The sequence below is a fragment of the Pseudoalteromonas sp. Angola-7 genome (assembly GCF_028599255.1).
Taxonomy (GTDB): domain Bacteria; phylum Pseudomonadota; class Gammaproteobacteria; order Enterobacterales; family Alteromonadaceae; genus Pseudoalteromonas; species Pseudoalteromonas atlantica.
In genome coordinates, this window is the sequence record NZ_JAQREL010000012.1 from 1 (window position 1) to 57,671 (window position 57,671).

47 protein-coding genes, 20 tRNA genes and 1 pseudogene (1 of these 68 running past the window's edge) are annotated in these 57,671 nt (G+C 41.2%); 36 read left to right on the top strand and 32 right to left on the bottom strand.

The features are described 5' to 3' along the window. Positions 1–28: 28 nt before the first annotated feature. The 3 genes from PSH50_RS14935 to PSH50_RS14945 form a co-directional block, all read right to left on the bottom strand. Positions 29–104, bottom strand: a tRNA-Glu gene (locus PSH50_RS14935). A gap of 141 nt (positions 105–245) precedes the next feature. Further along, positions 246–321, bottom strand: a tRNA-Glu gene (locus PSH50_RS14940). A 36-nt stretch (positions 322–357) separates the two neighbouring features. Further along, positions 358–433: transfer RNA gene (locus PSH50_RS14945), tRNA-Ala, on the bottom strand. A 947-nt stretch (positions 434–1,380) separates the two neighbouring features. On the opposite strand from PSH50_RS14945, the gene PSH50_RS14950 reads away from it, so the two are divergent. The 8 genes from PSH50_RS14950 (at position 1,381) to PSH50_RS14985 (ending at position 4,557) form a co-directional block, all read left to right on the top strand. Then, a tRNA-Val gene (locus tag PSH50_RS14950) sits at positions 1,381–1,456 on the top strand. A 146-nt stretch (positions 1,457–1,602) separates the two neighbouring features. After that, positions 1,603–1,678 (top strand) — tRNA-Val (locus PSH50_RS14955). A 158-nt stretch (positions 1,679–1,836) separates the two neighbouring features. Next, positions 1,837–1,912 (top strand) — tRNA-Val (locus PSH50_RS14960). A 149-nt stretch (positions 1,913–2,061) separates the two neighbouring features. Continuing rightward, positions 2,062–2,137 (top strand) — tRNA-Val (locus PSH50_RS14965). A 49-nt stretch (positions 2,138–2,186) separates the two neighbouring features. Continuing rightward, positions 2,187–2,262, top strand: a tRNA-Val gene (locus PSH50_RS14970). 33 nt (positions 2,263–2,295) lie between these two features. Then, positions 2,296–2,371 (top strand) — tRNA-Val (locus tag PSH50_RS14975). 45 nt (positions 2,372–2,416) lie between these two features. Further along, a tRNA-Val gene (locus tag PSH50_RS14980) sits at positions 2,417–2,492 on the top strand. Positions 2,493–2,916: 424 nt separating this feature from the next. After that, the gene (locus PSH50_RS14985; protein ID WP_273587128.1) at positions 2,917–4,557 is read left to right on the top strand and encodes a tetratricopeptide repeat-containing response regulator; all 1,641 of its coding nucleotides are present in this window, start codon (positions 2,917–2,919) and stop codon (positions 4,555–4,557) included. A 55-nt stretch (positions 4,558–4,612) separates the two neighbouring features. Here the strand turns inward: PSH50_RS14985 and msrB are convergent, their stop codons facing one another. The 7 genes from msrB to PSH50_RS15020 form a co-directional block, all read right to left on the bottom strand. Further along, on the bottom strand, positions 4,613–5,053 hold the full coding sequence (gene msrB, locus PSH50_RS14990) for a peptide-methionine (R)-S-oxide reductase MsrB (RefSeq protein ID WP_064384881.1): 441 nt from the start codon (positions 5,051–5,053) through the stop codon (positions 4,613–4,615). 341 nt (positions 5,054–5,394) lie between these two features. Then, entirely contained in the window at positions 5,395–5,835 is a 441-nt protein-coding gene (locus PSH50_RS14995; protein WP_024034163.1) for a hypothetical protein, read from the bottom strand. A gap of 11 nt (positions 5,836–5,846) precedes the next feature. Then, entirely contained in the window at positions 5,847–6,353 is a 507-nt protein-coding gene (locus tag PSH50_RS15000; protein WP_273587127.1) for a DUF2919 domain-containing protein, read from the bottom strand. Between the two features lie 9 nt (positions 6,354–6,362). After that, the gene (gene ligA, locus PSH50_RS15005) at positions 6,363–8,381 is read right to left on the bottom strand and encodes an NAD-dependent DNA ligase LigA (RefSeq protein ID WP_273587126.1); all 2,019 of its coding nucleotides are present in this window, start codon (positions 8,379–8,381) and stop codon (positions 6,363–6,365) included. Positions 8,382–8,453: 72 nt separating this feature from the next. After that, on the bottom strand, positions 8,454–9,209 hold the full coding sequence (gene zipA / locus PSH50_RS15010; RefSeq protein ID WP_004588864.1) for a cell division protein ZipA: 756 nt from the start codon (positions 9,207–9,209) through the stop codon (positions 8,454–8,456). Positions 9,210–9,281: 72 nt separating this feature from the next. Then, the gene (locus PSH50_RS15015; RefSeq protein WP_273587124.1) at positions 9,282–12,677 is read right to left on the bottom strand and encodes a chromosome segregation SMC family protein; all 3,396 of its coding nucleotides are present in this window, start codon (positions 12,675–12,677) and stop codon (positions 9,282–9,284) included. 67 nt (positions 12,678–12,744) lie between these two features. After that, the gene (locus PSH50_RS15020) at positions 12,745–13,476 is read right to left on the bottom strand and encodes an RNA methyltransferase (RefSeq protein ID WP_029772727.1); all 732 of its coding nucleotides are present in this window, start codon (positions 13,474–13,476) and stop codon (positions 12,745–12,747) included. A gap of 162 nt (positions 13,477–13,638) precedes the next feature. Here PSH50_RS15020 and PSH50_RS15025 point away from each other — a divergent pair, with 162 nt between their 5' ends. From PSH50_RS15025 to PSH50_RS15035, 3 genes are all read left to right on the top strand, one after another. Next, entirely contained in the window at positions 13,639–14,748 is a 1,110-nt protein-coding gene (locus PSH50_RS15025) for a YjgN family protein (RefSeq protein WP_054983478.1), read from the top strand. A 9-nt stretch (positions 14,749–14,757) separates the two neighbouring features. Continuing rightward, complete coding sequence (locus PSH50_RS15030; RefSeq protein WP_273587122.1) at positions 14,758–15,780, top strand: M48 family metallopeptidase; 1,023 nt, start codon at positions 14,758–14,760, stop codon at positions 15,778–15,780. 181 nt (positions 15,781–15,961) lie between these two features. Continuing rightward, positions 15,962–16,327 (top strand): DoxX-like family protein, encoded by a 366-nt coding sequence (locus PSH50_RS15035; RefSeq protein WP_273587130.1) that lies wholly within the window; start codon positions 15,962–15,964, stop codon positions 16,325–16,327. Between the two features lie 52 nt (positions 16,328–16,379). Here PSH50_RS15035 and speB read toward each other — a convergent pair whose 3' ends face one another. Both speB and speA read right to left on the bottom strand, forming a co-directional pair. Next, complete coding sequence (speB, locus tag PSH50_RS15040; RefSeq protein WP_273587121.1) at positions 16,380–17,303, bottom strand: agmatinase; 924 nt, start codon at positions 17,301–17,303, stop codon at positions 16,380–16,382. A gap of 3 nt (positions 17,304–17,306) precedes the next feature. Beyond that, the gene (gene speA, locus PSH50_RS15045) at positions 17,307–19,220 is read right to left on the bottom strand and encodes a biosynthetic arginine decarboxylase (RefSeq protein WP_273587120.1); all 1,914 of its coding nucleotides are present in this window, start codon (positions 19,218–19,220) and stop codon (positions 17,307–17,309) included. A gap of 252 nt (positions 19,221–19,472) precedes the next feature. On the opposite strand from speA, the gene PSH50_RS15050 reads away from it, so the two are divergent. Together PSH50_RS15050 and PSH50_RS15055 are read left to right on the top strand one after the other, a co-directional pair. Then, a complete protein-coding gene (locus tag PSH50_RS15050; RefSeq protein WP_126007632.1) occupies positions 19,473–20,336 on the top strand; it encodes an alpha/beta hydrolase in 864 nt (287 codons plus the stop codon). Positions 20,337–20,338: 2 nt separating this feature from the next. After that, positions 20,339–20,944: a TetR/AcrR family transcriptional regulator gene (locus PSH50_RS15055; RefSeq protein WP_273587119.1), complete on the top strand. Its 606-nt coding sequence runs from the start codon at positions 20,339–20,341 to the stop codon at positions 20,942–20,944. A gap of 44 nt (positions 20,945–20,988) precedes the next feature. On the opposite strand, the gene PSH50_RS15060 is transcribed toward PSH50_RS15055, so the two are convergent. The 4 genes from PSH50_RS15060 to PSH50_RS15075 form a co-directional block, all read right to left on the bottom strand. Then, positions 20,989–21,321, bottom strand: coding sequence for a YnfA family protein (locus PSH50_RS15060; RefSeq protein WP_273587118.1), 333 nt, complete (start codon positions 21,319–21,321; stop codon positions 20,989–20,991). 122 nt (positions 21,322–21,443) lie between these two features. Beyond that, positions 21,444–22,313: an MYG1 family protein gene (locus PSH50_RS15065; RefSeq protein WP_273587117.1), complete on the bottom strand. Its 870-nt coding sequence runs from the start codon at positions 22,311–22,313 to the stop codon at positions 21,444–21,446. Between the two features lie 268 nt (positions 22,314–22,581). After that, a complete protein-coding gene (locus tag PSH50_RS15070) occupies positions 22,582–23,052 on the bottom strand; it encodes a GNAT family N-acetyltransferase (RefSeq protein ID WP_004588851.1) in 471 nt (156 codons plus the stop codon). A gap of 158 nt (positions 23,053–23,210) precedes the next feature. Next, positions 23,211–25,475 (bottom strand): EAL domain-containing protein, encoded by a 2,265-nt coding sequence (locus PSH50_RS15075; protein ID WP_273587116.1) that lies wholly within the window; start codon positions 25,473–25,475, stop codon positions 23,211–23,213. A 368-nt stretch (positions 25,476–25,843) separates the two neighbouring features. Between PSH50_RS15075 and cysZ the strand changes: the two genes are divergently transcribed. Continuing rightward, positions 25,844–26,575, top strand: coding sequence for a sulfate transporter CysZ (gene cysZ, locus PSH50_RS15080; protein WP_024034179.1), 732 nt, complete (start codon positions 25,844–25,846; stop codon positions 26,573–26,575). A 40-nt stretch (positions 26,576–26,615) separates the two neighbouring features. Here cysZ and PSH50_RS15085 read toward each other — a convergent pair whose 3' ends face one another. The 14 genes and pseudogenes from PSH50_RS15085 to hemA form a co-directional block, all read right to left on the bottom strand. Continuing rightward, positions 26,616–27,146, bottom strand: coding sequence for a hypothetical protein (locus tag PSH50_RS15085; protein ID WP_273587115.1), 531 nt, complete (start codon positions 27,144–27,146; stop codon positions 26,616–26,618). Further along, entirely contained in the window at positions 27,147–30,461 is a 3,315-nt protein-coding gene (locus PSH50_RS15090) for an Ig-like domain-containing protein (RefSeq protein WP_273609816.1), read from the bottom strand. A 17-nt stretch (positions 30,462–30,478) separates the two neighbouring features. Further along, on the bottom strand, positions 30,479–31,564 hold the full coding sequence (rlmM, locus tag PSH50_RS15095) for a 23S rRNA (cytidine(2498)-2'-O)-methyltransferase RlmM (protein ID WP_004588846.1): 1,086 nt from the start codon (positions 31,562–31,564) through the stop codon (positions 30,479–30,481). 17 nt (positions 31,565–31,581) lie between these two features. Next, positions 31,582–31,950: a DUF423 domain-containing protein gene (locus PSH50_RS15100; protein WP_273587113.1), complete on the bottom strand. Its 369-nt coding sequence runs from the start codon at positions 31,948–31,950 to the stop codon at positions 31,582–31,584. Further along, positions 31,947–32,582, bottom strand: a complete 636-nt coding sequence (locus tag PSH50_RS15105) for an alpha/beta family hydrolase (protein WP_138685610.1) — start codon at positions 32,580–32,582, stop codon at positions 31,947–31,949. Before PSH50_RS15105 ends, PSH50_RS15100 begins: the two co-directional genes overlap by 4 nt. Before the next feature lie 2 nt (positions 32,583–32,584). After that, on the bottom strand, positions 32,585–33,481 hold the full coding sequence (locus PSH50_RS15110) for a transcriptional regulator GcvA (protein ID WP_004588843.1): 897 nt from the start codon (positions 33,479–33,481) through the stop codon (positions 32,585–32,587). A gap of 128 nt (positions 33,482–33,609) precedes the next feature. Next, positions 33,610–34,464: a 3-deoxy-8-phosphooctulonate synthase gene (kdsA, locus tag PSH50_RS15115; RefSeq protein WP_054983446.1), complete on the bottom strand. Its 855-nt coding sequence runs from the start codon at positions 34,462–34,464 to the stop codon at positions 33,610–33,612. 9 nt (positions 34,465–34,473) lie between these two features. After that, positions 34,474–35,727 (bottom strand): DUF819 domain-containing protein, encoded by a 1,254-nt coding sequence (locus tag PSH50_RS15120; RefSeq protein ID WP_004588841.1) that lies wholly within the window; start codon positions 35,725–35,727, stop codon positions 34,474–34,476. A 14-nt stretch (positions 35,728–35,741) separates the two neighbouring features. Further along, positions 35,742–36,569 carry a tetratricopeptide repeat protein gene (locus tag PSH50_RS15125; protein ID WP_004588840.1) on the bottom strand — a complete coding sequence of 276 codons (828 nt, stop codon included), beginning with the start codon at positions 36,567–36,569 and terminating at the stop codon, positions 35,742–35,744. A 292-nt stretch (positions 36,570–36,861) separates the two neighbouring features. After that, entirely contained in the window at positions 36,862–37,236 is a 375-nt protein-coding gene (locus PSH50_RS15130; RefSeq protein ID WP_064384853.1) for a SirB2 family protein, read from the bottom strand. Between the two features lie 321 nt (positions 37,237–37,557). After that, positions 37,558–38,493, bottom strand: a pseudogene (locus PSH50_RS15135) (DUF3369 domain-containing protein); the annotation flags it as partial. Between the two features lie 57 nt (positions 38,494–38,550). Next, a complete protein-coding gene (gene prmC, locus PSH50_RS15140) occupies positions 38,551–39,390 on the bottom strand; it encodes a peptide chain release factor N(5)-glutamine methyltransferase (RefSeq protein WP_138580018.1) in 840 nt (279 codons plus the stop codon). Positions 39,391–39,392: 2 nt separating this feature from the next. Further along, on the bottom strand, positions 39,393–40,478 hold the full coding sequence (prfA, locus tag PSH50_RS15145) for a peptide chain release factor 1 (protein ID WP_004588836.1): 1,086 nt from the start codon (positions 40,476–40,478) through the stop codon (positions 39,393–39,395). Between the two features lie 7 nt (positions 40,479–40,485). Then, positions 40,486–41,742, bottom strand: coding sequence for a glutamyl-tRNA reductase (gene hemA, locus PSH50_RS15150; RefSeq protein ID WP_004588835.1), 1,257 nt, complete (start codon positions 41,740–41,742; stop codon positions 40,486–40,488). A gap of 83 nt (positions 41,743–41,825) precedes the next feature. Between hemA and lolB the strand changes: the two genes are divergently transcribed. From lolB to PSH50_RS15230, 16 genes are all read left to right on the top strand, one after another. Further along, positions 41,826–42,413 carry a lipoprotein insertase outer membrane protein LolB gene (lolB, locus tag PSH50_RS15155; RefSeq protein WP_004588834.1) on the top strand — a complete coding sequence of 196 codons (588 nt, stop codon included), beginning with the start codon at positions 41,826–41,828 and terminating at the stop codon, positions 42,411–42,413. A 2-nt stretch (positions 42,414–42,415) separates the two neighbouring features. Then, positions 42,416–43,273 carry a 4-(cytidine 5'-diphospho)-2-C-methyl-D-erythritol kinase gene (gene ispE / locus PSH50_RS15160; RefSeq protein ID WP_273587111.1) on the top strand — a complete coding sequence of 286 codons (858 nt, stop codon included), beginning with the start codon at positions 42,416–42,418 and terminating at the stop codon, positions 43,271–43,273. 90 nt (positions 43,274–43,363) lie between these two features. Then, a complete protein-coding gene (locus PSH50_RS15165; RefSeq protein WP_004588832.1) occupies positions 43,364–44,311 on the top strand; it encodes a ribose-phosphate pyrophosphokinase in 948 nt (315 codons plus the stop codon). Between the two features lie 151 nt (positions 44,312–44,462). Continuing rightward, positions 44,463–45,077, top strand: coding sequence for a 50S ribosomal protein L25/general stress protein Ctc (locus PSH50_RS15170; protein ID WP_004588831.1), 615 nt, complete (start codon positions 44,463–44,465; stop codon positions 45,075–45,077). Between the two features lie 18 nt (positions 45,078–45,095). Beyond that, on the top strand, positions 45,096–45,680 hold the full coding sequence (gene pth / locus PSH50_RS15175) for an aminoacyl-tRNA hydrolase (RefSeq protein WP_024033868.1): 585 nt from the start codon (positions 45,096–45,098) through the stop codon (positions 45,678–45,680). Positions 45,681–45,713: 33 nt separating this feature from the next. Then, entirely contained in the window at positions 45,714–46,805 is a 1,092-nt protein-coding gene (ychF, locus tag PSH50_RS15180) for a redox-regulated ATPase YchF (RefSeq protein ID WP_004588829.1), read from the top strand. 748 nt (positions 46,806–47,553) lie between these two features. Beyond that, positions 47,554–47,630 (top strand) — tRNA-Met (locus PSH50_RS15185). 67 nt (positions 47,631–47,697) lie between these two features. Next, a tRNA-Leu gene (locus PSH50_RS15190) sits at positions 47,698–47,782 on the top strand. A gap of 37 nt (positions 47,783–47,819) precedes the next feature. Then, a tRNA-Gln gene (locus PSH50_RS15195) sits at positions 47,820–47,894 on the top strand. Positions 47,895–47,899: 5 nt separating this feature from the next. Continuing rightward, positions 47,900–47,976, top strand: a tRNA-Met gene (locus PSH50_RS15200). 94 nt (positions 47,977–48,070) lie between these two features. Continuing rightward, positions 48,071–48,155: transfer RNA gene (locus tag PSH50_RS15205), tRNA-Leu, on the top strand. 40 nt (positions 48,156–48,195) lie between these two features. Further along, positions 48,196–48,270 (top strand) — tRNA-Gln (locus tag PSH50_RS15210). A 122-nt stretch (positions 48,271–48,392) separates the two neighbouring features. After that, positions 48,393–48,477: transfer RNA gene (locus tag PSH50_RS15215), tRNA-Leu, on the top strand. Positions 48,478–48,517: 40 nt separating this feature from the next. Then, positions 48,518–48,592, top strand: a tRNA-Gln gene (locus PSH50_RS15220). A gap of 123 nt (positions 48,593–48,715) precedes the next feature. Next, positions 48,716–48,800: transfer RNA gene (locus PSH50_RS15225), tRNA-Leu, on the top strand. 39 nt (positions 48,801–48,839) lie between these two features. Then, positions 48,840–48,914, top strand: a tRNA-Gln gene (locus PSH50_RS15230). Between the two features lie 4 nt (positions 48,915–48,918). Here PSH50_RS15230 and PSH50_RS15235 read toward each other — a convergent pair. Next, a complete protein-coding gene (locus PSH50_RS15235; protein ID WP_273587110.1) occupies positions 48,919–50,508 on the bottom strand; it encodes a bifunctional diguanylate cyclase/phosphodiesterase in 1,590 nt (529 codons plus the stop codon). Positions 50,509–50,664: 156 nt separating this feature from the next. After that, a complete protein-coding gene (locus tag PSH50_RS15240) occupies positions 50,665–51,834 on the bottom strand; it encodes an FAD-dependent monooxygenase (protein ID WP_024033866.1) in 1,170 nt (389 codons plus the stop codon). Between the two features lie 256 nt (positions 51,835–52,090). On the opposite strand from PSH50_RS15240, the gene miaB reads away from it, so the two are divergent. The 6 genes in view from miaB to PSH50_RS15270 are tightly spaced (at most 57 nt apart) and all read left to right on the top strand, a layout consistent with a single transcriptional unit that may run on beyond the window. After that, complete coding sequence (gene miaB / locus PSH50_RS15245; RefSeq protein ID WP_024033865.1) at positions 52,091–53,539, top strand: tRNA (N6-isopentenyl adenosine(37)-C2)-methylthiotransferase MiaB; 1,449 nt, start codon at positions 52,091–52,093, stop codon at positions 53,537–53,539. 57 nt (positions 53,540–53,596) lie between these two features. Further along, positions 53,597–54,655 carry a PhoH family protein gene (locus PSH50_RS15250; RefSeq protein ID WP_004589461.1) on the top strand — a complete coding sequence of 353 codons (1,059 nt, stop codon included), beginning with the start codon at positions 53,597–53,599 and terminating at the stop codon, positions 54,653–54,655. Between the two features lie 4 nt (positions 54,656–54,659). Continuing rightward, on the top strand, positions 54,660–55,118 hold the full coding sequence (gene ybeY / locus PSH50_RS15255; protein ID WP_024033864.1) for an rRNA maturation RNase YbeY: 459 nt from the start codon (positions 54,660–54,662) through the stop codon (positions 55,116–55,118). A 22-nt stretch (positions 55,119–55,140) separates the two neighbouring features. Next, entirely contained in the window at positions 55,141–56,025 is an 885-nt protein-coding gene (corC, locus tag PSH50_RS15260; RefSeq protein ID WP_004589463.1) for a CNNM family magnesium/cobalt transport protein CorC, read from the top strand. After that, entirely contained in the window at positions 56,006–57,565 is a 1,560-nt protein-coding gene (lnt, locus tag PSH50_RS15265; RefSeq protein ID WP_273587109.1) for an apolipoprotein N-acyltransferase, read from the top strand. Before corC ends, lnt begins: the two co-directional genes overlap by 20 nt. Positions 57,566–57,582: 17 nt before the next feature. Then, positions 57,583–57,671: the start of a hypothetical protein gene (locus tag PSH50_RS15270; protein ID WP_273587108.1), read on the top strand. The gene runs 1,060 nt beyond the window's last position; the window shows 89 of its 1,149 coding nt (coding positions 1–89); its start codon is at positions 57,583–57,585; its stop codon lies off the right edge, out of view.

The window sequence follows — 57,671 nt, forward strand, 5'->3', positions numbered from 1 at the left end:
ATAACACTACCCTACTATAAATAGTAAGTGGCGTCCCCAAGGGGATTCGAACCCCTGTTACCGCCGTGAAAGGGCGGTGTCCTAGGCCTCTAGACGATGGGGACACTAAAAAGTGTCACTAGGACAATTGATAAGTTTAACTCATATCATGAGGTGCTAAGGTAATACGTTTAATACACATAAAGACTCGAGCTTTAAGTGTTACGCTATTCTCTTGGTAAAACCACGCCTAACTATTTGTTAGATGGCGTCCCCAAGGGGATTCGAACCCCTGTTACCGCCGTGAAAGGGCGGTGTCCTAGGCCTCTAGACGATGGGGACACAGAAAACTGCTACCCTAGGACATGCACAAAGATTTGGTGGAGCTATGCGGGATCGAACCGCAGACCTCTTCGCTGCCAGCGAAGCGCTCTCCCAGCTGAGCTATAGCCCCAAACCTTTTAATACCTAACGTGTTTAACACGTTGTGTATCGCTGAGTGCGGGGCGCATTCTATGCACCCCCCAAAATAAAGTCAACAGTTTTTTATGCCACTTTATTTAAATGGTTTAATTTTCAACAAACTGGCTATCAGACATGCAAAAAAATACAATTTCGACAAAATTTGGCCTGTACTTCATCTCACAGTACTATAAACAGGTTAATTATCTATTTATACCTCGTTGATGAAGTAATAATGTTTAACATAAAAGGTATACATTTATATGCAAATTGAGTTGGGGTTAAAAAAGTACTAAAACCAAGGCTAAACCCCGCATTTAAGTGTGTTATTAAAATGCGAGGGCTCTATTCGATAACCTTATTATTAAATGCTCAACCCTTCCCTTTTTAAGTTGCTTGTACACACATATAAAAATTGAAGTGAATTAGGCCGTCGTTAAAAGTGCTAGCAAACAATTCGTGCTGTTTTTAAACGCTATGTTCCAGTTTGGGTAATAGGCTCTATTTTGTTGTCATTGTGCCAAAACCCTTGGTGTTAATTAAAGTTTATTCGCACTAATGGCAATACAGATAACTGCTTATGCCCTTACCTTTTAAAAAGTACCGTATACCAGTTCAATAATTTAAAACCTTATATAGTCATAAATCTTCTTTTTGATAAAACGTCACGCTTACTGTATCAATTTCAACATCGCCTTTTATTAGCTTATTTAAGCAATGCTTTTTATTGTAAGTAAAAATAAGGCAGCACTTAGTTCAGATTCAGCTGTTAATTTACCCTAACAACTTAAATTTGATGATAAAGTAAACGCCAACCACCCTGCGCTGTTTATAAAACCTTCATTCAGCACATTTTTATCATTCAAGTGTTGACACATTTGCAACTCTATCTATAATAGCGCCCCACAACAACGCAGCAATGTAATGTTGTTTAGATGTGGGTGATTAGCTCAGTTGGGAGAGCATCGCCCTTACAAGGCGAGGGTCACTGGTTCAAGTCCAGTATCACCCACCACTTTATTAAGTGTACACATCTAAAATTCTATATGAGTTGTTAACTCAGTTAGAAAAGAGAGCGTCACTGCTTTAAGTAAAAGAAGGTGAGGTTCACTGGTTAAAGTCCAGTACTATTATTTAATAGTAGCGTTTTAATTTATATGTGGGTGATTAGCTCAGTTGGGAGAGCATCGCCCTTACAAGGCGAGGGTCACTGGTTCAAGTCCAGTATCACCCACCACATATAAAACCTATTACATTAATAGTCGCGTTTTAAAATTGTAATATGGGTCGTTAGGTCAGTTACAAGAAAAGAGAGCATCACCGCTTTTTATAAAAGATGGCGAAGTTCACTGGTTAAAGTCCAGTACTATCTATACAGGTAGTAGCATGTAATATGGGTCGTTAGCTCAGTTGGGAGAGCATCGCCCTTACAAGGCGAGGGTCACTGGTTCAAGTCCAGTACGACCCACCATTCTTAGAATGGTGCATATTACACAAATCTAAATGGGTCATGACTCAGCTAGAAAAAGAGAGCATTACCGCTACTTCCAAGTAACGGCGAGGTTCACTGGTTAAAGTCCAGTACTATTTATTTTAATAGTAGCGTTTTAATTTATATGTGGGTGATTAGCTCAGTTGGGAGAGCATCGCCCTTACAAGGCGAGGGTCACTGGTTCAAGTCCAGTATCACCCACCACATATAAAGCCTATTATTATATTAATAGTCGCGTTTTAAAATTTAATATGGGTCGTTAGCTCAGTTGGGAGAGCATCGCCCTTACAAGGCGAGGGTCACTGGTTCAAGTCCAGTACGACCCACCATTCTTAGAATGGTGCATATTAAATATATAATTTGGGTGATTAGCTCAGTTGGGAGAGCATCGCCCTTACAAGGCGAGGGTCACTGGTTCAAGTCCAGTATCACCCACCAAATTATACAAAACGTTAAATTGATAAAGTCATACCTATTATATGTGGGTGATTAGCTCAGTTGGGAGAGCATCGCCCTTACAAGGCGAGGGTCACTGGTTCAAGTCCAGTATCACCCACCACATATAAACACTTCAAAATACCTAAGTTAAAAACTTCCATAAATATCACTCTTGATTTGTCTTTTGCAAAACGATTAATCTATACGCTATAAAATTATATAAAGGTAATTAACTCAGTTATAAGAAAAAGAGAGCATCGCTGTCCTTTACAAATAATGGCGAGTGCCACTGGTTCAAGTTCAATATCACCCACCACGTATAAACACTCCAAAAAACACTAGATTATTTTAACTATTATTTAGAGCTGCTTTTTACCTATTAATTAAACATTGATTTTAAATCGCTAAGGCCAGGATAATATGAAGCCATCTAAACGTATGAAAATAACTTAATCTTCTAATAACCTCGGCTAATAGTTAAATTCCCTTGTAAGCAGCTAAACTGTTGATTATAGTCTGTGATAAATCAAACAACATGTAAGCCAATGCCAACTAAGATCTACGCCAAAGCCAAAATACTGATAGTGGAAGAGCAGCCCCTCGCTCAAAGCTATATGAAACAGTCGCTAGAAAGGCTTGGCTTTCGGCAGTTGCACTTTGCCGATCATGCAATTGCTGCAAAAGAGCGATGTTTGGTTGAGCAATTTGATTTAATTGTATGTTCATTTAATTTAAGCAAACACCAAGACGGCTACCAACTCTACGAAGAACTCCGTGTTAAGCAACTGATAAAAAACTCCACCGCGTTTATTTTTATTTCTGCAGAAACCAGTGGTGCGTTAGTGCATAGCGTTTTAGAGCTTCAACCCGACGACTTTTTGGTAAAGCCATTTACGGTACAAGAGTTAAAAACGCGGATTGAGCGTATTCTAAAACGTAAAAATGAGCTACAGAGCATTTATACATTAGTAGATGATGGCAACGACTCTAAAGCAATAAAAGTAATCGATGCAACTTTAAATAAAAAAAACAATATATACAGCCCTATCCTCCTTCGCTTAAAAGGAGATGCATTGCTTAGGCTAAACCGCAGTGAAGAAGCTAAAGACTTTTTTACCTCGGTGCTAGACATACAAAAATTTGCCTGGGCCAAAGTTGGTTTAGTAGAAGCCCTGATTGCTAATAATGAGCATATTCTTGCTCAACGCATGTTAAAAACCATGCTTGAGCGCCATGAAACACGTTTAGTTGCACTGGATTTACTCGGCCGATTAGAAATAAAACTAAATCAATTTGAATTGGCGCAAGATTTTTTAAGCCAAGCAGTCGATATCGCGCCACGTAACATCCAAAGACAAAAATCGTTAAGCAATGTTTCGTTAATAAACCACGATTACGAAAAAAGCTATTTAACCCAAAAAGACATAGCCAGCTATGCGCGTCATTCTATTCATGACAGCCCCGACATCTATCTCAATGCAGCCCGTGCCGGTATAGACTTTGCTCTAACCACAGATCAAACAGACCAAATACAACGTATTTCGCGTCAAACTAATAAATACATAAATGATTTAAAAAAGCAGTTTCCTAATAACGCAAACCAATCTCAAATTGATGTACTTAATGCGCGTTTGCACTATTTAAAAGACGAGCACCAAAAAGCCAAGCGCTTGATAGAGCAACTTGATGACGACGATACGTTAATACGCTCTGTAGATGGGGCGCTTGATAAAGCAAAAGCGTTTCACGAGCTGGGTTTTCATCAAAAAGCACAAACATTATTTAGCCAAATAATTAGCCATTGTGAGCGCCACCCCAATATGAGTGATACAACTTACCTGCGTTACATTCAACAGCAGCAAAGTGAGCGCCGCGACATTAAAATGGGCCCTAAAGAGCTTAACAACCATGCAGTAACTCAATTTAATAGAGGGCAATTAAATACGGCGTTAGAGGCGTTTACACAAGCATTTAGAGTTATGCCGCGTAACCCAAGCATTGCGCTTAATTTATTACAGTGTTTGTTTGATTCGACAAAACAAAAAGGCGGCACTTTTAACTTGGTTATTGCTAAAAAGTGTTACGCCCTTTTGAGTAATTCTACACTGCAGCCAGATCAGTCGCAGCGATTAGATAAAATTTTGCATATGGCAAAAGAAATGAAACTCGATATTCAATCCCCCTAGCGCTAACTAGCGGCTAAAATAGCTGTTTTATCTAGATTGAAGGCTAACTATATAATTAAAGCTTTTTCATTGCAGCGGCATTTACACAGTAGCGCAAACCCGACGGTGCTGGCCCATCAGGAAAAATATGCCCTAAGTGTGCATCACACACATTACACACCACTTCAACGCGCTGCATACCATGGCTTAAATCGTTCACATAACCAATTGCATCGACAGTTGCAGGCTGCGTAAATGATGGCCAGCCTGTGCCGCTATCAAACTTTTCATCGGCATCAAAAAGTAAATTATCGCAGCATACACACGCGTATTTACCCGGTTCTAGTAATGTGCAACTTTGTGAGCTGTGAGGGCGTTCTGTGCCCTTTTTACGTGCCACATAATATTGCTCATCGCTTAGCATTGCCTGCCATTGCGCGTCTGTTTTTACAACCTTTTCGCGTGGCGTAGGATTGCCATTATTGGCAAAATTTATAACATCATTCCAAGTAAGCATAATAGCCTCCTTCGGTATTAATAAGTGATTAGGGTCTGTTGATCTTTTAAGGTTAAATTAGCAGCAGTCTGTTTGGTATTTAGGCAAGGCAGAGCCTATGCTGTGTGGTTATTCCCCATAATTGGGCGATAACGTAGCATTAATGCCAAACAGGCGCTGCCCAACGGGTTCTTCCTAGGGGCTATTTACTCTTTGTTGCCTACATGGATGTAGGTAAAGGGCGTGAGCAGGACGCGGAAGCTTTGCTCAGCTTTTACTTAGCCCACTAGGTTACAAACTTCGCGCCGCGATTAAATAGCCCCTAGTTTGAACAAACTTTAATCCGCAAAGTTCAACAGCCCCTAACTAAAGCGAATAGTTTGCTTTTCGTGATCTGAAAGTATGCGCTTCATGTAGGCGTCTATGTCATTTTTTTGTGCGGGTAAACTTACACTAAATTGTCGCTCGTTATTGCTATGAATAATAAGCTCATCGTTCTTACTTTCTATATGTTCAATGTTGCCAATAACAAGCCATTGCGGGCCAAATTTTTTATCAAAAAAACCTGCCAAGCTAAATAACATTAAGTGCTGTGCATCGCGCTGAATAAAATTATCAAGCGTATTGCGCTTTTTAAAGGCGGGTGTCAGCCTGTAACAACACGAACAAAACACAAATAACCATAATCCTATTACGGCAGAAAACCAAATATGATCAGTTAACGATGTAAACAACACCAAAGCGCCTAAAATAATGCCAATACCAAGCACTACAATGGCAATTTTTTTATTAATGTTATCCATTTAGCTCCCTTTTATTTAGCGTTTTTATCATCTGCTTTTTCGGTATGCTCTGGCCAATCGTTAAAAAACACCTGCAAATAACGACTCTTTGCCAAGTACCACATTACCCAAAACACAATCACCATTTGCACAGCTAAAAATAGTGAAAACCTGTAATGACTATGTGCAGCTTGTATTGTTAACCAGCTTAAGTCGGTTATTGCGCAAACCAGTAACGGCCAGCGCATGTAGCGCCACACCATCGCTAAACGCGCACTTTGCTGATGAGAGTCGCGCGGTCGTCTTAAGCAAAATAAAAAAGTGGGCACTATCGCAATAGCGCCAATCGAAATTGCGATAAAAAAATCGTTTTTAGATTTAAAAAATAACGACATTAAATCAAGTTCAGGGCGACGACTCAGCGCTGCTATAACCCAAATAAAATAAGCACGTAGTAACACCAATAAACTTAGATGAAATGCAATTGGCGTACGGTAGCTTCCGTATTTATCCCAGTACTCGGGTCCATATCGGCTCATTTTATTACCCTAAGCATTGTATTTATCAAACAGTGCAATTAAGTCGTCTTCGCTAAGTATGTCTATGCCTAAATCTTGTGCTTTAGTTAATTTAGAGCCGGCTTTTTCGCCCGCCACCAATGCATCTGTTTTAGCCGACACACTACCGGCTACTTTTGCACCTAACTGTTGTAAGCGTGCTTTAGCATCGTTTCGGTTTAAAGTATTAAGAGTGCCAGTTAATACATAGGTTAGCCCAGCTAAGGGTTGCTCATCCTCTGAAGGCGGCGTTAGCGCTGGCCAATTAATGCCTTGTTCAATTAAAGCATTAACTACATCTACATTATGTTGCTCATCAAAAAAGCCACGAACATGAGTTGCTACAATAACCCCTACATCACTTACTTGTGTAAGGCTTTCAATACTGGCTTGGGTTACCTTTTCAAGTGTTAAAAAATGATTTGCTAAGTTTTGCGCTGTGGCCTCGCCAACCTCACGAATACCCAGCGAATATAAAAACTTTGCAAGCGTAGTTGTCTTTGCAGCTTCAAGCGCATCTACTAAGTTTTTAGCCGACTTAGGGCCCATACGCTCAAGTGACTCAAAGTGACCTTGTTTTAATATAAATAAATCTGCGGGGGTTTTTACCAACTCTCTATCAACCAGCTGATCAACTATTTTGTCGCCTAAGCCATCTATATCAAGCGCTTTGCGTGATGCGAAATGCTTTATCGCTTGTTTACGCTGAGCTTGGCACACTAAGCCACCGGTACAACGAGCCACGGCCTCGCCTTCTACTTTTTCAACGTGTGAGTCACAAATGGGGCAACTGGCAGGAAATACAATGTCGCGTGCATCATCTGGGCGGCGCTCAAGTACTACTTGTGTAATTTGCGGAATAACATCGCCGGCGCGGCGTATAATTACTGTATCGCCTACCTTTACGCCTAAACGGGCTATTTCATCGCCATTGTGCAGCGTTGCGTTTGATACCGTAACACCGCCTACAAATACAGGCTCTAAACGCGCTACCGGCGTTATTGCGCCTGTGCGACCAACCTGAAATTCTACATCAAGTAACTGGGTTATTTCTTCTTGCGCAGGAAACTTATAAGCAATTGCCCAGCGCGGTGCACGTGCAACAAACCCTAAACGCTCTTGTAAGGCTTTTTGGTTTATTTTAATTACTACGCCATCAATTTCATATTTAAGCTCGCTTCTGCGCGTTAAAATATCACTGTAGTAATCTAAAGCCGCTTGCGTACCTTCAACTAACTTTGTTTCTGGGCACAGCGGTAAACCCCAATCGGTTAATTTTGCCAATTGTTGGTAGTGATCCTCAGGGATTGTGCCATCGGCCACCAGCCCTGTGCTATACGCATAAAACATTAGCGGGCGCTTAGCGGTAATTTTTGAATCAAGCTGGCGTAGACTACCTGCGGCTGCATTTCGAGGATTTACAAATACTTTTTCGCCACGTTTTTCGGCTTCGCTGTTTAATTTTTCGAACCCAGCGCTATCCATAAATACTTCGCCACGTACTTCAAGCTCTGCGGGGTAATTGCCACGCAGCTTAAGGGGCACGTTGCGGATTGTTTTTACATTTTGTGTAATATTCTCGCCAGTAAAACCATCGCCACGAGTTGCGGCCTGCACAAGCACGCCGTCACGGTAAATAATCGACACAGCCAAGCCATCTAACTTAGGCTCACAACAAAAAGTGAGCTCATCTTGGCTCATTAAACGCTCTTTAATACGGCGGTTAAAGGCGCTAAATTCTTCTTCACTAAAGGCGTTATCAAGCGATAACATAGGCACTTGGTGAGCAACTTGTTCAAATTTACTCAGCGCAGCACCTCCGACCTTTTGAGTGGGTGAGTCTGGCGTTAAAAATTCTGGGTTTTCTCTTTCAAGGGCGCTTAACTCGCGCAATAGTCTGTCGTATTCTGCATCAGGAATACTGGGTGTATCAAGGACATAATAATTGTAGTTGTGTTGCTCTAACGTACTACGAAGATGATTAATTTGCTCACTAATGCTGCTAGACATTTAAACCTCAAAAAACATAAAAAAAGCCACTTTTAGGTAAGTGGCTTAATAAAAATAATGTGTGCGTATAAATTACGCAGAAAATGCACGAACCTGCTCAACATATTGACGAACGCGCTCAACGGTCATTTCTTCACGCTCGGCATCTAAAATTTGTGCACCAAATTCATCGGCAATTTTCTTAGCTGCGCTATGTAACATATTAAAAGCAGCCAGCCCGTCGCCTTCACAAGGTAAAGTCATAAATAAGCTAACCCCTGCGGTGCTAAACTGTTCCATATTATCAATATCAAACGTACCTGGGTTATACATATTTACTAATCTAAATAACACTGGACCTTGCCCTGCAGGGTCTATGTGGCGATTAAAAAAGCCTTCTTCTGAATATTTAAATCCTAAGGTATTTACTGCAGGCAATAACTTACTGCCTTGCATGCTTAGTCCTTCAGGCATTTGAATATGCACAATAACAAAGTCAGACACATCTGCTGGCGCTTCTTTTTCGCTCTCTGGCTCTGGTTCTAGCTCTGGCTCTTGAACTACTTGCAGGTCGTCTTCAATGGGTGTTTGCGCCACGCTAGTATCTATTTGCGGCTCGTTTGCATCAAAGTTTAGCTCACCAAATTGCGGCTCATCTCGCTGGGCAACAACCGGCTCTTTAGGTTCAACTGGTGTATGCGAAGGTGTATCTTGCATTGGCTCAACCCGCTCTGAAGGCGCTACCTCTGGGCTGTCTTTTTTTCTAACTGACCATAAACCATGTACTAATAAGCCACCTATGACAAGTACACTGATCACAATTAAAACCAATCTTAGTTCTTCGGCCATCCCCTCACCTTTTATTATTTGTTATGCCTAAACCCGTGTATTAATTAACACTAATACGCTTAAAATAAACTGTTATGTGTGTGCAAGTTGCACTGCTTGTTCTATATCTACTGCTACCATGCGTGATACGCCTGGCTCTGCCATGGTAACGCCAGTTAAACGCCCTGCCATTTCCATCGCAATTTTATTATGACTAATATAAATAAACTGCACCGATTGTGACATTTCTTCAACCAAACGGCAAAAGCGTACCACGTTAGCATCATCAAGCGGCGCATCTACTTCATCCAGCATACAGAATGGAGCTGGATTGAGCCTGAATATAGAAAACACCAATGATAATGCGCTCAGCGCTTTTTCTCCACCACTTAACAGATGAATTGTCGAATTTTTCTTACCTGGCGGCTGTGCCATTATACTAACACCACTTTCGAGTAAATCGTCACTGGTTAATTCTAAATACGCACTACCACCGCCAAATACTTTTGGAAATAGCTCGGCAAAGTCGTTGTTCACTTGATCGAAGGTAGCTTTAAAGCGTGTTTTGGTTTCGCTGTCAATTTTACGAATCGCCCCTTCAAGCGTATTTAACGCTTTGGTTAAATCCTCAAGTTGATTATTCAGATAATCATTGCGCTCTTTAGCGTGTTCAAACTCATCTATTGCGGCTAAATTAACTGGACCTAGCTTATCTAATTGATGCACAAGCCCACTGATCTGATTTTGCGCTGCATTTAAACTCAGTGAATCAGGCAGTGTATCTAAAACACTTTTTAAACTTTGCTTTAATTCTTCAAGCGGCTCAAGTGCTGCCTGCGCTTTTATAATTAGGCTTTGCTCTTCAATACTTAGCTTTTGATGTTGTTCTTGCAAACCTGTCAGCTCACCTTGAGAGTGCTTAAGGCTGGCTTGTTTACTTATAAGTGTTTGCTTTGCCTCGTTAAGCTTTTTTTGTAACGCGACCAAGCTAGCTTCGCCCTGTTGATGCTTTATTAAAAGCTGTGCTATTTGCTCAGTGAGCTCTTGCTCGGGTATAAGCAACGCTTCCATTTGCGATTGCAGCTCTTGCGCTTCTTCTTGCGCACTAATGAGCTCTTGCTCAGCATGATTAAGCTTTGTTTGACTAAGCTTCCACTCACTGTGTGCTTTTTGCTCTTTTAACGTGGCCTGATGCGCTTGTGTTTTATATTGCTCAAGTGTAGCTGCAGCTTGGCTGTATGCAGTATTACTGCGTATGCAAGCAGCGTCGGCGCTTGCCAATTCGTCAGCTAAATTATGTTGCTGTTGATGTAACACTTCAAGCGCACTGTTGTACTCATCGCGCGTTTTTAATAATTGTGATTGCTCAGTGGTTAATGCACGCTTTTGTTGCTGGTACTTTTCTAGTTGCTGTAAAAATTGTGCTACTTGCTCTTTTAACATGTCGCTGCGCGTAGTGGCCACGGCCATGTTTTGTGCTAATTGATGAATTGCATTTTTAAGTACTGCTAACTCATCACTCAGCTTTTGCTGCTGTGTTTTTAGCGCATTAAGATTCTCAAAATCCCTTGCAAGGGTATTTTCAGCCTCTACTAAGCTCGCTGTTTTTTGCTTTAACTGTGTGTGTTTTAAAAGTTGTGAGTTTTCGGCGTTTTTGTCTGCGCTACGGTGCCAGTTTCGAGCATGTAAAGCACCGCTTTTATCCATAACCGCAATATAAAACGTATCATTTAACGCAGCGAGTTCAGCGTTTTCGCTGTACGCAATACGGGTCAGTAAATCGGGATAAACACCCTCAGTAATCAACGCCGCAACGCTATTTACTGGTATTTCACTTTTGTGAGGCCACACACTATTGTTGCTTTGCACATCAGCTACGTTTAGGTGCTCAAGCGTTTGCAGTGCCTGTTCAACTATATGTTCAAACCCTGGCTTTACTTGTAATTGATTAAATAAAGTGTGCTGCTTATTGTCATCTTCAATCCCTAAACTGCTTTTAAGCCCAGCAATGCGAGCTTTTAGCTCATTAACGTGCTGTAAGCTATGCTGATGTTGCTGCTCAGCGTTATTTACTAAATCGGTTTGCTCTTTAAGCGCTGCGGTGCAGTGTGTTTGTGCCGTTTGCTTACTGGCAAGCTCTTGAGTAAGGGTTTGTTTGTATTTTTGTTGCTCGGCTAGTTGCTGCTCTAATTGGCTACTTTTAATATCGTCAATTTGGTTATTTAGTTGGCTAAGCTGTGCGTTTACATGGGCTAAGGCTTGCTCTGTTTGCTTAACACTACTTTGCTGCGCCTGTACTTTATTATTAAGCGCGTTCTGTTGTTGATTAAGGCTTTGCCACGCGTTTGTGTGCTTATTTTTTTCATCAGCTAAATCTGCAAGTGTAAGGGTAAGCTCTTCAACTTGTTCGCTGCACTCTAAACTGTACTCGCTTATCTCTTGGTGGCTCACAGATAACTGCTCACACACATTTTGCTGCTGTGTTTTTAGCGCTTCACTTTGCAGCTTTCGCTGTTCAAGCTTAACCACACTTTGTTTAAGTGTTTGCGTTTGCTGTTTAATATTAATGTGTTGTTGTTCGGCGCGGGTCAACTCTGTGTGGGTAACGTGTTGCTGATGCTGCGCATCGTTAAGCGCATCTTGCTCTGCATTTACTTGAGCCTCAAGGCTTGCAAGCACATCGTCGTGGCCTGAGTGAGCCGTTTTAAAAAAGGCGATTTGCTCATTAAGCTTTTTGATTTGTTCACTTTTTTCAAGCTGTTGTTGATGCAGCTTTTGCCATTTTAATACAGCTACTTGGCCTTTTAAGGTACGCTCTTGCGCTTTTAAATCGCGGTATTTTTTCGCATCAACCGACTGCACAGCCAGTTTATCTAGTTGCGCTTGTAACTCTTTACGCACATCAAGTAAACGCTCAAGGTTTTCGCGGGTACTTTTAATTCGGGTTTGCGTTTCGCGGCGGCGTTCTTTGTATTTAGACACACCCGCGGCTTCTTCTAAAAATACGCGCAGCTCTTGAGGTTTGCTCTCGATTAAACGCGAGATCATCCCTTGCTCTATAATTGCGTAACTACGCGGGCCAAGCCCGGTGCCTAAAAATATATCGGTAATATCGCGCTTACGACATTTGCTCCCATTTAAAAAGTACAACGATTGACCATCGCGTGTAACTAAACGCTTAATCGCTATTTGGTTTCTGTCGGCAAATGTATTAGGTAAATCACCTTGGGTATTATCAAAAATAAGCTCTACTGAAGCTTGCGAGATGGGTTTACGATTAGTTGAGCCATTAAAAATAACATCGGTCATGGCATCGCCACGTAAGTTTTTAGCTGAGCTTTCACCAAGCACCCATCGCACAGCGTCAATCACGTTTGATTTGCCACAGCCGTTAGGCCCAACAACACACGTCATTTGATCAGGAAATGGAATTTTAGTGGGCTCTACAAACGATTTAAAGCCCGCTAATTTAATAGTGCTTAAGCGCATCTTATTGTTATTACCGATTATTATTGTTATTACTTACAAACAATTTAACTCATAAACAGTTAAAAAGTTAAGCTTGGCGTTTAAAGTTATCTAAAATAATACCTGTAGCCATTGCCACATTAAGTGACTCTGCCTCACCAAAAGCCGGTATGGTTATTTTGTCGCTTACTAATTTTGCACACTGCTCGCGTATGCCATGCGACTCACTGCCCATAAGCAATACACCCTTTGCACTAAGGTCCGTTGTATGTACGCTTTGCCCATCTAAAAATGCCCCATAAATAGGCATATTTAATGTTTGTAAGTATTCAGGTAGCTCTACTTGGCTTACCGATACTCTGACAAACGAACCCATGGTAGCGCTAATTGTTTTAGGGTTGTAAGCATCGGCGCTGTCGGTACTTGTTACTATATGTTTAATGCCATACCAATCAGCAACTCTGATAATAGTGCCTAAATTGCCCGGATCAGAAACTCCATCAAGCGCCAATATTAAGCCGGTATTATTAGGTAAATCAGCCTTTGGCATATCAACCACTGCAATGGCCGCGTTATTACTCACTAAGGTACTGACTTTAGTCAGCGACTCTTCTTCTGCTGGCGTAAAATCTACATGTGGAAACTGGTTTTGGTGAGTATTTATAAACGCCTGTGTTGCAAATATATCAACCGCCTTTAATGGGCTGTTTAACAACTCAAGTACGTTTTTTTCACCTTGTACAAGGTATTGATTATATTGCTTTCGGTACTTTTTTTGGCCAAGTTGGCGAATAAGCTTGAGTTGGTTTTTTGAAATCATAACAGCCCCATAAAATTATCGCCCTAGTATACCAGAGATGATTTAAAGTGCAGCACCACATATATTAAAAGCAGCGCCATTGTAGGCTGTAAGGCTATTAAAGATTGAGCTTTGCACCAAATTTAGGTAAATTAACAAAAAAACAACATGGATATAATTTTAATGGAATCAATACACCCTACTCCCCCAGAAACCACCCCTGCAGTAAGTGAACCTGCTGCCCCTATTTTTAGCGGCAAAGTACAGTTTAGCGGTAAAGGCGGTGAGTTTTTTGGTATTTGGATAGTCAATATTTTACTGAGCGTGCTTACTTTAGGTATTTATTCGGCTTGGGCAAAAGTGCGCACAATGCGATACTTTTATGGCCACACCCGCATTGACGGACACAGCTTTGACTACTTAGCCACCCCTATGCAAATTTTAAAAGGCCGTATTTTAGCGGTTATTGTATTTTTAATTTACTCCTTTGGTAGCAGCTTTTTTCCTCTTGTAGGTTTACTATTTGCGGTTGCTTTTATCTTTTTAATGCCGTGGATTATTAACCAAGGTCTGCGCTTTAATATGCGTATGACCCGTCATCGAAATGTACGCTTTGCATTTAAAGGCGATTACGGCGAAGCCTTCATTAACTTTATTCTTTTACCTATTGCCAGTATTTTTACCCTTTATTTATTAATGCCGTATGTTTTAAAACGTATCGACACGTACATACATAGCAATATTAGCTACGGTGACACGCCATTAACCGTAAACCTTAAAGGTGAAACCTACTACTTAACCGCCCTTATTTGCTTTGTGGTGAGCTCTATCACTATGGTGATATTTATGGCTGTATTAGGCTTATTTGGGCTTGATTTAATGAATGTAGAAAACCAACAAGCTGCACAAGATCCAGCCAAAATGGGCATTATGTTTGGTGGATTAATGATTGCTTACGTATTTATGATTGCGATAGTAACCGCTGTGTGGGCTGCGGCTATTCGTAACCATATTTTTGATAACAGTCAATTTGAAGACGTAGCATCATTTAAATCAGAGCTTAAGCCTATTCCTTTTGCCATATTACTATTAACCAATATGCTGGCAATCGTGTTTTCTTTAGGGCTTGCCTACCCGTGGACCAAAGTGCGTACATCGAGAATGCTTGCCGAGGTTACAACCGTTAATATTTACCCTAGTGCGCTAAATTTAGTGGATACCGCGCAACAAGAGCAGTCATCGTTTGCTGAAGAAGCAGCCAATGTATTTGATATTGACCTATCGCTAACCTAAGAGCTTATTATGCACGTACAGGGACATTACTTCCCCAAGGCATCAAGCAATTACCAGCAAGGTGTCGCTAGCATTAGCGACACCTGTGTTGAGATTAGCTACGATGACCAGCTTATTTCAAGCCATGCAATAAGCGATATAACACTCACCTCTGGCCTAGCTGGGCTTGCTGATGAACTAAATTTTAATGATGGCAGCCGCTTTATTCCTACTGATGTAAATTATCGCTGGCCTTTTAAAGCAAATAAGCATGACCTACTAGAGCGCCTTGAAAAAAGTAAATGGGCTATTATCGCGGCCGTTATTTTTACACCGCTTTTTATGTGGTTAATGCTTTATAAAGTTGTGCCCGCTATTGCTGTTTACAGTGTTGATACTCTGCCGCGCAGTGTAGTAGAGCAAATGGGTGAACAAAGCTTTACCATAATTGAAAAGCTCGCGCTTGATGACAGTGAGCTGCCTAATGAGCAACAAGCTAAAGTACAACAACACTTTAATACAATGCTTAATGCGCTCTCGCTTGAGCCATCGGTTTATAGGTTATCGTTTTATAAATCAGAGGCCTTTGGAGCGAATGCGTTTGCAATGCCCCACGGGCGTATTGTCGTAACCGATGAGTTAGCAAATTTATTAGCCGATAAACCCAACGCACTAAAAGCCGTATTACTTCACGAAATTGGCCACGTAGTCCACCAGCATAGCGTACGCATGACTGCGCAATCGGCAGCCAGTACCATTGTACTTGCAGTTATATTTGGCGATTTAGAAGGCATAGCAGAAATGGTACTTGGTACGGGGGCATCTTTTGCACAGCAAGGGTTTTCTCGTGATATGGAGCGCGAGGCAGATAGCTATGCACTCATTCAACTTGAGCATTTAGGGTATTCAAGCAACGACTTTGCCGATGCCATTGAAGCATTACAAGGCGCGCACACCAGCGAAAACGAACACCTTGAAAAGGTAAATAATTTGCTCGAATATTTATCTAGCCACCCAAGCGCACAAGAGCGAATAGACAATGCGAGGAAATAACCCCAGTTATATACAAATTGCTCGCTACATAGTGAGTCTAAGTTGGGTATACTAATTCGATTAACTATAGGAGCTATTTTAACGATAAATAAATCATTTATTAACTAGGCAAAAAATTTTTTGTTTAGTGGTTCTAAATAGAGATTTTTTAACGACGTTAGTAATTGATTTAGTAAGTTAAATTGTTCAAATAGTTATTTGGGTTAGTATCATTCACGGCTTTTTTCCAAAGCTTTATCATATTGCCCCGCTTGAAAAACTAATGACTGGCAGTGCGGGTTTTTCAGCTGAAGTGTCTGACTTAATTACACGTTCGGCGGGTATTGGCGAAATTATATTTGGATTATGCTTATTAGTGTTTTATAAAAATAAGCACATCGTTATTTTAAATATTTTAGCGCTTTTAGGGCTTTTGTTAGCGGTTGTAGTAATGCAGCCACCATTACTCATTGAAGCATTTAACCCAGTAACCACTAACCTGCCGCTTATTGGCTTAAGTTTTATTTGGTTAAAAGAAATTAAGCTGCAAAATAATCGACACCTCTAAAATAAAAAAGGTATGCCAGTGCATACCTTTTTGTAGTGCTTAACTTATAGCGTTAATACTTATTTTTATGTGTCCACAGGTGCAATAATTCACTGGCAATTGTTGCTGCGGCAATAGCGGTAAGCTCACTTTGGTCGTACGACGGTGAAACCTCTACCACATCCATACCCACCATATTTATGCCTTTTAGTGCGCGCAGTATTTTAAGCACTTTATCTGATGTTAAACCACCGCATACAGGTGTGCCTGTACCTGGTGCAAATGCAGGATCTAAACAATCTATATCAAATGTTAAGTAAACGGGTAAGTCGCCTACTCGCTCGCGTATTTGCGCTGCTATTTCATTAGCGTGCAAATCATTAGCTTGCATTGCATCAATCACTGCAAACTCATGCTTTGATTGGTCAAAGTCGGTACGAATACCAATTTGGATACTGTGATCTACATCAATCAGCCCTTCCATGGGTGCATGATAAAACATAGTGCCGTGATCAAAGCGCGAGCCATTGCTGTATGTATCAGTGTGCGCATCAAAATGAACCAGTGCCATTTTGCCATGTATCTTTGCATGCGCGCGCAATAGCGGAAGCGTTACAAAGTGATCGCCACCAAGGCCTAACAGCGTTGCCCCTTGGCGAAGTATTTGCTCTGCAGCCATTTCTAGCTGTGCCGTAAAATACTCAGGATCGCCTACCGGATAAGTAAAGTCCCCCGCATCAGCAACCGTTAAACGCTCAAACAAAGGAAATGTCCACGGGTATTTAGTGTCTTCCCAGGCTAAATGTACCGACGCTCTGCGAATAGCATCGGGCCCTAAGCGTGCACCGGGGCGGCCCGATGTTGCTAAGTCAAAGGGTAAGCCTAGTACAACGACATCTGCATCAATGGCATTAATGTTTTGCACCATAGGACGACGTAAAAACGTCATCCCGTTTGAATACAATGAGTGGTCAACATGACCAAACAAGCTAGACATTGCTTATAACTCTTCTAAATAAGTGTAGCCATTAAGGCCGCTTTGCAACTCGTCTAAAACGCTTTGCTGTTCATTTTTATCTATTTTTGCAGCCACTAACTGTGCGTACGAGTGTTGAAAGCTCTCAACATCTAAATGTACATAACGCATCATATCGGCTACGGTATCACCTTGGTTTATTTCACTAATACTGGCAACGCCTTGCTCATCCATATTGATAATGGCGCTGTGCGTATCGCCAAATAAATTGTGCATATCACCTAAAATTTCTTGGTACGCACCCACTAAGAAAAAGCCCATTAAGTAAGGTTTATCAGCACTGTACTCAGGCACGGGTAATGTGCTTTCAATGCCTTGGCCATCAACATAGTGCTCAAGCGCGCCGTCTGAATCACAGGTAATATCAAGTAATACAGCACGTTTTTTTGGTGCTTCGGTTAAACCACTTAATGGCAATACCGGAAACACTTGATCAATCCCCCACGCATCAGGCAATGATTGAAAAAGCGAAAAGTTTACAAAAAACTTATCGGCTAAACGTGCGTTCAACTCATCAATAATCGGGCGATGAAAACGGTTTTTGTTATCCATGTGTTTGTTAAGCTCATAACAAATACGTAAGTTAACTTGCTCTGCCCACGCACGCTGCGTTAAATCTAAAAGCCCAAGTGCAAACTGGTTATGCGCTTCTGCTAAATCCCCTTGGCTGTCGTGGTAAATTTCAATCAGTGCGCGATCATCCGTTAAATCGGTTAACTGCACAAACGATGCCCACATATTATTTAATAAAAGCGGTGCATCTGCTGCTGGCGCTACTAACTCTTCTGGCGTGTAGCTTTCTGTGCCTATAACATTTGATATAAGCACCGCATGGTGCGCCGTTAGTGCACGCCCCGACTCAGAAATAATCGTCGGCATGGGCTGTGCGTACTGCTTACATGTATCACCTATGGTGTACACAATATTATTTGCATACTCAGCTAAGCTGTAGTTCATTGAATTATGTGATTGGCTGCGGGTACCATCGTAATCAATAGCTAAACCGCCCCCTACATCTAAGCACTCAATGCTTGCACCTAATTTGCGTAGCTCACAGTAAAAACGCGCGGCCTCGCTTACACCTAAACGCACATCACGAATGTTTGCCATTTGCGAGCCTAAGTGAAAATGCACAAGTTGCATTAAATCAAGTTGGCCAGCGTCTTTTAAACGATTAACTACATGCAAAACTTGCGACGCTGATAAACCAAATTTTGATTTTTCACCGCCACTTGCTTGCCACTTACCTTTGCCTTGCGATGCTAAACGAACGCGAATACCAATACGTGGTTTAACATTTAGCGCTTTTGCTTGGCTAAGTACCATGTCGAGCTCAGAGAGTTTTTCAAGCACTATGTATACTTTGTGGCCTAGCTTTTCGCCAATCAGTGCTAAGCGCACATATTCTTTGTCTTTGTAGCCATTACATACAATTACTGCACTGGTTTTTTCTGCCATTGCCAAAACAGTTAATAGCTCTGGTTTGCTGCCCGCCTCAAGGCCTAATTGTTTTTTTTCTAATTCGGCTTGGCTTGCTACTATTTCTTCAACCACTTCGCGTTGTTGGTTTACTTTAATTGGGTAAACTAATAGGTAATCTTTTGGATAACCATAGTTTTCAATCGCGGTATTAAACGCGCCACATAAACTGTGCACACGATGATGTAAAATTTGTGGAAAGCGCACTAAAGCCGGTAAGCTTAAGCCTTTTTCTTCTAGCTGCTTTGCGATATCTGTAAGTGCAATAGTTTGCTCTGGGGCGTGAGCCTTTGGCGCAACATACACATCACCTTGATCATTAATTCCAAAAAAACCTTGGCTCCAATGACGAACATTGTAACTCGTGCGAGCTTGTTCTAGTGATGTTGTCTCTTTCATTTATCTTTCTCTTGTATTTAATGAATGCCGGTTCGGCTAGTTGCGCGCATTAAAAGAAAAATAGACTTTTAAGTCCAACAAGTATTTTTACTCGTAACGAGTGATTTTTAGTGTTGAGAGAAAAAACACCTACACCTTAGCTTTTACAGCTAACCGCCTTTAGTAAAGCAAGCTGGTTATGCGGCTAAAAAAATAAGTACAGCTGTACTTATTTAAGATAAAATAGAACAACTGTACTTATTTGGTATAAACATGAAACAAATTTACTTTAATCAAAACAAGCCACCTAAATTTTCTAAAATAACAAAGGCTGCCACTTTTGGTCTGACCAAAACATTTCCTAAACTCAGTGCCCGCCTTGCCATGAAGGTATTTTGTAACCCACATAGCCGACGCCAATACGAATTTAGAACATGTATACAGCCAATTAATATTAAACTTACTACCGAGCTTGGCGCTGTAAACCTGTACTATTTTAGCCTAGCGGAAAACACTAAAACGGTATTTTTATCTCATGGCTGGGCCGATAGCACTAATCGGTTTACTGCTTTAATAGATGAATTGCTTGAAAAAGGCTTTAATGTTTACTCAATTGATCACATAGGCCATGGCTATTCGCACGGCAATACCTCGCACTTATACGGGTATATGCAGGGGCTAACAGCGGCTTTTGAGTACTTTAATGGGCAAAATATTACAATTAATAGAGTCGTTACACACTCTATGGGCGGTGTTGCTTTGTTAAACTTAGCGCCTCATTATTTAGAGAATAAAAAAATTGTGATGATCTCTGCCCCTGCACAAATATTTGAAGCCATGTTTGCTAAGGTCAGGCAAGTGGGTATTTCTGAGCTCATGCTAGAAAATATGCTTAATAGGGTGTCGGACAAATATGGTATTAGCTGGCAAAACCTTCACCCTGATCATTCTAAAAATAAAATTAACGAAAACATGTTGTTTATTCATGATAAAAATGACTCAGTGGCAAGCTTTGAGGCAATAAAATTATTAACTGAGAACACACCCGCAACACTTGTGGCCACACAGGAGCTGGGACACGTACGCATTTTAAAAAGCCAATACGTGTACGACCAAATAACACGCTTTATGGATTAACGATGAAAAAAAGTGAGAACACAAAACGCAATATTTTGCACAAAGGAATGGCCTATGCGGCTGCACATGGTTTATATAGCTTGTCGATAGGAAAAATAGCGGCAGTGACTAACATGTCGCGTACTGGGGTGATCTCACACTTTGCCAATAAAGAAGATATGCAAGTGGCTATTTTGGCCTACACCGAAGAAGAATTTAGAAAACAGGTTGTTGATATATCTGTTGATGAAGATGCGTTAATTCATTTAAATAATTTTCAGCAACGTTGGCTTGAGTGGCTCAATTTTTTAGATACGGTATCGCCTGGTAAGCAGGCAAGTTGCCCGCTCATTAAAGCGTCGGTAGAGTTTAAAGCAAGCCCGAACTGTTTGGTAAGGCAGTTTATGCAAGACCAACACTTAAAAATGATTAACTACCTCACTAAACTTGCAGTTAACTGCCAAGCACAAGGCTACTTTAGCCAAGACAAAGAGCCGAGCATTTTTGCGTATGAGTTTTATGGCTTATATACCGGGCATGTTGTACAAACAAGCTTAATAGATAATCCGGCTTTAACGCTTACTTATAAAAAAGTAGTTGGCAATTTAATTGCGCGATATATGCGTTAACAGTGGCCTGCAAGGTGTTTTTTACTTTTAATATGGCGTACTTTTTAAGCACTTTTAGGTGCAAAAATAATAATAGCCATGCCCAGTAAGGCAACCGCCCCGCCCACTACATCCCACATTGTAAGCTTTACGCCATCAACAGCCCATAACCACAGCAAAGCCATGCATATGTACACACCGCCATACGCGGCATAGACCCGTCCAGCGGCTGCTGGGTGTAACGTAAGCAACCACGCGAATAGCGCTAAACTGATTGCTGCAGGTATTAAAAGGAATATGGATTTATCTTCTTTAAGCCAAAGATAAGGTAAGTAACAGCCAATAATTTCTGCCAGTGCGGTAATAATAAATAGCGCGATAGTTTTTACTTCAAACATAAAACCTCACGTGATTTAAATAACGAGAGCATAATAAAGCTTAGTAACTGCAAACTAGTTACTTAGCTAAAATAGTGCGAATTCTGGGTAAAAAATTTTTACCCATATTTAAGTAAAACAGGTTACTCAGCTAGGGCCACGTCGGCCAGCTTCATTGTACTTTCGAACGATTTAGTACCGGCTATAAATAAACCATTGTGGCAAAATACAGCGTCGTCTAAGCCTGTTTCAGCTTGAAACTCTTCATCAGATAAACCGGCCCACGCTTTAGGCAGTGACTTTCTGTCCTCAAACGAGCCGGGCTCTACTGGTACAGTTTGAATAATCCATTGGCCGTTTTGCGAAGGGTAAACCATAAATAAAGCGTCGCTTGATAAATGGTGTACTGTTTTTTTCCATGGTGTGTATTTTTCTAAAATAATCACGCGGGGATCTTTTGCGTCTTCTATTGCTTTTGCAACAATATCTTTGGCGTTAATGCTTCCTTTTGCTGAGGCAATAAAACGGGTTAATAAACGCGCTGCAAATTTAACGGCTTCATCAAAGCATTCATCAAAGTTGCCTTCCTCTTCCCATGTTGGATTAAACATAGAAAGCGTTTGGCTAAGCGTTATGCCCTCAACCACACCTTTAACGTAACCACAATCTATGGCATCAATTGTAGAGACTAAACCAGCGTCAACTCTATCAGCCACCGCTTGGTTATTATCACACAGCGCTAAACCATACTTTTTCCAAATTAAGCCAAATGACGAGTATGGCGTGCCATTTTCGCGCTCGCCTGCGCCGCCGCGTTGGTGGTGATCAAAGCGTCCTGTGTCAGGGTTGTATTCGCCACCTACATCAACAACAATATCGGCACTTTCTATTACTGCTTTATCGCGGGTTCGTACCAAGTTAAAGGCAGGCAATACATGCTTAAGTACCGCAATACTAAACACGTCATCGGCATGGAAATTACCACTGTGGGTTACTACTGTTAAATCGCTCATTGGTTTTGGGCTACTTTTAAAAAAGATAAAATTCTCACTTATGAAGTGCTAAATAAAGGTTTATACCCGTTTGCTTAATCAAGTAATTTTTTTTGAAGCAAAAAAGCTTGTTTATAGCCAAGTTTTGCCTCTTAAAATCATTAAGTATTACTGTGCACAGGTATTAAATATACGTGGCGAATTTTATACGAAGATAGCAGTGAAAAACAGTGAAGTATTTTTTGCGCCTACAGAGTCAGCTATAGGCACACAGTAGTAAATAGCTTATTTATTCTGGCTCAGGGCTCAGGGCAAGCTCCATAAATACACTTTGTGGGTTATCTTGATACGAGCCAAAGCTTGCACAGCGCGCAAAACCTAAATCTTCATATAAACTAATTGATTCGGTTTGCTTTGGGCCTGTTTCTAATCGGATAAGTGGAATTTTTGTTTCGCCGGCGTAATGCAGTAAGTTTTGCATTATGCGTCTTGAAAAACCTCTACCACGGTAACTTGGTTTTACGTATAAACGCCTTATTTCGCCATATAGCGCGCCGTCATTTTGCTTAACAATAGCGCCACAGGCAATAATGCCATCTTCGTTTTTTAAACCAATTGCGTAAACGTTGTCTTTGCTTAATTCTTCTAATTTGAGAGATTGGGCTGTAGCCACGGGGTATAAGGAGTTTATCAGTCTATCTATATCTGCAAACACATTAACTACATCAGGATCCTTAGGGGTTAATTCGACTAACTGCATCTCTTGTCGTCCATTTTATTATTTTGAATCGTTATAGTGACTTCATAATATATACTTAATACGCGTGTTCCTAGTGTTGTTTAAACAAAATGTTTTAATAAGGTAAAAATAGCTTTATTAAAACGTTAGCTTAATTTACAAAAACGACGCACAGCCTGCTAAGCACTTAGGCTTTGCTTTTTAAATTGATGGGCATGCCACTTAATATAGTTACTGGCATTCATAGGTTTTGCGACTAAATAGCCTTGTATACAATCTGCATTGAGCAAGTTTAGTAACTCAAATTGCGCCTCTTGCTCTACACCTTCAGCAACAACGGTAATGTCTAAACTTTTGCCCAGGCTTATAATCGTATTAACAATATTAAAGCCTTTGCCTTTATCTAAAATCTTATCGATAAAGCTTTTATCAATTTTTATTTCCTGTACGGGGAAAGCATTTAAATGGGCTAAACAGGAATACCCTGTACCAAAGTCGTCTATAGAAAACACAAAACCTTGTTCTTGTAGCTCCGTCATTTGCTTTATTGTGCTGTCAATATCGCCCGATAGCATGGTTTCGGTGATCTCAAGTTTAATATGCTGCGGTTTTATGTTGAACTCTTTAATTGTAGAGCAGAGCTCACGGGTAAGCTGCGCAGAATTAAACTGTATATGACTAATATTTATAGATACGCTAAAGTGCTCATCTATCATGTTTTTTTCATTGAGTTGATTAATAAGGCTGCATATATTGCGAAGCACTATGTTTTGCAGTTTTTGAATCAGGCCATATTGCTCTGCAATAGGAATAAACTGATTAGGCGCAATAACCCCTTTATTAGGGTGTATCCACCTTATCAGTGCTTCTGCACCTACTATCTTTCCTTGCATACTAATTTGCGGCTGAAAATACGCACAAAATTCGTTATTTGCGATTGCTCTTACAATATCCGTTTCTAATTCGGCTTGGTTTTCGAGTAAAGTTTGCAGTTTAGGGTCATAAAAGCTGCAGCTATTGCCACCTTTTGCCTTAGAGCGGTACATGGCAGTATCTGCAAATTTTAATATGTTATCGGTAGCTGTGTGCTCTTCGTTAATTAAGCAAATACCTATACTGCAACTAACTTGAAATGCCAGCTCCCCTATTGCAAACTTATCATTAAACACGCCTTGTACTTTTTTAGCGACTATTTCGGATTCAATACAGGCTTGGTGGTTATGCTCGCCAATGTATTCGAGTAAAATAATAAATTCGTCACCGCCCACTCTAGCTAAAGTATCAGATGATCGTATTACGCCACCTAAGCGTTTTGCTAATTCTATTAATACTTGATCTCCGGCGCCGTGGCCTAATGAATCATTTATTCTTTTAAAGTTATCAACATCTAAAAACAGTAATGCGCCCGTTTTTTTGGTGCGTTTAATACGCTCTACACACTTTGCTAGGCTGTCGCTGAGCATTCGTCTATTAGGGAGCCCTGTTAGTGGATCAAAAAACGCAAGCCGTTGAACTTCTTGCTCGGCTTTTTTGCGAAGGGTTACATCTCTTGCCATCCACACTACGTGCTTAAGTTCTGGTTTTTCTGGCTGGTAGTTAGTAAGTGCAGCCGCTCTTCCTTCAAAGGTTATGTGGCCTTTGGGCACGGCTAAATCGTACTCAAATATTTGCATTTCATTGGTGCGAATGGTTTTTTTAATAATCCCCATGATCATGTCGGCATCTTTAACTGGGAACAAATTTTGCACATTTTGACCAATTAAATCGGTGGGCGATTCAAGTAATAAGTCACTCGAGGTACCGTAAATATCGGTATAGACGCCCTCTTCGTTCAAAATCAAAATAAGATCGGGCATCACTTGCGTAAATGCTTTAAATTTTTCATTACTTTTTTGCAGGTCTGCCACTAGCTGCCTAGCTTTGAGCGACTCTGCGCTTTTTTCAAGTGCTATGCTAGAAAAGTGTACAAAATAGTCAATGAGTTCTAAATCTTGCTGTGTAGGTGCTTTAGGGGCGCCGTGGTAAATAGCAAAAGTGCCTAATATTTCACTGGTGGTTGAAATAATCGGGGTTGACCAACAAGAATATAAACCGTAGCTGTGCGCTAAATCTTTGTAACCTTCCCACAAGGGCGAAAGGTCAATATTTTGCACAATAACTCGCTCATTTTTATAAGCCGCGGTGCCACAAGACCCTACATTAGGGCCTATAAACACACCATTAATTGCCTTTAAATATTCATCGTCAATATTTGGGGCAGCACGATGAAATAACTGATTACCTGTTAAAGACAGTATTGAGCATCTTGCAGAGCTGTCTTCAATAACTTGCTCTATAGCTAAACAAATATCTTGTAAAATATCGTCTAAGGCAATGCCTAACGCGATTTTAGATAATATATCCTGCTGGTGAGATAACAATTGTTTTAGTTTTGCAGTATTCATACTTCACCATGCATCTAGGTGCTTTTATGTTGCTACGCACTTTAAAAAAGTGCAGTGCATCAACAAATTCCTGCTCTTAGTTCATATATTTAAAATGAGTATAGTTAATAAACTTACAGCACGAGTTTTATTATTACGATTATGGAAATTGTTTTTTAATAAAATAGCTAAAAAACAACTTTAGTATGCGTTAAGCCTACATTATTTTGCAACAAAAAATAAACATCCATAACAAAAACAATCCAGCCAACACACTCTAAAACTTTTTTTAAATTTTGCAGGTTTAACACTTTGTTACTTAAAAAGGCTGTTCAAAATTATCAGTCTAATTATACTGCATGCAGATATGAGTCTTTTTTGAGGTTACTGTGCAGATCATACAAGGTATGGAATATTTTTTTTCAGGCTTTAAATTAATTAGCCAAAAAGGCCTTAAGCGCTTTGTGCTTATTCCACTTTTACTTAATATTTTATTGTTTGGTAGTTCACTATTTTTTTTATTTGGTTGGTTAAGCGACAGCTTTAATTATATAAACAACATGTTACCTGAGTGGCTAAGCTGGCTTGAATGGTTAATGTGGCCCATTGCGGTGCTTGTGGTGCTATTTAGTTACAGCATGCTATTTACAGTAATAACCAACTTCATTGCGGCCCCTTTTAACGGACTACTCAGCGAAAAAGTAGAGCTTTATTTAACGGGTCAAAAAATAAATGACGACGGTTTTGCTGATTTAGTAAAAGACATTCCACGCATGGTAGGCAGAGAGTGGACAAAGCTTTGCTATTACTTACCCCGCGCTATTGGCTTTTTTATTTTGTTGTGGATTTTACCCGTTATTGGACAAGTGTTATGGGTTTTATTTACATGTTGGATGTATGCTGTGCAATACAAAGATTTTGCCTTCGATAACCATAAAGTAGGCTTTAAACAAATGAAAGACGATTTAAAGTCTAAACAAGGTTTATCTTATGGCTTTGGCTTTGCTGTTATGCTGCTCACTGCAATCCCATTTATTAACCTAATTGTTATGCCCGTTGCTGTGTGTGGCGCTACCCGTTTGTGGGTAGATAATTATCGCTCTAAATACCGAGCGGGCTAAATAACACTACGGCAAATAATAAAAGCACCTTTTGGTGCTTTTATTTTATCTTAAGTGCAGTGTAATTTAGTCTTGCGCGCCTTGGCAGTGCTGCATTTTTTTCATCTTGTAAAGTAAACGCTGTGATCACTATCGAGAATAACTGCTTTTTAAAAGTAATGTTAATGACTTCGCCTATTTTAGTTTTATAAGTGTGTTGCTGATTAAACAATTTAAGTTCACCGTTACCTAATTGCTCAACATACAAATAGGGGGTGTGCAAAGGCAGTTTTAACCTTATAACATTTAAACTGCTTTGCTCCTGTACTGCAACCCACTCCCCATCTTTATAAAGCGTATAAAAACGCGTTATGCCCTCGGGCTGAAGTACAGAGTCGTTTTGTATTAAACACGTGCTACATCCGTTTACTCGCCTTTGCTGCCAATTTACTGGCTTGTTATTATAATAAAGCGCATCAGTTAGTAACCATTCACTACTACTGGCTTTATTAATAGCGCCTTGGCTACAGGCAGCAACTAAACAAATAATAGCTCCTTGTAAAAGTGCAGCTTTTATAAATCGGTAGCTCATTTAGCGCTCTTTAATAGCTTTAATTTGGTTAATTATAGCCTCGCTTGGCGCTGCTTCTTTTATATAGCTAGGCAATGAAGTAGAAACAGCTTGAACACGCTGCTGTTGATACAGCTTATGGCTCATCGTATTTGCCACACCAAATCGGTTACCTGCAGTTTGTGAGTAAAACTGTAAGTTAATCATGCTCCACTCATCGGTATCCGTTAATACAGTAATTTGCGAGTCTTGGTTTGCATCAAAGTTAGTTAATGTATCGCCTAAAATTGCATTACAATTATAATCGACCGCCTCAGAGCCAGGCCTGTTTAATCCTGCGCTTTCATCAATAGCACTTTCATTTATATTTGCAGCGCTGCCGTTTGAATAATCAATGATAAAATCATCCGTTGATCCTGTTTGATTATTAGTATTTGGCACAAGGTCGCAGTTAATGTTGTTGGTATAAAACCGGTCGTAATAACGGTCACCTTCGTTATTACCTATGCTTGCAAGCCCCGTTAATTGATATAGATAATTCATAGAGCTTAAATGATTTGGCTTAAAGTTCACTTCTTCGTCGCCGCCATGATAAAGCCCTAAATTATGTCCCAACTCATGAAAAATAGTAGACGCTTGGTAATTATTCGTCACATTTTGTGATGTTTGATCATCAACCGATAACCCCCATCCGCCCATAGTCAGCATTAGGTCATTACCATTTATTTCAGCAATGCCCGAGCCACTAATGCTGCCATCTTCGTTACCACTGTTTGCCATTAATAAATAATGAAAAATTGGGCGGCGCGTTGTATCGGCATATTCCATTTTATAGGCAAATAAATTAGCAGTACCTTGGTCATATTCAAAGGGCGTGTAGCTGTTAAACGGTACGGTTGTACCGCCTCCTAAATCAAAGTTAGCGGTGGAAATACCCGTGCTTTGGTCAAACAAATCGCCTACATCAAAATGCACTGTGTAGCCGTTACTTGCAAATACGCTTACTACTTTTTCTAATGCTGTACGCTGTGGCGTAATACCTATATCGGTACTGTCCATATAATCAATTTCTATAAATATATCTTTTTGATTTTCCCGTGCGCCCCATTCATATAAAGGCAGCCCGCCAAATGTTGTGCCTTCTTGCTCACTGCAATCAGGGATCCCATCTAAATCTGTATCGGTATCACAGCTAATATCATTTTGCCCTGCCGGCGTATTAAACACTGAGTAAACCCAATCACTTGCTTGATTAGTATCTGTTGCATTAAGCGCACGTTTTAAGCTTGAGCCTTGCTCGGCCTGCATTTGTGGTGCGTTATCGCCTTGCCATTGCGTGGCACTAACCGGTTGCTGGGTAGAATTACCAAATTTAACAAAGTCGATTGTTTGTGTGGCGGCGCTATTTAATAACTCTGCAAAGCCATTTATATACCAGTAAGGACGTAGCGCATCGCTTTGGTTACCCACCAGCACAATTTTAGGGTTATTAAGTGCCGCGCTTGCTAAAAACTCATCACCAAAACGACTTTGCAGTAAAATATAACTGCCGTTTTCTAATACTTTGTTGGGTAATGTAAATACTTGCTCTGCACTCACTGAGCTATCAAGCATATTAATTGCGCGCGTTTTTAATGAATAGTTTTGTAAATTAACAGCCTCTCCTGTGCCGTTATAAATCTCTACCCAGGGCGTATCATTAGTAAATTGCACCGATATGAGTTCGGTTATTTTTAAATCTTGGGTTGAGGTGGTAAATTCACTCACTTGGCCTGCTGTCGCAGCAGTACCAGAAAAATTAACTAATTGGTCATTTACACGCACTTTGTAAAGCGTGTTTTCTGAAAAATCAGCGCTTAAGTTAACGTTTTTAAAATAGTCACTCGTCTCATCAGGAGCACCAGATACGCTCTCTACAATAAGTGCAACGCAGCTTGCAAAATCATCACTTGATACCTGAACACTGCCTTCGCAGCTCCCCGCGCTACTATTTACGGTTAACGAACTGCTCAGCATCACATCTGAAAACGTAATGCTAATGGGGGTGTCAACCAATACCGGTTCATCTGCTCCATTAGGCGTTATTTCTGTCACCGTTGCAGCGCTGGTATCAATAATTGTCGTATTAAGTAAAAAGTTAGTGCTGTCTTCACCATCACTGGCGGTCAGTGTATAGCTTTTTGCAGAAATACTATTTACAGGCGGTGTATAGCTAAAGCGCAGCGCTTGGGCATCAATAACGCTCACCTGCGCCCCTTCTAGGTCATCTGGAAAAGTAATTTGTACCGTATCGCCATCGGCATCATTTACCGTCAAATTAAATTCAGCACTTAAGTTATATTGCACCTCAACGGTTACATCGTCTGCCACAGGCGGATTGTTAGGCGGCACCACAATCACCGTTTTTTGGGCGCTATTAGTTGCATCGTCGTTATCTCTAACGGTGGCTAAAAAGGTAATATTGGTATTTTGAGCAACCGTTGGGGCATTAAACGTAATGCTGGAGTCGGTTTGCGTAAATTCGACCACGGGGCCGTTTGTTTGCTGCCAGCTTAGCTCGCTAATGGTGCCATCGCTGTCCTGCGCTGTAGCTGTTATTGTCACTGACTCATTTTGCATTGCCTCGTCAGGCCCAGCTAAGGTAACACTAGGTGCGCTATTTAATTGCGTAATAAGTACCGTCGCACTGCTTTGTACAGTGCCCCCGGCATTGTCGGTTACAGTAACACTAAAACCAAGCGTTTCATTTTCACTTACATTTGGGGCGGTAAAGCTTAATTCACCTTCAATTTGGCTAAATTCGATGGAGGAGCCAGCAGATTGTACCCACACTATGGCGCTAATTGTGCCATCTATGTCTTGTGCATTAGCAATTAAACTAACTTGGGTATTAGCCAGTGCACTACTTGGGCCTGTAATATTAACTGTGGGAGGCGTATTTTGAACCGTGATAGTCCCAGAGAACACTTGCTCTGTAGTGGCGCCGTCATTATCGGTTACTAGCACCGAAAAGCTAAAGTCAGTGTCGCTTTCTACACTGGGGGCCGTTACTGTGAGTATATTGCCATTAGCTGTAAAGGTAAATTCAGGCCCCGACAGCTGCTGCCATTGATAACTAGAGACTTGCCCGTCGCTATCGCTTGCCTGAGCCATAATAGTAAAGGTTTGGTTAGCAACAATAACGCTGCTGCTTACATCAACACTTACAGTAGGGGCGGTATTGCCAGTTGAGCCACTATCGGTGGCGTCACTATCGCTGCCACCGCCGCCGCAACCGGCTATTAAAAGTGATAGAAAAAGTAATCCTAGCCATTTATAAACATTATTTAATACCACTTTTATGCCTCTATGATTTAGCTATACAAATTTTGGGGCACCTTAACAACGTTTAAATGAACGGTAATTTCCTCACGGTCATGATACAAATGCTTAGCTTGCAACTCATAGGTTATACCGTACTTAGTAAGCTCTTCTTTGATCATCGTTAGGCATTCATAAACACTATCAAAGCGTTTTTTCATAGGCAGCTTTAAATTAAATATCAGCTCTTTGGCGTATGCGTTTACTGCCCAGTCAATCATTAGATTAGTCACTTTGGTTGGTTTTTCCACCATATCGCACACTAACCAGTTAATATTTCTTTTTTCTGGGCGGTATTTAAAACCATCGGCTCTAAAGTGTTTAACTTGGCCTGTTTCCATCAAACTATCGTTCATTGGGCCATTATCTATTGCGCTAACAAACATGCCTCTGCGTACTAATTGATAGGTCCAACCGCCTGGGCAAGCGCCTAAATCAACCCCTCGCATGCCTGGTTGTACTCGCGCTTCTCGCTCTTTTTCAGGGATAAAAACATTAAAGGCTTCGTCAAGTTTTAACGTTGAGCGGCTCGGTCCGTCACTTGGCATACGTAAACGTAAAATGCCCATAAAAAACGGCGAATTATTATAACTATACGAATACCCTACATACGCGGCATTGTTTGCTAAAAATAGTACATGCATTACCGGGCGGTTTGCCTTTGGCTCACGTAATACCGTGTTTTGCTTTTCGAGTGCTTTTTTTAACGGCGTTGATATTTTTTTACAAAAGGTCAGTAGCTCTTTGCCTTCGTTAGTATCGGGGGTTTCTACGCGCAATTCACTACACAAAGGAAAATCCTTTGCGGCTTCTTTTAATGCAGTGACCCTATCTTCTACCGGCATATTTTCGATTAACGTGCCAGCAAACCACTGGCGCGCAAATACCATATTTTTAAAGTCGACCTTTTTGATTATTTCGTCGCTGTGTTGCGCTTCAAAACATTCATAAATCACGTAGCCGGTATTTGGTTTGGCTTTTACATAGCCGGCAAAACCTTGCTCGGCAGCATGAAACGTTATTTCAGCAGCCGCATCGTTTTCAAAACCACTACGACAATAAATCACAACACTAGACATATTAACCCTTAAACTCTTTAAAACTTAAATCGTGCAACTTGCACTAAAATAACAACCCAACCAATTATAAAACATAACCCACCTAATGGGGTTATTGGGCCTAACCACTTCATGCCGCTTAGGGCTAATAAATATAAACTGCCACTAAAAAGCAATGTACCGGCAATAAAAAAACCTCCCGCCACGGTTAAATTAATACCCCACTTAATAAAAATCGCCACGGCTATAAGCGCTAAACCATGCACCATTTGATACTCAGCTGCGGTTTTAAATACCCCGAGTGAATACTCAGTTAAACGGCTTTTTAAACCATGCGCGGCAAACGCCCCTAACATAACCGACAGCATGCAAAAAAAGCTGCCCGTGAGTAAAAATAGTTTTATCATAATTGCTCCACTCTATTGGCTATAAATTTACTTGCTTCAAGCGCTGCAGTTTCACGATTTTGCAGCTCGCTCACACCACTTTTTTTGCGTGGTTTGAGTGAATGGTCGCCATCGCTAAGCCACACATAACTTGGCTGTTTTGGCATAGAAAGTGTTTTAAGCTCTTCACGGGTGCCAAAGGTATCTCGCTCGCCTTGTAATACTAAAAACGGGCAAGGTATGTCTGCAAAATGATCGGTGCGTAGCTTATCTAGCTTACCGGGCGGATGAAACGGATAGCCAAACGCTAATACACCTGCAATCGGTTGTGTAGAGCTACAGGCAAGCATAGACGCCATACGCCCGCCCATCGACTTGCCGCCAATAAATAACGGTAAATTAGGTTGCGCATTTGTTAGTACTTGCTCGTAATAAGCTAACAGTTTAGGGGCTCGCTCTGGCGGTCTACGTTTTTGTGTTTGTTTAGCAATTTGCATGTATTCAAAATCAAATAAACCTACATCAATACCCTGCGCACTAATGAGTTTAGCCATATGCTGCATAAAATCAGAATCTGATCCAGCTCCGGCACCATGCGCAAATATAAACTGTGCAATAGCCGGCTGCGTTGCGCTTTTAAACCATTCAATCATTATTAATACTCTTGTTCTTGTTCAACTAAGCTCAGCATCCAATCTTTAAACGAGACTATTTTACCCAGCTCTGTTTGCGACTCTCTAATCACTAAGTAATACGCGTTTTTACTCTCTAAGCTGTGGCTAAATGGGATCACTAAACGGCCCGCGTCAATATCGGGTTTGGCAAGCACACTATTGCCTATTGCTACACCTTGGCCGTGCACCGCGGCTTGGAGCACCATTGATGAGTGGCTAAATATAGGACCTTGATTCACTTGTACATTACGTACACCCGCCGTTTTCATCCAGGTTTTCCAGTTACGGCGCGTGGTATCGTGTAACAAAGTGTGCTGGGCTAAGTCACTCGGTTGATTAAGCGGTTTATGCCCGCTTAATAACAGTGGGCTACATAAAGGCACTAAATACTCGGTGTGCAATTTGTAAGTTTGAACCCCACTCCAGTGGCCTCGGCCGTAGTAAATAGCAATATCTACATCATCGGTTAACGAGTTTTCGTCTTGGTCTTGCGCTTTTATACGCACATCTATTTCGGGGTGGAGTTCGTTAAATAAACTTAATCGAGGTACCAACCACTGAATTGCAAAACTCGGGGTTAAACTTACGGTAAGCGAGCCTTTTGCACCGCGAGCAAGTAGCTTTTCGGTAGCATCTATCAGCTGGGTAAAAATCTCTTTAATATCTAAAAAGTAGCCTTGGCCTTCTTCGGTTAATAATAACGAGCGATTTTTACGTAAAAACAATTTTAAGCCTAAATGCTCTTCAAGGGTTTTAATTTGATGGCTCACTGCCGCTTGCGTTACATACAGCTCTTCTGCTGCTTTAGTAAAGCTTAAATGGCGTGCTGCGGCTTCAAAAGCTTTAAGTGCGTTTAATGGGGGGACTCGTCTTGACATAGTAACCAAGCTTAGAATTAGTTTTTCTTATGCGTAAGATTATATACAGCATCGTTGTGTGTGTATATTAATGGAATAAAAAAAGCGACCTAAGTCGCTTTTTAAACATTACCTAAATAGGTGTTAAATTATAAATCGCTTGCGCTTGTATCAAGTGGTGCAAAGCTTTTAATTAAGTCATCTACTGCTTTCATTTGCGATAAGTACCCTTCAAGCTTGCTAAGTGCCAATGCACATGGGCCATCACACTTTGCTTCATTAGGGTTAGGGTGCGCTTCAATAAATAGGCCCGCAATGCCCAGTGCCATGCCGCTGCGAGCAAGCTCGGCAGCTTGTGCACGGCGTCCATCAGCAGAGTCAGCTCGCCCGCCTGGGCGCTGTAGTGCATGGGTGGCATCAAAAATAACCGGTGCCATGGCTTTCATGTCATCCATACCTAGCATATCAACAACTAAGTTGTTGTAGCCAAAGCTTGAGCCGCGCTCACACAGTGCAACATTATCATTACCTGCTTCATTAAATTTAGTAATGATATGACGCATTTCGTGCGGTGCTAAAAACTGTGGTTTTTTCACATTAATAATGGCACCCGTTTTAGCCATAGCTACCACTAAATCTGTTTGGCGTGCTAAAAATGCAGGTAACTGAATTACATCAACCACTTCAGCAACAGGCGCTGCTTGGTGTGGTTCGTGCACATCGGTTATAAGCGGAATGTTAAAGGTATTTTTAATCTCTTCAAATATTTTTAAGCCTTCTTCCATACCAGGGCCGCGGTATGAATTTATTGATGAGCGATTCGCTTTATCAAACGAGGCTTTAAATACATAAGGAATATTTAATTTAGAGGTTACTTCTACATAGTGCTCTGCAATGCGCATTGCTAAATCGCGCGACTCTAAAACATTCATACCACCAAATAATACAAATGGTTTGTCGTTTGCCAGCTCAATATTATTAATATTAATTACTTGGTTGTTCATTTAAATTCCTTAAGGTGCAACTGCTTGCATCATTAATCCACAAATGTAGGCCATATATGTACCTACACCATACCCTAGTACAGCTAATAAAACGCCCACTGGCGCGAGCGAAGGGTGAAACGCAGAAGCCACCACAGGCGCCGACGCAGCGCCGCCAACGTTAGCTTGCGAGCCCACCGCCATATAAAATAACGGGGCTTTTATTACTTTGGCTACAATCAGCATTAAACTTGCGTGTGTTAGCATCCAAATAGCCCCAATTAAAAATAACCCAGGGTTACTAAATATAGCGGTTACGTTCATATGTAAGCCAATTGATGCCACTAAAATATATAAAAAGCTTGAAGCAACTTTTGATGCGCCAAACGCTTCTATTTGCCTTACTTTAGTAAATGATAAACTAATACCAATCGTGGTTGAAATAACAATTAGCCAAAAGAATTTACTGTTTAAGCTGTACTCTTTAGCCCACGCATAATTGTTTGCAAAAAACGGCCCTAAAAAGTCGGCACAAAAATGAGCAAGCCCTGTTATACCAAATGCTATGGCAATAATGGTCATGTAGTCATTGAGTGTCGGCATGCGGGCATGCTCTGCATGGTATTGCTCAACACGGTTTTTTAAATCTTCTATGGCGGTTGTATCAGCCCCTGTTGCGGCATCAATTTTTTTATGGTTTGCAGCCATTAGTAATAAAACAGCCATCCAAATATTCGCCACAATCACATCAACGGTCACCATAACCGAGAATATATCGCCGCCCACTTCAAACATTTCTTTCATTGAAGCTTGGTTAGCGCCGCCGCCAATCCAGCTGCCGGCAACCGTTGTCATACCACGCCAAACAGCATCTGGGCCGTGGCCGCCTACTAAATCAGGGCTAAATACACTAACCACTAAAATAGATAAAGGCCCACCAATCACAATACCCAACGTACCCACTAAAAACATAATTAGCGCTTTGGGGCCTAAATTAATAATAGCTTTTAAATCAATACTAATAGTAAGTAAGATTAAACATGCTGGTAGCAAATAGCGCGAAGCAACATAGTAAACATTTGAACTATGTCCATCTACAATGCCAAACGTATTGAGTAAAGAAGGTAAAAAGTAACACAGCAATAATGCTGGTACATATTTATAAAATGCTTTTAGTTTGGGGTTTTCGCTGCTAGAGGTTTTAAAAATGAACCCTAAAATTACAGCAAGCAAACCCAGTACAACAGCATCATTAGTAATTAATGCAGTGTGAGTATCAGCCATATTTGTTCCTATTCTTAATGGTGTGTTTTATTATTATCTTCAAGTTCTTCTAGTTGATGCTGAATAATTTCAATTGCCGGATCGTCCGGGCACTCATCAATAAAAAACTGTAAATCATCGCGTGCCATTTTAGGACAATCTAACTGATTGAGTAAGTAACCTCTGTCGCGTCTCTCGTACGGGTCATCGCCTAATAGCTCCATTAGCAACTCAACACATACCAGCGCGTGGCCAAATTTATTTTCGCTAATAAACGACCATTTTTGCTGCGCTAAAAACAATTTATAAACTTCATCGTTATAAATAAGTTCAAGTGGCTCTTGCTCTTGGCCATTTTCTTCATCCGCATTTTCAGGAATGATGTACCAGCTTTGTTGCCCACTGCTAGGCTCAATAATGTAGCCTTCTTCATCACTTATTGCGACATGCACGCTAATATCACCCTGGTTAATACACACACTGGCATCTAATTGCGCTTGCTCAAGCAAATGGCTCAATAAAATACCTAATGTGGTTATAGAGCCGCTGCGCATAGTGAGTGTATAGCTTAAGCTATTTATTTTATGCTCTGGCACCTTTAGCCCAGAGGCGCTAAATAGCCATTTGCTATAAAAAATATCAAGAAGGGCTTCTAATCTATCGTGTGGGTCTTTTTGCTTTGCGCACATAGCAGTGATCTGCTGCTCAAAGTCAGTTAATACAGAAAAAGTTGGTGCTAAATCTATTTGAGGGTCCCATTTCGACTCTGCATTAATACACCGATAAAGTGGTGGTGGAGTAAATTCATCATATGCATCATCTAAATAAGATTCGTCGTGTTCGTCATACCCGAGGGTGGTCATCAATACTACAACATTTATTAAAAAACGAAGGCGTAGTTTACCTAATTTTACGGATAGTTACCAATACAGCGAAGCTCCCACCCGCAATTATACCTCAGAGGGGTGCTTTATAGTAAAAGGAGTAGGCCAGCATGGCTGAAAAATGGTGAAGGCCATGAGACGTGCAGAGGTGTATTAACTGTGTTAACTGTTACTCAAGTTCCTTGGGGGTTTAAGCCCCATACTTATAAGTATCGTGCGTGTTTAAAAAGCATATACACGCACCGACACTTAACTTGCAACAGAGTAGGTATTATAAAAGTAGCGGCGATTTTGCCGTTGCCAAATACCCTATTGCTAAAATCACAACCGTGTTTACTACCACATACATAATTTTTGGCAGCGTATTAGTTTGTTTAGCGCTAATAATACCTATCGCAATATAAATCACTACAAGCACTATTTTTTCTAATAACCATAGCTGCTCAAAGGGGTTTATTTTTGCCATGAACACCAATGTTATTGCAGAAATAAGTAATAAAGTGTCAATGCTGTGACTGCCAATAAAAACCAGTTTATTTTTGGCAAGCTTGCCACTGCCCATACGCGAAAAAGAGCGGATGTAAAATAAGATAACGCTTAGCATAGCAATTGCCATGTGTGAGTGTTTTACTGCTAAATAATCCATAAGCCTCAGTACTTTTTGTTTTGTTAAATTTAGTTAAGTGCGTTTAATACCAATCCGCTTAATTAAGTGATCTATTTTAGGATGGAAAAACGTGTTGATAGCTAGGCAAAAAATTTGCTATTTAGTTGTTCTAAATGAGAATTTTTTAACGCTGATAGCAACACGTTTAGCCCCCCTCAAAATGATTAAATATTATTGCTGCTCGGTATAATACCAAGCCCTACGCACTGCTTTGGCTATTATGCCTCACAAACTAAAAAGCACATAGTCGCAAGGCTATGTGCTTTTTTAAATTTATAGTAACGATTAACGTTGTTGTCGTTGCACGTTCTCAAATGCTAGTTGTACATTTTGCGAAAAAATCTCAATTAAATTACGTTGCGTATCGGTTATATTTTTAGGGATCCCCGATATAAATAACATCGAATTGTGATTGTACTCGCTGCTACAATAAGCAAATAAATAGTTATCTTTATAAATTATGCTTTTATCTTTAAGTGCTTGATGACACGCCTCTAGTTGCTCGTTTTGCAGCACAGCATCTAATTCTTTACCCTCGCTTTGCTCAAACTCACCCGTACCAGAGCGTACTATTAGCTTATCATTACTATTTTCTTGCGTATTTTGCGCCACTAAAGTAGTGGCATACACCGCTTGATCGGCAATGCCTAATAACGAGGTAAGTTGCTGCATCACCCCTTCAATAAACTGCTCTATTGAACGTGTGGCAAATATATCGCGCGAGGCAACAATAATTTTTTCAAGCCCTTCGCGAGATTGCTCTATAGAAATAATATCGCGATACGAGCGTAAGCTCGACATAATCACAGTAAACAGCTTTTGCGCTGTCAGCTCTGTTTTCGATTTATAGTCGTTAATATCGTAATTAATAATAACTTGGCGTTCAGGCGCCTGCCCAGGCTGACCGGTTCTTAAAATAATGCGAATATGATTATTATTAGCTTCTTCGCGAATAAATTTAGCAACCTGTAACCCAGCGTCATCTGTTTCCATTACCACATCTAGCAGTACAATAGCGGCATCTGGGTGCGCATTTATTAATTCTTTTGCTTCAGCGCCCGAGTATGCGCTTAAAAATTCTAAACGTTTGTTCTGAAATTCAAAATCACTCAACGCAAGCTTTGTAACAGCATGAACTTCAGGTTCGTCATCAACGATTAATACTTTCCAAGTGCCAAGCTCTACTTCACTTTCTAACTCATCTGGCTCATCTGAAAATAAAAAATCACCCATCATATTAAAGGTTCCTTAATGCATTTATAGAACACACAATCATGGCTGTTTATTATCAAATTAAGGCCACTGTGCGAGCGTTACACGATCGTTATTTCCCAAGTCTTTTACTGTTTTAATATTTATATACGCCATTTGCTTAAACAAATGCCGAACAGCTTCACCCTGTTCAAAACCATGTTCTATTAAAAGATAGCCACTAGGGAGCAAATAGTCACGTGATTGTGTAATTATTTGTTTTATATCAGCCATTCCTGCCTCATCGGCCACTAACGCAGAAAGAGGCTCAAAGCGCACATCCCCTTCTTTTAAATGTTTATCGTCGTGTTCAATGTACGGTGGGTTGGTCACAATTAAATTAAACTGCTCATTTTTCAGCGCGCTAAACCAGTTACTTTGCTTAACTTGCACATTATTAATGGCTAAACGTTGCTGGTTACGAGTCGCTAAGGCCACCGCATCTGCAACTTTGTCGACTGCTGTAATTTGCCATGTTGGCATTTCACTACCAAGTGCAAGTGCAATAGCGCCGGTGCCAGTGCCTAAATCAAGCACTTTTGCTTGCTCAGGCACGGTAAGTGCTAAAGCTTGCTCAACGAGTGTTTCGGTATCAGGCCTAGGAATAAGCGTCGTGGCATTCACCTCGAGCGCTAAGCTCCAAAATTCGCGCTGGCCAATAATATGCGCTACGGGTTCACCATTTAAACGCCGTTCACAAAATTCATCATATTGGCGCTGTTCGTCGCTGCTAAGTAGGTTATCTGGCCAGGTAAATAAGTAACTGCGAGGTTTTTGAAGAATATGTAATAGCAGTACTTGTGCGTCTAATTTAGCGCTGTCGCTAGTTGGTGCAAGTTTAGTTGCACCAACCGCTATTGCCTGCTCAAGCGTGTGGTTCACAATTACTCATCGCCCATTGCGGCAAGTAAATCAGCCTGATGCTCTTGCATTAATGGATCGATAATTGCGCCTAAATCACCAGTTACCACTTCGTTTAAGCGATAAAGCGTTAAATTAATACGGTGATCGGTAATACGTCCTTGCGGGTAGTTGTAAGTACGAATACGCTCAGAGCGATCGCCACTGCCCACTAGGTTACGGCGCTCAGAGGCCTCAGCCGCATGACGTTTTTCATCTTCGGCTTGCTGTAAACGCGCGGCAAGTACCGACATCGCTTTAGCACGGTTTTTATGTTGCGAACGCTCATCCTGACACTCAACCACAACACCCGTTGGAATATGAGTAATACGAATTGCCGAGTCGGTTTTATTTACGTGCTGACCACCAGCGCCCGAGGCTCTAAAGGTATCTACTTTTATATCGGCGGTGTTTATTTCAATGGCTTCTGCTTCAGGAATTTCGGCCATTACTGCAACCGTACACGCAGAGGTATGTACACGCCCTTGCGACTCAGTCTCTGGTACACGTTGTACACGGTGAGCGCCCGATTCAAACTTAAGCTTACCGTACACACCTTCACCGCTAATATTTGCAATAACTTCTTTGTAGCCGCCGTGTTCACCTTCGTTGGTGCTCACTACTTCAACTTTCCATTTTTGTGTTTCGGCGTAACGGCTGTACATTCTAAATAAATCGCCTGCAAAAATAGCCGCTTCGTCACCACCGGTACCCGCACGTACTTCTAAAAATACATTGTTGTTATCTTTAGGATCTTTAGGAAGCATAAGCACTTGTAGCTCATCTTCTAATGATAAAATTTGCGCTTTAGCTTCTTTGTATTCTTCTTGCGCCATTTCACGCATATCTGGGTCTGAATCTTTTAGCATTTCTTCAGCAGTCGCTACATCGTCTTGCGCTTGTTGGTATGCTAAAAATGTTTTTACAATTTCTTCAAGCTCAGAGTATTCTTTTGAAAGAGCACGAAAGCGGTTTTGATCACTAATGACCGACGGATCGCTCAGTAGCGCTTGTACTTCTTCGTAGCGCTCTACTAAGGTTTCTAATTTACGATATACAGACTCTTTCATTTAACTGTTATTCCTGATCAATACCTAACATTTTTTTCAACTGAGTTAGTTGTGCCACTTCACCTTTTTTAGCCGCATCTTGAATTGCACGGGTAGGCGCGTGCATTAAGCGGTTGGTTAATTTATTGGCCAACTCTAATATAATTTTTTCTGCGTCTTTACCTGTATTTAGCTGACTAACCGCCCGCTCAACAAGTTCTGACTTAATGGTTTGTACGTCGTTTCGGTAGTGGCGAATTAAATCAACCGAATCGAGAGAGCGAACCCACATTTCAAATTCTTTTACGCGCTCGCTTATTATTAATTGTGCTTGCTCTGCCGCCTGTTCACGCGCGGCCATATTCTCGCTTACAATGGCTTGTAAGTCATCAACGGAATATAAATAGGCTGCGTCAAGCTCGCCTACTTGGCTTTCTATATCGCGCGGTACGGCAATATCAATAAACAGCATAGGTTTATGGCGGCGCTGTTTTAATGCTTGCTCCACCACCCCTTTACCTATAATTGGTAACGTACTGGCGGTTGAGCTAATAACAATATCGGCTTTGTGTAAACGCTCAGGTAGTTGTGCCAGCGCAATCACATCGGCCGACACTTCCTGCGCTAAACCGCGTGCACGCTCAATGGTTCTATTGGCAACCGTAATTTGTTGCGGCTCATTTTGATATAAATGTTTAGCTACAAGCTCTATTGTTTCGCCGGCACCAATTAATAACACATTGGTTTTATCAAGCTTGCCATAAATATGTTTTGCTAAATTAACCGCTGCAAACGCCACCGACACAGCACTGGCACCAATATCAGTGTCGGTACGGACCTGCTTAGCTACAGAAAAGGTTTTTTGAAACAACCTGTCAAACTTAACGCCTACGGCATCGTGTGTTTTGGCGCTATGATAAGCTTGCTTAATTTGCCCTAAAATTTGCGGCTCGCCCAATACCAAAGAATCTAAGCCGCACGCAACACGCATTAAATGATTAATGGCTGCATCACCTTGGTGGCAATATATATTTTTGCTCAGTTCGTGTTCATCCAAACCATGGAAACTGGCAAGCCAGGCTAGCAGTGCTTGGGAATTTGACTGCTCAAGGCTACAATAGATTTCGGTACGGTTACAGGTAGATACAATAACGGCTTCGTTAAAGTCGGCATGACCGCTTAATTGCTGGAGCGCCTCAGACATTTGCTCAGGCGAAAAAGCCACTTTTTCACGTAATTCTACGGATGCGGTTTTGTGATTTATACCAAGTGCTATGATGGTCATATTTGCCAAATATTGCTGCGCCCTACTTTAAAGGCGGCAATTTTACCAAAAATCAGCGGAATATGGAAAGTAAGGAACAACATTTGATTAGACATTATTTAATTTTATTCACTCTTTTTTTGTTTTTAGCGGGCTGCGCCCACCAAATTGATACAAAAACAACGCTTTACGATGATTGGAAACCACGCTTAGCAGCGCAAAAAACCTGGCAAGCACAAGGTAAATTAGCGTTTATAAGCCCTGATGAGCGCCAATCTGCAAACTTAAATTGGCAACAAGACGAAAAACAAAACAACTTAGTGCTCACTACGTTTATTGGTACTCGTATATTGTCGCTTAAACAAACCCGCACAGGTGCGGTACTTGATTACGACGATAAAACATACACAGATACTAACGCTGCGTTATTATTAAAACGCTTAACCGGTTTTGACCTGCCAGTTGATAACGCCGATAACTGGTTAAAAGGCACATTAACGTCGCAAACATTAAAAGTAGACGAACTTGGCCGTGCACAACAAGTTATTTGGTACGATAACAGCAATAAAAAGTGGCAAATAACGTATTCAAACTATAAACAGCAAGGTGGCTTTTGGGTTCCTGGCAATGTCACGCTAAAACATCAGCAAATTAAAATCAAAATTCAACTCTACAATTGGCAATTTAATTAAGTATGAATACTAAAACAGCTTTTTCGGTCATTGCACCGGCAAAACTTAACTTATTTTTACACATCAATGCGCGCCGTGATGACGGTTATCACGAACTAGAAACCTTATTTACCTTTTTAAATTTTGGCGACACACTCGACTTTTCAGTTAACGAAGCCCCTACTATTTTAATAACGGGTGATACGAAAGGCATAGCAGATTGCGATAATCTCATCTATAAATCCGCGTTATTGCTTAAAAATCACTGTGGCATTTCATCAGGTGTAAAAATAAATCTCACTAAACGTTTACCTATGGGTGGCGGCGTGGGAGGCGGTTCATCTGATGCAGCCACCACGTTACTTGCACTTAATAAAATGTGGAATACACAACTAAATATTGATGAATTAGCAAACTTAGGCTTGCAATTAGGCGCCGACGTGCCGGTATTTATTCGTGGTAAAAGCGCCATAGCACACGGTATTGGCGAACAATTGGTTGACGTAGAGCTTGAACAAAAATGGTATTGCGTTGTGCACCCTAATCAGCATGTCAGTACCGCTAAAATATTCACTCACCCAGATTTAAAACGCGATACGCCAAAAATTTCAGGTGATTGGCGAACCCATAAATTAACCAACGATTGTGAGCCTTTAGTTAAAAAGCTCTGCCCCGAGGTTGAAAAAACCCTGCAGTGGTTGCTAAAATACGCCCCGTCGAAGATGACCGGAACAGGTTCATGTTGTTTTGTCGAATTTGCTAGCCAAGTTCAAGCACAAGATGTACTTGATAACCTCCCCCATACTTGGCAGGGTTTTGTTGCTTCTAGCGCAAATGTCTCACCTGCTCATACGGAGCTTGCCGCCATATTCGATCAATGAAGTAACGTACAAGTAATCATAAGTTAACGCGTAGTGGGTTTTACCTATTTACCCGTTAGTCCAAAAATTCAGTGCCTGAGGAACCCTACCGTGCCTGACATGAAGCTCTTCGCTGGTAACGCAACACCTGAGTTAGCTCAAAAAGTTGCAAAACGTTTGTATATTGAATTAGGCGATGCTGTTGTTGGCCGTTTTAGCGACGGTGAGATCAGTGTTCAAATAAATGAAAATGTTCGTGGCTCGGATGTTTTTATCTTGCAATCAACCTGTGCCCCTACTAACGATAACCTAATGGAACTTATCGTTATGGTTGATGCTCTACGTCGTGCATCAGCAGGTCGTATTACTGCCGTCATTCCTTATTTTGGTTATGCACGTCAAGACCGTCGAGTACGTTCTGCGCGCGTTCCAATTACCGCTAAAGTTGTTGCCGATTTCTTATCAAGTGTAGGTGTTGACCGCGTTCTTACGGTTGATTTACACGCTGAGCAAATACAAGGTTTCTTTGACGTACCAGTAGATAACGTATTTGGTAGCCCTGTATTACTTGAAGATATGGAAGAGCGTGAGTTTGAAGACGTTGTTGTAGTATCGCCAGATATTGGTGGTGTAGTACGTGCCCGTGCTATTGCAAAACTACTTCACGACACAGACCTTGCTATTATTGATAAACGTCGCCCTCAAGCTAACGTTTCTCAAGTAATGCATATTATTGGTGATGTTGAAGGCCGCGACTGTATTATCGTAGATGATATGATTGATACCGGTGGTACTTTATGTAAAGCCGCAGAAGCACTTAAAGAACACGGTGCTAAACGCGTATTTGCCTATGCAACGCACCCTATTTTATCTGGCAAAGCTGCAGAGAACATTCGTAACTCAGTAATTGATGAAGTAATTGTAACTGACTCAATTCCGTTATCTGATGAATTAAAAGCGCTTGATAAAGTAAAAGTACTGACTCTTGCTGACATGTTAGCCGAAACAATTCGTCGCATCAGCAATGAAGAATCTATTTCAGCGATGTTTGAACACTAAAATCATACATTCGTTGGAACATATAAGCGCCTTTTGGCGCTTTTTTTGTATGTGTTGTTTATTTTATCGGGGGGCGGTGTTATGATAGCGCGCCTTTTGGGTAGGGACCTTGGTCGCAAAGGCCCTAACACTTTTAATTATTGGAGACATTATGTCTAACGAAACTTATACTTACAACGCTGAACTTCGCGTAGAAACTGGTACTGGTGCGAGCCGCCGCCTACGTCGCGAAGACAAAGTACCTGCTATCCTTTACGGTGCAGATAAAGAAGCGGTATCGCTTACTCTTGCTCATAAAGACATGATCAAAGCACAAGAAAGCGAAGGTTTTTACACGCACATTCTTACGCTAAATGTTGGCGGCGAGTCTGTTGAAGCTATCTTAAAAGATATTCAACGTCACCCATTCAAGCCAAAAATCACTCACCTTGATTTCCAACGTGTAGATGCAACTCACAAATTAGTAACTAAAGTTCCTCTTCACTTCATCGGTGAAGAAGCAGTTACTAAAGCTGGTGCAACTGTTGTTCACCAGTTAACTGAAGTTGAGATTTCTTGTCTTCCTAAAGCACTTCCAGAATTCGTTGAAGTTAACGTTTCTAATTTAGTAGTTGGTGATTCAGTTCACATTTCTGACCTTGAACTTCCTTCAGGTGTTCAGTCTGTTGAACTAGGTAAAGGCGAAGGCCACGACCTGTCAGTAGTTACAATCAAAGCTAACAAAGCAGCTCCTACTGAAGAAGAAGCTTCAGACGCTGCTGAATAATATTTAAGGTCTTGCACCTTGAATTCTATTCAAATGCTTGTGGGCCTGGCTAATCCAGGCCCCGAATACGCAAACACACGCCATAATGCAGGTGCTTGGTTCATTGAAGAACTCGCAGCACGCTACAACTGCACGCTCAAACACGATCCTAAATATCACGGCCTAACTGGCAAAGTGATCATCCAAGGCCAAGAATTCAAATTATTGATCCCCACCACCTACATGAACTTAAGTGGTAAAGCGGTCGGTAGTTTAGCCAATTTTTTCAAAATCCCCGTGGAAAACATACTTGTTGCCCATGACGAAATGGATTTAGACCCAGGCGTTGCCAAACTTAAAAAAGGTGGCGGTCATGGCGGTCATAATGGCTTAAAAGACATTATTGCAAAAATGGCAAACCAAAAAGATTTTATGCGTTTACGCATAGGTATCGGTCATCCAGGGCATCGTGAAATGGTTACCGGTTGGGTGCTTGGAAAAGCAGCCAAAGAAGACCAAGAAAAAATGGATGCAGCGGTTGATGAAGCAGTTCGTTGTATGGAAATACTTGCAAAAGATGGTGTGTTAAAAGCACAAAACAGACTACATTCTTTTAAACCATAATCGTTTAAACGAATCTTAACAAGGTATCTTACTATGGGTTTTAAATGTGGCATCGTTGGCTTGCCTAATGTTGGTAAATCAACGCTTTTTAATGCACTAACTAAAGCGGGTATTGAAGCCGCTAACTTTCCTTTTTGTACCATCGAACCTAACACAGGTGTAGTACCGGTACCCGATCCTCGCTTAGACGAGCTAGCAAAAATTGTAAATCCTCAACGTATTCTACCTACTAGTATGGAATTTGTTGATATTGCTGGTTTAGTAAAAGGCGCATCAAAAGGTGAAGGTTTAGGAAACCAATTTTTAGCAAACATTCGTGAAACGGATGCAATTGGCCATGTAGTTCGCTGTTTTGAAGACGAAAACGTAATTCACGTTGCAGGTACTATTGACCCTGCTGACGATATTGACGTTATCAATACCGAATTAGTACTTGCCGATATGGACAGCGCTGATAAAGCAATTTTCCGTAACGCTAAAAAAGCGAAAGGCGGCGATAAAGACGCTAAAGAGCAAAATGCAGTACTTGAAAAAGTAAAAGTACACTTAGACGAAGGGTTAACACTTCGCTCTTTAGAGCTTACTAAAGAAGAAAAAGCAGCAATTAGCTCAATTAACTTCTTAACTATTAAGCCTACTATGTACATTGCTAACGTAGCTGAAGATGGCTTTGAAAATAACCCACACCTTGACCGTGTACGTGCTATTGCAGAGTCTGAAGATGCTGTAGTAATTCCGGTGTGTGCTGCAATCGAATCTGAGCTTTCTGAACTAGATGAAGAAGACAAGCTTGAATTTATGGCAGACCTAGGTTTAGAAGAACCAGGCCTAAACCGTGTTATTCGCGGTGGTTACGAGCTATTGCATTTACAAACCTACTTCACTGCAGGTGTAAAAGAAGTACGCGCGTGGACTATTCCAGTAGGTGCAACTGCGCCGCAAGCGGCTGGTAAAATTCACACCGACTTTGAACGTGGCTTTATTCGCGCACAAACCATTGCTTATGACGACTACATTGCCTTTAATGGCGAAGGTGGCGCTAAAGAAGCCGGTAAAATGCGTCAAGAAGGTAAAGAGTACATTGTTAAAGATGGCGATGTAATGAACTTCTTGTTCAACGTATAATTACGCCTAAACAATCTGTTTATAAAAGCCCGCTTAATGCGGGTTTTTTTATGCCTTTATCTAAATAAGTTTTATCCCAAAAGACAAATGGCCTTAATTACTTTTGGCTTTTTATAGCAATTAGCATAATTAAGTGATTTATTTTGTTGATGGAAAAACCTGTTGATAGCTAGAAAAAATTCGCTATTTAGTTGTTCTAAAAGAGAATTTTTTCACACAGATAGCGACACGTTTAGTCCCTAAAAATGATATAAGTATTATTACGGATTGGTTTGATACTCACGAGCTAAGCTAAATACTTTATTTAACGTGAGAAATACGCATCAGTAATAAGCAAATTACCCTACCAACTACCCCCACGCGGTGATTAATATGTAATTTTTAACGCAACTAGCGCAAGTTATGCCTACTTAAAATGATTGCATAACCTGGTTATTAAGTATCATAGCTTCATTCAATAGCTAAAATACTCAATAAACTCGGTTTTAATACAACTTGATCACAAAGCGACTGCATAAATACTCAGCAGTTTTTATATTAACGGTTTTAAGTTGTTATTACTTAGTGTACTTTGACAGTTGATTTACAGTTAAAAAAACAGCAAATTTATTAAAATTTAGCCTCTTAGCTTAATTTTCCTGCAAACAAACCCTGTTAAGTGTTTTTTTGCAAAAAAGGTGTTGACGGATTTGGGTCATATCAGCATAATACGCCCCGCACTCAGCGATGAAGTGATAACAAAAGAGATGGCTAAGTAGCTCAGCTGGTTAGAGCACATCACTCATAATGATGGGGTCACAGGTTCAAATCCCGTCTTAGCCACCATTTTTCTTTTGTTGCTCAATGAAGAGTTTAAAATAACTACCTCCCTTTGATTATTCAAAGTGAAAATGCGGGAGTGGCGGAATTGGTAGACGCGCTGGATTTAGGTTCCAGTATCTTAGGATGTGAGAGTTCAAGTCTCTCCTTCCGCACCATGTTCTGATATGAACTAAACTATCAATTGTTTTCTGTTGGGATATCGCCAAGCGGTAAGGCACCAGGTTTTGATCCTGGCATTCCCAGGTTCAAATCCTGGTATCCCAGCCAACAATGGCTAAGTAGCTCAGCTGGTTAGAGCACATCACTCATAATGATGGGGTCACAGGTTCAAATCCCGTCTTAGCCACCATTTCTTTTTTTAGAAGTGGCTCTGCAAGAGTTAAATTGCAGCTCAATGAAGAGTTTAAAATAACTACCTTTCTTTGATTATTCAAAGTAAAAATGCGGGAGTGGCGGAATTGGTAGACGCGCTGGATTTAGGTTCCAGTATCTTAGGATGTGAGAGTTCAAGTCTCTCCTTCCGCACCATGTTCTCGATAAGAACTAAAATAATCAGCTAATTCTTTGTTGGGATATCGCCAAGCGGTAAGGCACCAGGTTTTGATCCTGGCATTCCCAGGTTCAAATCCTGGTATCCCAGCCAATTTCTTCTACCAAAGAAATTGCTATAAAGAATGACAATATACGGGAGTATCGGAATTGGCAGTAGTCTGAATTAGACGCTGGATTTAGGTTCCAATACATTAACAGCTGTGTATGTTAAATGCGGGAGTGGCGGAATTGGTAGACGCGCTGGATTTAGGTTCCAGTAACTTAGGTTGTGAGAGTTCAAGTCTCTCCTTCCGCACCATGTTCTCGATAAGAACTAAAATAATCAGCTAATTCTTTGTTGGGATATCGCCAAGCGGTAAGGCACCAGGTTTTGATCCTGGCATTCCCAGGTTCAAATCCTGGTATCCCAGCCAATTTCTTCTACCAAAGAAATTGCTATAAAGAATGACCATATGCGGGAGTATCGGAATTGGCAGTTGTCTTGAATTAGACGCTGGATTTAGGTTCCAATACATTAACACCTGTGTATGTTAAATGCGGGAGTGGCGGAATTGGTAGACGCGCTGGATTTAGGTTCCAGTATCTTAGGATGTGAGAGTTCAAGTCTCTCCTTCCGCACCATGTTCTTATCTAGAACTAAAACTATTCCAAATTTAGCGTTGGGATATCGCCAAGCGGTAAGGCACCAGGTTTTGATCCTGGCATTCCCAGGTTCAAATCCTGGTATCCCAGCCAATTTCTATATTATCCTGTACTCTTCCTCATTAGCATATTTGTGTATAAACTCATTAATGTTTACTGGCTTGCTAAAATAATACCCTTGCAAATAATCACAATCCATTAGCGTTAATGTTTGTTTAAGATCGTTATCTTCTATTCCCTCTGCCACCACTTTACAATTAAGTCGCGTCGCTAAAAACAATGTCGATTCAACAATCGCGTAATCTGCTATTTGAGTCAGCATGTCTTTTATAAATGACTGATCTATTTTTATTTGGCTTATTGGTAATTCTCGCAGTAATACCAAAGAAGAAAAACCAGTACCAAAATCATCTACACTAAATTCAAACCCTCTGCTATTTAGTTTTTGCATCATAGTGCGGGCGGCTTCTAGGTTTGTCATCATGGCGCATTCGGTTATTTCAAAAATAATTGCGTCGCTTAACGTTGGGTCATGCTTTACTAGTTCTTCAACAAACTCATAAAACTCCGGGCTTTCTAAATCTTTAGTAGAAAGGTTTACATGCAACGAACCTATAAACCCAGCTGCTTTTAACACCTTTAAGTGCTTTATTGTTTCTAGTAGCACCCATTTAGAAATATTTAATATCAACCCACTTTGCTCAGCAATGCCAATAAACACCTCTGGGCTAATAAATGAGCCATCACTTTGCGGCCAGCGTATTAATGCCTCTGCACCATGTACTTCATCGGCTCTGGCATCAAATATAGGCTGTAAATAAAGCTCAAATTCGTGGTTTTTAATGGCGTGCTTAATACGTGAGGTCATATTTGAAAGCTCATTTGCTCGGGTGCTCAGCGCCTCAAAGTAATGTACATACAGTTGCTGTGTGTCTTTAGCCTCATGCAGTGCTAAGTCTGCTTGCTTTAATAACTCATTAGCGAGCGACGAGTGATTCGCAAAGGTTGTTATTCCCACAGTCACGTGTACACGTAAGCTATGCTCGTAAATATGAAATGGGTGTTTGGTTGATTTTTTTATTGCTTCAATACATAAATTAATTGCCTCATTGGCTGAGTTATCAACAATAAGTGCAAATTCAGCGCCGCCTAAACGGTACAGCTTGGCTATTCCCACAATATTATGGCTGAGTGTTTTTGAAAAAATGCTTAACAGCATATCCCCTACTTTATTGCCGTATGAGTCATTAATCGATTTAAAGCGGTTTAAATCTATAAGCATTAAATAAAACGAAGGCTCGTATTTAACTTGTTTGTTAAGCACCTGAAAAAACTTTTTTCGATTAGGGAGGCCAGTTAAGCTGTCGTTTTCGGCAAGGGTTCGTTGACGTTTTGCAAAGCGGTCTATTTTTAAAATACTTTTATAACTAAGCTGAATAACTAAATAAACAAAAGCGCCCCCGCCAAATAAAATTAGCGATACGCTCATAGCAATAAATCCGGCTATATCGTTATTTACAAAATAATAAAGTACATACCAATAGCCCACTATAAAGCTAAAAATAAGCGCCAGTAGCAAAATCCACGAAACACGGTTAGTTTTTTTACAAATTTTTATTGTTGGCACAATGCTCAGCGTTAGTAGCAAAGCGCCGACAATGAGTATAAAAATAAAAAAATTATCCACAAACACACAACTTTTAATTGGTTAGTAGTTTGAGTATGGCAAAAAAACGCAATAACGGAATAAATTAATAGTGACAACTATGCAGGTGCCCAAGTGGCATAAGAAAGGGAGTGATTGGCCGTGCATTCATTAAATTAGCCAATCACTTAAGCGGATTTAATTAAGCTCCCCACTAATGGCGTATTTTAATACCCAGTTTTTTAAAGGGCCGGTATTGTTAGCCATTTTTAAAAACTGACTGCGTGCCCATTTTAGTGGCGTAATTTGGTTAGAAAAACCAAAGTAACACGCATCCATCATGCTCATCATTAATAGGTTGGCTTTACGGCGGCTTCGCTCGTATTCTTTTAGTTTTAGCGGGCAACCAATATCATCAGCGTCTTCAAGCGCCTGTGCGAGTGCTACCACATCTTGAAAGCCTAAATTAACGCCCTGCCCAGCCAGTGGGTTAATTGTATGAGCCGCATCGCCCACTAACACCAAGCGACCATTAGAGTAATTATTTGCATGCTGACGGGTAAGCGGAAATACCGCATGGCTTTGCACCTCAAAATCCCCTGCAAGAAACGGAAACTTATTTAAAACATGCGCTTTAATTTGCTCAGCCGTTAACCCTTTAAAGTTTTGTAAGGTATTAGCGCTGTCGTACCAAATTAAATTAGCGTATGGCGCCTGCATAGGTAAAAATGCTAACGGGCCTGTAGGGGTAAATTGTTGCCACGTTTTTACTTGCTGCGGCGCATCTAGCTTTATTAGTACGCCCATGCAGTGCTGCTGATACTGCCACCCTGTTACACCAATATTTGCCTTTGCACGTAGCTGCGATTGCCCGCCATCGGCTGCAATAACTAAATCAGCAGTGTAACGGGTATCGCCATAAATGAGGGTGATTGACGTTGTGTCTTGCTCAATAGCGCTTAAAGGTGCTGATTGTTCAATAACCTCAATATTATAATGTGCAAACTGCTGCCAAAGGCTTGCTTGTATTAAATTGTTTTCGATTAAATGACCTAAGTGCGAAGTATTAATATCGGCGCAATCAAATAATAGGTTGTCGCCACCGCGCTCAAATGCTTCTAACTGCGTGTAAGGTGCTAATCGGTTTTGCCTTAAAATAGGCATAGCCCCTAGCTCGTCCAGCAGGTTTTCTGAAAAACGGTTAATAGCCGATACCCGTATATCTACCTGATCACTTGCTAAAATGGCGTCGGCGTTAATCAGTTTTTTTTCTATTATTTGTACTGATTTTCCTTGCTGTGCAAGCTTTATGGCCATGGCCGCACCGACCATCCCCGCGCCTACAACAATCACTTTGTTTTGAGTCATGTTTTTCATCATTTGGTTAATACGTGAAACTGTTTTGATTGTACCGTAACTCGCCGCATTAGTGCGAGAGTATATAACTATCACGCTATTAAACTGCCTGTGTATTGATTTGAGATCACAAACATGAAAACTATACTTGGATCTGGGCGGGTATCCAGCTAAAATACGCGTCCTTTAAGTGAGCAACCTTGCTCCTTAATCCCGTTTTAAGCACATTTTTGTGCCACTACCGAATTGAACACGAGGCTATATTTCAATGAGCAAAAAGCTGCATATCAAAACTTGGGGTTGTCAGATGAACGAGTACGACTCTCAGAAGATGGCTGATCTTTTAGATGCAACCAACGGCTACCAGCTAACGGAAGAAGCAGCAGACGCCGACGTTATTTTACTTAACACCTGTTCAATTCGTGAAAAAGCGCAAGAAAAAGTATTTCACCAATTAGGTCGCTGGAAGTTATTAAAAGACGACAAGCCAGATTTAATTATTGGTGTAGGTGGTTGTGTTGCCTCTCAAGAAGGTGACTCTATTCGCCAGCGCGCACCGTTTGTTGATGTTATTTTTGGCCCACAAACATTGCACCGTTTACCAGAAATGATTAAACAAGTGCAAGGCGACAAAGGCTCATCGGTGGTTGATATTTCGTTCCCAGAAATTGAAAAGTTTGACCGTTTACCAGAGCCAAAAGCAGAAGGCCCGTCTGCATTTGTATCAATAATGGAAGGTTGTTCTAAGTACTGTACTTTTTGTGTTGTACCTTATACCCGTGGTGAAGAAGTTAGCCGCCCATTAGATGACGTATTATTAGAAGTTGCGCAACTTGCCGAGCAAGGCGTACGTGAAGTAAACCTGCTTGGTCAAAATGTAAATGCATACCGCGGTGAAACACACGATGGCGAAATTTGTTACTTCTCAGATTTAATCCGTTACGTAGCAGCGATTGATGGTATTGACCGTATTCGTTACACCACCTCGCACCCGGTAGAGTTTACGCCAGATATTATTGATGCGTACGCTGATGTACCAGAGCTTGTTGATCACTTACACCTACCTGTGCAAAGTGGTTCAGACCGTATTCTTAATTTAATGAAACGCGGCCATACAGCGCTTGAGTACAAATCAACAATACGTAAGCTGCGTAAAATTCGCCCTAACTTAAGCATGTCGTCAGACTTCATTATTGGTTTCCCAGGTGAAAGTAAAACAGACTTTGAAGCCACAATGAACTTAATTAACGACATTGGCTTTGATATGAGCTTTAGCTTTATTTACAGTGCGCGTCCAGGTACGCCTGCCGCCGACTTACCTGATGACGTATCAGAGCAAGAGAAAAAAGAGCGCTTATACCTACTACAAAACCGTATTACACAAATGGCACAACAAATTAGCCGCCAAATGTTTGATACAGAGCAACGTATTTTAGTTGAGGGGCCTTCTAAAAAGAACCCAATGGAATTACGTGGCCGCACCGAAAACAATCGTGTAGTTAACTTTGTTGGCCCACACACAGTGATCGGCCAGTTTGTTGATGTACGTATTACCGAAGCGTTACCAAACTCTTTACGTGGCGATTTAATTCGTACAGAATCAGAAATGAACTTACGTCGTGATATTGCTCCTTCAGCTATTTTAACAAAAGCTGCAAGCGTTGAGCCAAAAATCGATGCAACCAACGAAATTGGCGTAGCTACTTTCGTACCGTAGTTGTATAAATTCATTGCGCCAGTAACCCTTACTGGCGCACCCGAATAGGAAGTAATTTTGAGTAATCAGTTAAAAACATTAGAGATTTATTTAGAACCTGCCGACAACAAACGCCTTTCTTCTTTATGTGGCCCGTTTGACGAAAACATCAAACAAATTGAACGCCGCCTAGGTGTTGAAATAATCCACCGCGACAACTTTTTTAAAGTAACAGGTAAACTGCACTCAAGTGCCGCGGCCGTAGACATTTTAAAAAACCTTTATGTTGATACTCAACCTGTTCGTGGCGAAATTGGTGAAATAGAGCCCGACAACGTACATTTAGCCATTACCGAATCAAAAGCCCTAGAACAAGAAGTGCCGCAAAGTGCGTACGGCAAAGAAATGTTTATTAAAACCCGCCGGGGCGTAATTAAACCACGTAACGACAATCAAGGTTTGTATGTTGCTAATATTTTGCATCACGACATTACCTTTGGTATTGGCCCTGCCGGTACAGGTAAAACCTACCTAGCAGTTGCAGCCGCAGTAGATGCTCTAGAGCGCCAAGAAATACGTCGTATATTACTTACCCGCCCAGCGGTAGAAGCCGGTGAAAAACTGGGCTTTTTACCAGGCGATTTAAGCCAAAAGGTAGACCCATACCTACGCCCTCTTTACGATGCGCTATTTGAAATGCTTGGCTTTGAAAAAGTAGAAAAACTTATTGAAAAACACATTATTGAAATTGCCCCACTTGCTTACATGCGTGGCCGTACACTAAATGATGCGTTTATTATTTTAGATGAAAGCCAAAATACCACCGCCGAGCAAATGAAAATGTTTTTAACCCGTATAGGCTTTAATTCTAAAGCAGTAATAACGGGCGATATAACACAAGTTGATTTACCACGCGGTGCGCGCTCAGGCCTTCGCCATGCAATAGAAGTACTTAGCGATGTTGAAGAAATTAGCTTTAACTTTTTCCAATCGCACGACATTGTTCGCCACCCTGTTGTTGGCCGTATTGTCGAAGCCTACGAGCGCAATGACGAAAGCGAGCGACTAAAGCGTATAGAAAAACAAAAAGCCAAAGAGCAACTTGCCGCTCAACAGCCGCCTTCTACTAAAGAGTAATACCGTGAGCACCGAATTAGATTTACAAATAGCGTGTGAGTTTGACAACCTCCCAAGCGAAGAACAATTTGCACTGTGGGCCGATAAAGCCCTGAGCAAGTTTCGTGATGAGTCGGAGCTGAGCATCGTTATAAGCGATGAAGCCCAATCACAACAATTAAACAACGACTACCGTGGTAAAAATAAACCAACCAACGTGTTGTCGTTCGAATTTGAAGCACCGCCAGGCATTGATTTGCCATTAGTAGGTGATTTAATAATTTGCCCAGCCATTGTATTGGCCGAGGCAATCGAGCAAGAAAAGTCATTTCATGACCACTTTGCCCATATGGTTATTCATGGATGCTTGCATTTACTTGGATTTGACCATATAAAGAGTGAAGACGCTTTTGAGATGGAAAGCATAGAAAAGCAATTACTTGCAGAGCTAAACATAGCTGACCCATACCGGGACGAAATTTAAATTAACGGAGCATTTAGACGCAATGAGCGACGATAACTCGCAATCTAGCCAGGGTTCTTCTGGCAAAACGTGGATGGGCCGCATAGCCCAAATGTTGCAAGGGGAACCCCAGAATAGAGAAGAGCTGGTTGAAGTAATTGCCGACGCGCAAGAGCGTGACGTAATCGACCCAGAAACCAAAGAAATGATTGAAGGTGTGCTTGGTGTATCCAAGCTTAAAGTGCGCGATATAATGATCCCGCGCTCACAAATGGTCACACTTGAGGTCGACAGCCCCCTTGAAGATTTGATCCCCATGATGGTCGACTCCACCCACTCGCGTTTTCCGGTGGTGTGTGAAGACAAAGACCACGTTGAAGGTATTTTGCTCGCAAAAGACTTGCTGCCGCTTATTTTAAATAAAGATGAGCACCTACCCTCACTGCGCGAATATTTACGCCCAGCCATGGTAGTGCCAGAAAGCAAGCGCGTAGACACCCTACTAAATGAATTTCGTCAGCAACGCTACCACATGGCTATTGTCATTGACGAATACGGCGGTGTATCGGGCCTTGTAACCATTGAAGATATTCTTGAAATAATCGTCGGCGAAATCGAAGATGAACACGACGAAGAAGAAGATCAACAAGATATTCGCCAACTTGCTAAGCATGTATACGTAGTACAAGCGCTTACCCCTGTAGATGACTTTAACGAGTACTTTAAAACAGGTTACAGCACCGATGAAGCCGATACCATTGGCGGCACGGTACTACACGCATTTGGCCATATGCCAAGTCGCGGCGAAACAATTGAAATAGACGACTATCAGTTTAAAGTAACTAATTCTGATAACCGTCGTATTTTACAACTGCAAGTCACCGTTCCTAAGGTTGATGAAAACGACAGTGAAGAAACTACTAACTAAACTCACCCTGTTAGTAAAAGATAAAAAAGCATGGCTCGCACTGGTTGCGGGCCTTATTTTAACTTTTGGCTACGCCCCTTACCAAATTTGGCCCATCGCATTTTTTAGCATTGCCGCCATTATTTTTTGTATTAACCCAAACAACACAGGTAAAACGCACGCGAAAAGCGCCGCTAAATATGGCTTTATATTTGGCTTAGGCTGGTTTGGCGCGGGTATTAGCTGGGTGCACGTATCTATTGCCACCTTTGGCGGCATGCCGCTTATAGCGTCGCTCTCGTTAATGGCTTTACTGTGCTCATATTTAGCCCTGTTTCCAGCACTCGCGTTTTGGGCTTCAACTCGCTTTGCAAGTGGCCCTAAATGCATGGGGGCACTTCTAATTGCCACTATAGCCATTAGTGAATACTTACGTGGACACTTACTGACCGGCTTTCCATGGCTAAGTTTTGGCTATACACAAACAGATGGCCCGCTTAGGCTGCTTGCCCCTTATATTGGCGAATTTGGCTTAACGCTTACCTGTGTTGGCATTGGTTTTGCCCTTTACAGGCTCACCCAAAAAGATTTTAAAACCCCATTAATAAGCGCAGCCGCTTTAGCGTTACTTGTTATTGGCGCATTAAATTCAGGTAATAATCGCTACTCTGGCAAAGAAATGTCGACCTTATTGGTGCAAGGTAATATTAAACAACACCTGCGCTTTGAACCCAGTGAGTTTTGGACCACCATGAGCAAGTACCAAGACCTAACACGCCCACATTGGGATGCCGACCTAGTGGTATGGCCCGAAGCCGCAGTGCCCGAAATAGAAGCCCTTGCCGACACGTACTTAGCCAACTTAGACAGCGCGGCGTCGTTTAATAAAACCGCGTTAGTTACCGGTATTGTTGACTACCAGCTCGACACCAAAACCATTTACAACACCCTTATTGTGGTAGGTAATAAAGAGCAGAACGACGAGCACGGCCATTATCGCTACCTAGACAAAAACCGCTACCGTAAGCACCAGTTGTTACCTATCGGCGAATTTGTACCATTTCAGGATATACTACGCCCTATAGCGCCATTGTTTGATTTACCTATGTCATCGTTTACGCGTGGCGATAGAGTGCAAAACAACTTACGCGCCAATGGATTTAATCTGCTACCTGCCATTTGCTACGAAATAGTATTTGCCGATTTAGTACGCGGTAATTACCAAAGCGACTCTGACTTGCTGTTTACCGTAAGTAACGACGCGTGGTTTGGCGACTCCATTGGGCCATTACAACACATGCAAATAGCCCGCATGCGCGCATTAGAATTACAACGCCCGCTGGTACGTGTTACCAACAATGGCGTAAGCGCCGTATACGACCCAATAAGCCACACTCAGCAAACCATGCCACAGTTTGAAGCTGCGACCATGAAAGCCGATATAAATCTTATACAAGGCGACAGCGTGTACAGCCAATACGGCAATGTGTTTGTATGGGGATTTGTGGTGTTGATGATGATCGGTGGAATTGGGGTTAGGTTTAGGGGTAAGATTTGCTAAAGAATATAGATAAATATATGGATAATTTAAAATCACCTTATTGGGAGGTTTATATATTTATTTTAATTTTATCACTCACCGGTTCCGCGTTGATTTTATTAATATT

Excerpts from the sequence above, each read along its gene's own strand:
- ispE (WP_273587111.1), top strand. The coding sequence starts at position 42,416 with ATGAATACTAAAACAGCTTTTTCGGTCATTGCACCGGCAAAACTTAAC.
- PSH50_RS15020 (WP_029772727.1), bottom strand. The coding sequence starts at position 13,476 with ATGATTTCAAAAAACCAACTCAAGCTTATTCGCCAACTTGGCCAAAAA.
- PSH50_RS15000 (WP_273587127.1), bottom strand. The coding sequence starts at position 6,353 with ATGAGCCGATATGGACCCGAGTACTGGGATAAATACGGAAGCTACCGT.
- PSH50_RS15070 (WP_004588851.1), bottom strand. The coding sequence starts at position 23,052 with ATGCAGTTAGTCGAATTAACCCCTAAGGATCCTGATGTAGTTAATGTG.
- PSH50_RS14985 (WP_273587128.1), top strand. The coding sequence starts at position 2,917 with ATGCCAACTAAGATCTACGCCAAAGCCAAAATACTGATAGTGGAAGAG.
- PSH50_RS15100 (WP_273587113.1), bottom strand. The coding sequence starts at position 31,950 with ATGATAAAACTATTTTTACTCACGGGCAGCTTTTTTTGCATGCTGTCG.
- kdsA (WP_054983446.1), bottom strand. The coding sequence starts at position 34,464 with ATGAACAACCAAGTAATTAATATTAATAATATTGAGCTGGCAAACGAC.
- PSH50_RS15085 (WP_273587115.1), bottom strand. The coding sequence starts at position 27,146 with ATGAGCTACCGATTTATAAAAGCTGCACTTTTACAAGGAGCTATTATT.
- rlmM (WP_004588846.1), bottom strand. The coding sequence starts at position 31,564 with ATGTCTAGTGTTGTGATTTATTGTCGTAGTGGTTTTGAAAACGATGCG.
- PSH50_RS15240 (WP_024033866.1), bottom strand. The coding sequence starts at position 51,834 with ATGACTCAAAACAAAGTGATTGTTGTAGGCGCGGGGATGGTCGGTGCG.
- PSH50_RS15130 (WP_064384853.1), bottom strand. The coding sequence starts at position 37,236 with ATGGATTATTTAGCAGTAAAACACTCACACATGGCAATTGCTATGCTA.
- miaB (WP_024033865.1), top strand. The coding sequence starts at position 52,091 with ATGAGCAAAAAGCTGCATATCAAAACTTGGGGTTGTCAGATGAACGAG.
- corC (WP_004589463.1), top strand. The coding sequence starts at position 55,141 with ATGAGCGACGATAACTCGCAATCTAGCCAGGGTTCTTCTGGCAAAACG.
- ligA (WP_273587126.1), bottom strand. The coding sequence starts at position 8,381 with ATGTCTAGCAGCATTAGTGAGCAAATTAATCATCTTCGTAGTACGTTA.
- PSH50_RS15105 (WP_138685610.1), bottom strand. The coding sequence starts at position 32,582 with ATGATTGAATGGTTTAAAAGCGCAACGCAGCCGGCTATTGCACAGTTT.
- PSH50_RS15060 (WP_273587118.1), bottom strand. The coding sequence starts at position 21,321 with ATGTTTGAAGTAAAAACTATCGCGCTATTTATTATTACCGCACTGGCA.
- PSH50_RS15120 (WP_004588841.1), bottom strand. The coding sequence starts at position 35,727 with ATGGCTGATACTCACACTGCATTAATTACTAATGATGCTGTTGTACTG.
- prfA (WP_004588836.1), bottom strand. The coding sequence starts at position 40,478 with ATGAAAGAGTCTGTATATCGTAAATTAGAAACCTTAGTAGAGCGCTAC.
- PSH50_RS15075 (WP_273587116.1), bottom strand. The coding sequence starts at position 25,475 with ATGAATACTGCAAAACTAAAACAATTGTTATCTCACCAGCAGGATATA.
- PSH50_RS14995 (WP_024034163.1), bottom strand. The coding sequence starts at position 5,835 with ATGGATAACATTAATAAAAAAATTGCCATTGTAGTGCTTGGTATTGGC.
- ychF (WP_004588829.1), top strand. The coding sequence starts at position 45,714 with ATGGGTTTTAAATGTGGCATCGTTGGCTTGCCTAATGTTGGTAAATCA.
- PSH50_RS15170 (WP_004588831.1), top strand. The coding sequence starts at position 44,463 with ATGTCTAACGAAACTTATACTTACAACGCTGAACTTCGCGTAGAAACT.
- PSH50_RS15030 (WP_273587122.1), top strand. The coding sequence starts at position 14,758 with ATGCACGTACAGGGACATTACTTCCCCAAGGCATCAAGCAATTACCAG.
- PSH50_RS15110 (WP_004588843.1), bottom strand. The coding sequence starts at position 33,481 with ATGTCAAGACGAGTCCCCCCATTAAACGCACTTAAAGCTTTTGAAGCC.
- hemA (WP_004588835.1), bottom strand. The coding sequence starts at position 41,742 with ATGACCATCATAGCACTTGGTATAAATCACAAAACCGCATCCGTAGAA.
- msrB (WP_064384881.1), bottom strand. The coding sequence starts at position 5,053 with ATGCTTACTTGGAATGATGTTATAAATTTTGCCAATAATGGCAATCCT.
- PSH50_RS15050 (WP_126007632.1), top strand. The coding sequence starts at position 19,473 with ATGAAACAAATTTACTTTAATCAAAACAAGCCACCTAAATTTTCTAAA.
- PSH50_RS15065 (WP_273587117.1), bottom strand. The coding sequence starts at position 22,313 with ATGAGCGATTTAACAGTAGTAACCCACAGTGGTAATTTCCATGCCGAT.
- PSH50_RS15125 (WP_004588840.1), bottom strand. The coding sequence starts at position 36,569 with ATGACCACCCTCGGGTATGACGAACACGACGAATCTTATTTAGATGAT.
- PSH50_RS15055 (WP_273587119.1), top strand. The coding sequence starts at position 20,339 with ATGAAAAAAAGTGAGAACACAAAACGCAATATTTTGCACAAAGGAATG.
- speA (WP_273587120.1), bottom strand. The coding sequence starts at position 19,220 with ATGAAAGAGACAACATCACTAGAACAAGCTCGCACGAGTTACAATGTT.
- zipA (WP_004588864.1), bottom strand. The coding sequence starts at position 9,209 with ATGGCCGAAGAACTAAGATTGGTTTTAATTGTGATCAGTGTACTTGTC.
- PSH50_RS15015 (WP_273587124.1), bottom strand. The coding sequence starts at position 12,677 with ATGCGCTTAAGCACTATTAAATTAGCGGGCTTTAAATCGTTTGTAGAG.
- speB (WP_273587121.1), bottom strand. The coding sequence starts at position 17,303 with ATGTCTAGCTTGTTTGGTCATGTTGACCACTCATTGTATTCAAACGGG.
- PSH50_RS15025 (WP_054983478.1), top strand. The coding sequence starts at position 13,639 with ATGGAATCAATACACCCTACTCCCCCAGAAACCACCCCTGCAGTAAGT.